At 70.0% G+C, this 56,665-nt stretch carries 56 protein-coding genes, 2 tRNA genes and 1 pseudogene (1 of these 59 cut by a window edge); 21 read left to right on the top strand and 38 right to left on the bottom strand.

What is annotated here, in order from left to right; translation table 11 throughout:
* A protein-coding gene (locus E6G06_03240; protein ID TML93231.1) for an FAD-dependent oxidoreductase crosses the window boundary here: on the bottom strand, window positions 1–744 show its 5' portion. It extends 615 nt beyond the left edge of the window; the window shows 744 of its 1,359 coding nt (coding positions 1–744); it begins with the start codon at window positions 742–744; its stop codon lies beyond the left edge, outside the window.
* A 153-nt stretch (window positions 745–897) separates the two neighbouring features.
* On the opposite strand from E6G06_03240, the gene E6G06_03235 reads away from it, so the two are divergent.
* The 6 genes from E6G06_03235 (at window position 898) to E6G06_03210 (ending at window position 5,400) form a co-directional block, all read left to right on the top strand.
* Entirely contained in the window at window positions 898–1,641 is a 744-nt protein-coding gene (locus E6G06_03235) for a hypothetical protein (protein ID TML93230.1), read from the top strand.
* Complete coding sequence (gene sixA, locus E6G06_03230) at window positions 1,527–2,123, top strand: phosphohistidine phosphatase SixA (GenBank protein ID TML93229.1); 597 nt, start codon at window positions 1,527–1,529, stop codon at window positions 2,121–2,123. Before E6G06_03235 ends, sixA begins: the two co-directional genes overlap by 115 nt.
* Before the next feature lie 77 nt (window positions 2,124–2,200).
* Entirely contained in the window at window positions 2,201–2,590 is a 390-nt protein-coding gene (locus E6G06_03225) for a nuclear transport factor 2 family protein (protein ID TML93228.1), read from the top strand.
* 82 nt (window positions 2,591–2,672) lie between these two features.
* Window positions 2,673–2,972, top strand: a complete 300-nt coding sequence (locus tag E6G06_03220; protein TML93227.1) for a DUF1330 domain-containing protein — start codon at window positions 2,673–2,675, stop codon at window positions 2,970–2,972.
* The gene (locus tag E6G06_03215; protein ID TML93226.1) at window positions 2,969–3,328 is read left to right on the top strand and encodes a VOC family protein; all 360 of its coding nucleotides are present in this window, start codon (window positions 2,969–2,971) and stop codon (window positions 3,326–3,328) included. The genes E6G06_03220 and E6G06_03215 overlap by 4 nt, the downstream gene beginning before the upstream one ends.
* A 257-nt stretch (window positions 3,329–3,585) precedes the next feature.
* Window positions 3,586–5,400 carry a hypothetical protein gene (locus tag E6G06_03210; protein TML93225.1) on the top strand — a complete coding sequence of 605 codons (1,815 nt, stop codon included), beginning with the start codon at window positions 3,586–3,588 and terminating at the stop codon, window positions 5,398–5,400.
* 31 nt (window positions 5,401–5,431) lie between these two features.
* Here E6G06_03210 and E6G06_03205 read toward each other — a convergent pair whose 3' ends face one another.
* Genes E6G06_03205 through E6G06_03185 form a run of 5 tightly spaced genes read right to left on the bottom strand, consistent with a single transcriptional unit; the run spans window position 5,432 to window position 8,819 of the window.
* Window positions 5,432–6,019 (bottom strand): hypothetical protein, encoded by a 588-nt coding sequence (locus E6G06_03205; GenBank protein TML93224.1) that lies wholly within the window; start codon window positions 6,017–6,019, stop codon window positions 5,432–5,434.
* Entirely contained in the window at window positions 6,016–6,627 is a 612-nt protein-coding gene (locus E6G06_03200) for an RNA polymerase sigma factor (GenBank protein TML93223.1), read from the bottom strand. Before E6G06_03200 ends, E6G06_03205 begins: the two co-directional genes overlap by 4 nt.
* Window positions 6,628–6,661: 34 nt before the next feature.
* Entirely contained in the window at window positions 6,662–7,375 is a 714-nt protein-coding gene (locus tag E6G06_03195; GenBank protein TML93222.1) for a class I SAM-dependent methyltransferase, read from the bottom strand.
* Window positions 7,372–7,971: a pyridoxamine 5'-phosphate oxidase gene (gene pdxH, locus E6G06_03190; protein TML93221.1), complete on the bottom strand. Its 600-nt coding sequence runs from the start codon at window positions 7,969–7,971 to the stop codon at window positions 7,372–7,374. The genes E6G06_03195 and pdxH overlap by 4 nt, the downstream gene beginning before the upstream one ends.
* An 11-nt stretch (window positions 7,972–7,982) precedes the next feature.
* Window positions 7,983–8,819 carry a MerR family transcriptional regulator gene (locus E6G06_03185; protein ID TML93220.1) on the bottom strand — a complete coding sequence of 279 codons (837 nt, stop codon included), beginning with the start codon at window positions 8,817–8,819 and terminating at the stop codon, window positions 7,983–7,985.
* A 388-nt stretch (window positions 8,820–9,207) separates the two neighbouring features.
* Here E6G06_03185 and E6G06_03180 point away from each other — a divergent pair, with 388 nt between their 5' ends.
* Entirely contained in the window at window positions 9,208–10,083 is an 876-nt protein-coding gene (locus E6G06_03180; protein TML93219.1) for a transglutaminase domain-containing protein, read from the top strand.
* A gap of 39 nt (window positions 10,084–10,122) precedes the next feature.
* Here the strand turns inward: E6G06_03180 and E6G06_03175 are convergent, their stop codons facing one another.
* The 5 genes from E6G06_03175 to E6G06_03155 all read right to left on the bottom strand — a co-directional run bounded on the left by E6G06_03175 (window position 10,123) and on the right by E6G06_03155 (window position 16,025).
* Window positions 10,123–11,805 (bottom strand): beta-lactamase family protein, encoded by a 1,683-nt coding sequence (locus E6G06_03175; protein ID TML93218.1) that lies wholly within the window; start codon window positions 11,803–11,805, stop codon window positions 10,123–10,125.
* Window positions 11,806–11,863: 58 nt separating this feature from the next.
* Window positions 11,864–12,250 carry a hypothetical protein gene (locus E6G06_03170; GenBank protein TML93217.1) on the bottom strand — a complete coding sequence of 129 codons (387 nt, stop codon included), beginning with the start codon at window positions 12,248–12,250 and terminating at the stop codon, window positions 11,864–11,866.
* A gap of 212 nt (window positions 12,251–12,462) precedes the next feature.
* On the bottom strand, window positions 12,463–13,713 hold the full coding sequence (locus tag E6G06_03165; GenBank protein TML93251.1) for an alkaline phosphatase: 1,251 nt from the start codon (window positions 13,711–13,713) through the stop codon (window positions 12,463–12,465).
* A gap of 1,040 nt (window positions 13,714–14,753) precedes the next feature.
* Complete coding sequence (locus tag E6G06_03160; protein TML93216.1) at window positions 14,754–15,128, bottom strand: hypothetical protein; 375 nt, start codon at window positions 15,126–15,128, stop codon at window positions 14,754–14,756.
* Between the two features lie 63 nt (window positions 15,129–15,191).
* Window positions 15,192–16,025 (bottom strand): hypothetical protein, encoded by an 834-nt coding sequence (locus E6G06_03155; GenBank protein TML93215.1) that lies wholly within the window; start codon window positions 16,023–16,025, stop codon window positions 15,192–15,194.
* Between E6G06_03155 and E6G06_03150 the strand changes: the two genes are divergently transcribed.
* The gene (locus tag E6G06_03150) at window positions 15,964–16,944 is read left to right on the top strand and encodes a hypothetical protein (protein ID TML93214.1); all 981 of its coding nucleotides are present in this window, start codon (window positions 15,964–15,966) and stop codon (window positions 16,942–16,944) included. The genes E6G06_03155 and E6G06_03150 overlap by 62 nt on opposite strands.
* 30 nt (window positions 16,945–16,974) lie before the next feature.
* On the opposite strand, the gene rsfS is transcribed toward E6G06_03150, so the two are convergent.
* Genes rsfS through E6G06_03130 form a run of 4 tightly spaced genes read right to left on the bottom strand, consistent with a single transcriptional unit; the run spans window position 16,975 to window position 19,762 of the window.
* Window positions 16,975–17,376 (bottom strand): ribosome silencing factor, encoded by a 402-nt coding sequence (gene rsfS, locus E6G06_03145; GenBank protein TML93213.1) that lies wholly within the window; start codon window positions 17,374–17,376, stop codon window positions 16,975–16,977.
* A 60-nt stretch (window positions 17,377–17,436) separates the two neighbouring features.
* Window positions 17,437–18,654, bottom strand: coding sequence for a LytR family transcriptional regulator (locus E6G06_03140; protein TML93212.1), 1,218 nt, complete (start codon window positions 18,652–18,654; stop codon window positions 17,437–17,439).
* Entirely contained in the window at window positions 18,651–19,343 is a 693-nt protein-coding gene (gene nadD, locus E6G06_03135) for a nicotinate (nicotinamide) nucleotide adenylyltransferase (protein TML93211.1), read from the bottom strand. The genes E6G06_03140 and nadD overlap by 4 nt, the downstream gene beginning before the upstream one ends.
* Complete coding sequence (locus E6G06_03130) at window positions 19,235–19,762, bottom strand: bacterioferritin (protein TML93210.1); 528 nt, start codon at window positions 19,760–19,762, stop codon at window positions 19,235–19,237. Before E6G06_03130 ends, nadD begins: the two co-directional genes overlap by 109 nt.
* 23 nt (window positions 19,763–19,785) lie before the next feature.
* Here E6G06_03130 and E6G06_03125 point away from each other — a divergent pair, with 23 nt between their 5' ends.
* From E6G06_03125 to E6G06_03105, 5 genes are all read left to right on the top strand, one after another.
* A complete protein-coding gene (locus E6G06_03125) occupies window positions 19,786–21,246 on the top strand; it encodes a 3-deoxy-7-phosphoheptulonate synthase class II (GenBank protein TML93209.1) in 1,461 nt (486 codons plus the stop codon).
* 269 nt (window positions 21,247–21,515) lie between these two features.
* The gene (locus E6G06_03120) at window positions 21,516–23,312 is read left to right on the top strand and encodes a nitrite/sulfite reductase (protein TML93208.1); all 1,797 of its coding nucleotides are present in this window, start codon (window positions 21,516–21,518) and stop codon (window positions 23,310–23,312) included.
* The gene (gene cysC / locus E6G06_03115; protein TML93250.1) at window positions 23,309–23,836 is read left to right on the top strand and encodes an adenylyl-sulfate kinase; all 528 of its coding nucleotides are present in this window, start codon (window positions 23,309–23,311) and stop codon (window positions 23,834–23,836) included. The genes E6G06_03120 and cysC overlap by 4 nt, the downstream gene beginning before the upstream one ends.
* Window positions 23,815–24,501 (top strand): phosphoadenylyl-sulfate reductase, encoded by a 687-nt coding sequence (locus E6G06_03110; GenBank protein TML93207.1) that lies wholly within the window; start codon window positions 23,815–23,817, stop codon window positions 24,499–24,501. The genes cysC and E6G06_03110 overlap by 22 nt, the downstream gene beginning before the upstream one ends.
* A 174-nt stretch (window positions 24,502–24,675) precedes the next feature.
* Window positions 24,676–25,470 carry a hypothetical protein gene (locus E6G06_03105; GenBank protein TML93206.1) on the top strand — a complete coding sequence of 265 codons (795 nt, stop codon included), beginning with the start codon at window positions 24,676–24,678 and terminating at the stop codon, window positions 25,468–25,470.
* On the opposite strand, the gene E6G06_03100 is transcribed toward E6G06_03105, so the two are convergent.
* From E6G06_03100 to E6G06_03085, 4 genes are read right to left on the bottom strand one after another with little or no spacing between them, the layout of a single operon-like run.
* On the bottom strand, window positions 25,425–26,888 hold the full coding sequence (locus tag E6G06_03100; GenBank protein ID TML93205.1) for a DUF2029 domain-containing protein: 1,464 nt from the start codon (window positions 26,886–26,888) through the stop codon (window positions 25,425–25,427). The two genes, E6G06_03105 and E6G06_03100, sit on opposite strands and share 46 nt — an antisense overlap.
* A gap of 30 nt (window positions 26,889–26,918) precedes the next feature.
* The gene (locus tag E6G06_03095; GenBank protein ID TML93204.1) at window positions 26,919–28,346 is read right to left on the bottom strand and encodes a VWA domain-containing protein; all 1,428 of its coding nucleotides are present in this window, start codon (window positions 28,344–28,346) and stop codon (window positions 26,919–26,921) included.
* 20 nt (window positions 28,347–28,366) lie between these two features.
* On the bottom strand, window positions 28,367–29,239 hold the full coding sequence (locus tag E6G06_03090) for a MoxR family ATPase (GenBank protein ID TML93203.1): 873 nt from the start codon (window positions 29,237–29,239) through the stop codon (window positions 28,367–28,369).
* Window positions 29,240–30,487 (bottom strand): glutamate-5-semialdehyde dehydrogenase, encoded by a 1,248-nt coding sequence (locus E6G06_03085; protein TML93202.1) that lies wholly within the window; start codon window positions 30,485–30,487, stop codon window positions 29,240–29,242. It lies immediately after the preceding gene.
* 68 nt (window positions 30,488–30,555) lie between these two features.
* Here E6G06_03085 and E6G06_03080 point away from each other — a divergent pair, with 68 nt between their 5' ends.
* Both E6G06_03080 and E6G06_03075 read left to right on the top strand, forming a co-directional pair.
* Window positions 30,556–30,915 carry a hypothetical protein gene (locus E6G06_03080; GenBank protein TML93201.1) on the top strand — a complete coding sequence of 120 codons (360 nt, stop codon included), beginning with the start codon at window positions 30,556–30,558 and terminating at the stop codon, window positions 30,913–30,915.
* A complete protein-coding gene (locus E6G06_03075; protein ID TML93200.1) occupies window positions 30,801–31,964 on the top strand; it encodes an AAA family ATPase in 1,164 nt (387 codons plus the stop codon). The genes E6G06_03080 and E6G06_03075 overlap by 115 nt, the downstream gene beginning before the upstream one ends.
* On the opposite strand, the gene E6G06_03070 is transcribed toward E6G06_03075, so the two are convergent.
* Complete coding sequence (locus E6G06_03070; GenBank protein ID TML93199.1) at window positions 31,961–32,722, bottom strand: PIG-L family deacetylase; 762 nt, start codon at window positions 32,720–32,722, stop codon at window positions 31,961–31,963. The two genes, E6G06_03075 and E6G06_03070, sit on opposite strands and share 4 nt — an antisense overlap.
* Window positions 32,723–32,757: 35 nt before the next feature.
* Between E6G06_03070 and E6G06_03065 the strand changes: the two genes are divergently transcribed.
* The 4 genes from E6G06_03065 to E6G06_03050 are packed head-to-tail and all read left to right on the top strand — an operon-like array spanning window position 32,758 to window position 37,201.
* Complete coding sequence (locus E6G06_03065) at window positions 32,758–33,774, top strand: hypothetical protein (protein ID TML93198.1); 1,017 nt, start codon at window positions 32,758–32,760, stop codon at window positions 33,772–33,774.
* Window positions 33,648–35,597, top strand: coding sequence for a VWA domain-containing protein (locus E6G06_03060; GenBank protein TML93197.1), 1,950 nt, complete (start codon window positions 33,648–33,650; stop codon window positions 35,595–35,597). The genes E6G06_03065 and E6G06_03060 overlap by 127 nt, the downstream gene beginning before the upstream one ends.
* A 4-nt stretch (window positions 35,598–35,601) precedes the next feature.
* Window positions 35,602–36,378 (top strand): hypothetical protein, encoded by a 777-nt coding sequence (locus E6G06_03055; GenBank protein TML93196.1) that lies wholly within the window; start codon window positions 35,602–35,604, stop codon window positions 36,376–36,378.
* Window positions 36,379–36,388: 10 nt separating this feature from the next.
* On the top strand, window positions 36,389–37,201 hold the full coding sequence (locus E6G06_03050; protein ID TML93195.1) for a PspA/IM30 family protein: 813 nt from the start codon (window positions 36,389–36,391) through the stop codon (window positions 37,199–37,201).
* Window positions 37,202–37,225: 24 nt separating this feature from the next.
* Here the strand turns inward: E6G06_03050 and proB are convergent, their stop codons facing one another.
* The 18 genes and pseudogenes from proB to tig form a co-directional block, all read right to left on the bottom strand.
* Entirely contained in the window at window positions 37,226–38,317 is a 1,092-nt protein-coding gene (proB, locus tag E6G06_03045) for a glutamate 5-kinase (protein ID TML93194.1), read from the bottom strand.
* The gene (gene obgE / locus E6G06_03040) at window positions 38,314–39,540 is read right to left on the bottom strand and encodes a GTPase ObgE (protein TML93193.1); all 1,227 of its coding nucleotides are present in this window, start codon (window positions 39,538–39,540) and stop codon (window positions 38,314–38,316) included. The genes proB and obgE overlap by 4 nt, the downstream gene beginning before the upstream one ends.
* Before the next feature lie 41 nt (window positions 39,541–39,581).
* Window positions 39,582–39,833 carry a 50S ribosomal protein L27 gene (locus E6G06_03035; GenBank protein TML93192.1) on the bottom strand — a complete coding sequence of 84 codons (252 nt, stop codon included), beginning with the start codon at window positions 39,831–39,833 and terminating at the stop codon, window positions 39,582–39,584.
* Window positions 39,834–40,184: a 50S ribosomal protein L21 gene (gene rplU, locus E6G06_03030; protein ID TML93191.1), complete on the bottom strand. Its 351-nt coding sequence runs from the start codon at window positions 40,182–40,184 to the stop codon at window positions 39,834–39,836.
* 35 nt (window positions 40,185–40,219) lie between these two features.
* Window positions 40,220–41,944 (bottom strand): annotated as a pseudogene (locus E6G06_03025) (Rne/Rng family ribonuclease).
* Window positions 41,945–41,959: 15 nt separating this feature from the next.
* Window positions 41,960–42,676, bottom strand: coding sequence for a DUF2344 domain-containing protein (locus E6G06_03020; GenBank protein TML93190.1), 717 nt, complete (start codon window positions 42,674–42,676; stop codon window positions 41,960–41,962).
* Window positions 42,673–44,643, bottom strand: a complete 1,971-nt coding sequence (locus E6G06_03015; GenBank protein TML93189.1) for a TIGR03960 family B12-binding radical SAM protein — start codon at window positions 44,641–44,643, stop codon at window positions 42,673–42,675. The genes E6G06_03020 and E6G06_03015 overlap by 4 nt, the downstream gene beginning before the upstream one ends.
* 29 nt (window positions 44,644–44,672) lie before the next feature.
* Complete coding sequence (gene msrA, locus E6G06_03010; GenBank protein ID TML93188.1) at window positions 44,673–45,323, bottom strand: peptide-methionine (S)-S-oxide reductase MsrA; 651 nt, start codon at window positions 45,321–45,323, stop codon at window positions 44,673–44,675.
* Window positions 45,324–45,422: 99 nt separating this feature from the next.
* The gene (gene rodA / locus E6G06_03005) at window positions 45,423–46,586 is read right to left on the bottom strand and encodes a rod shape-determining protein RodA (protein ID TML93187.1); all 1,164 of its coding nucleotides are present in this window, start codon (window positions 46,584–46,586) and stop codon (window positions 45,423–45,425) included.
* 1 nt (window position 46,587) lies between these two features.
* Entirely contained in the window at window positions 46,588–48,474 is a 1,887-nt protein-coding gene (gene mrdA, locus E6G06_03000) for a penicillin-binding protein 2 (protein TML93186.1), read from the bottom strand.
* A complete protein-coding gene (gene mreD, locus E6G06_02995) occupies window positions 48,474–48,989 on the bottom strand; it encodes a rod shape-determining protein MreD (GenBank protein TML93185.1) in 516 nt (171 codons plus the stop codon). The genes mrdA and mreD overlap by 1 nt, the downstream gene beginning before the upstream one ends.
* Before the next feature lie 27 nt (window positions 48,990–49,016).
* The gene (gene mreC / locus E6G06_02990; GenBank protein ID TML93184.1) at window positions 49,017–49,847 is read right to left on the bottom strand and encodes a rod shape-determining protein MreC; all 831 of its coding nucleotides are present in this window, start codon (window positions 49,845–49,847) and stop codon (window positions 49,017–49,019) included.
* Window positions 49,848–49,865: 18 nt separating this feature from the next.
* Window positions 49,866–50,903: a rod shape-determining protein gene (locus tag E6G06_02985; protein TML93183.1), complete on the bottom strand. Its 1,038-nt coding sequence runs from the start codon at window positions 50,901–50,903 to the stop codon at window positions 49,866–49,868.
* Window positions 50,904–51,029: 126 nt separating this feature from the next.
* Complete coding sequence (locus E6G06_02980; GenBank protein TML93182.1) at window positions 51,030–52,454, bottom strand: bifunctional folylpolyglutamate synthase/dihydrofolate synthase; 1,425 nt, start codon at window positions 52,452–52,454, stop codon at window positions 51,030–51,032.
* Complete coding sequence (locus tag E6G06_02975; GenBank protein ID TML93181.1) at window positions 52,342–52,800, bottom strand: hypothetical protein; 459 nt, start codon at window positions 52,798–52,800, stop codon at window positions 52,342–52,344. Before E6G06_02975 ends, E6G06_02980 begins: the two co-directional genes overlap by 113 nt.
* 64 nt (window positions 52,801–52,864) lie before the next feature.
* Window positions 52,865–54,139, bottom strand: coding sequence for an ATP-dependent Clp protease ATP-binding subunit ClpX (gene clpX / locus E6G06_02970; GenBank protein TML93180.1), 1,275 nt, complete (start codon window positions 54,137–54,139; stop codon window positions 52,865–52,867).
* A 21-nt stretch (window positions 54,140–54,160) separates the two neighbouring features.
* The gene (locus E6G06_02965; GenBank protein TML93179.1) at window positions 54,161–54,793 is read right to left on the bottom strand and encodes an ATP-dependent Clp protease proteolytic subunit; all 633 of its coding nucleotides are present in this window, start codon (window positions 54,791–54,793) and stop codon (window positions 54,161–54,163) included.
* A gap of 15 nt (window positions 54,794–54,808) precedes the next feature.
* Entirely contained in the window at window positions 54,809–56,203 is a 1,395-nt protein-coding gene (gene tig / locus E6G06_02960; protein ID TML93178.1) for a trigger factor, read from the bottom strand.
* 236 nt (window positions 56,204–56,439) lie between these two features.
* On the opposite strand from tig, the gene E6G06_02955 reads away from it, so the two are divergent.
* Window positions 56,440–56,514, top strand: a tRNA-Pro gene (locus tag E6G06_02955).
* 28 nt (window positions 56,515–56,542) lie between these two features.
* A tRNA-Gly gene (locus E6G06_02950) sits at window positions 56,543–56,616 on the top strand.
* The last annotated feature ends 49 nt before the right edge of the window (window positions 56,617–56,665 follow it).

The following is a 56,665-nucleotide window of genomic DNA, read 5'->3' as shown; positions in this document are numbered from 1 at the left end:
GTCGACGTGATCCTCACGCTCGGTGATCGACCGTACAGGCGCGCTCAGACGCACCGCGTCTCCCAGGTCCTCGGCGATCCGTTGCGCGATGGATCCCGCGCCACCTTCGACCATGTTCTCCTGCGAGCCACCCTCGATCGAGAACAGCGTGTTGATGCTTCCGTGCGCACGCACGAGGAACAACAGGTGGAGGAACGACACCTCGTTCAGATCACCTGTGAACAGGCCGCGCACCGCCATCTCGAACAAATCGCGCGCGATGGTGGTCCGGATCCCGGAGCGCTCGAGCCACCAAGCCACCGTGCGCGAATCCCACTCATCGGCGCGCCTCGCCATCCATGGGGCGTCAACGGGGACGTGCTTCGCCATCCGATCGAGCTTCATCTGCGCCAACGCGATCGTGATGATCGCGAGTGGACTGATCTTGGGAATGAGGCCCCTGTAACGGCGCGTTCGTCCCTCGCCGATGAGGAGGTGAGCGCCCTTCACCCATGTCTTGTACGTGGACGCCCCCACCTCCCGCGCGAGCCCGAAGATCGCATCGTGCCGGGGGCCCAGCCACGCGCCTCCGCGGTCGACCGGAGAGCCATCGGACAGGCGGTGGGTCCAGATCCGGCCCCCGACGCGATCGCGCGCCTCGAGGACGACGACCGTCTTCCCACCTTGGCTCAACCGCCGCGCGGCCGTGAGCCCAGCGTACCCGGCACCGACGACGCAGACGTCCGCATCCACCCGCTCCGGCATGCGACCCGCACGGTACCCGATTGCATCGTCCGGGCGTCCAGGGCACGCTCGGTCCCAGATACGGTCTCCGATCGGGGAATCGATGGAACCTCGGCGACGCGGTCGGTGTACGAATGACGGTTGGTCCGGGTGTCGAGAGGGATGTGGCCGGCGATGAGCTTCCTGAGGCGATCGGCGTGCACCGCGGCGGTGGTGACGCTGATCGCGGCAACTGCATGCTCGGGTGACGACAAGGCGGCGCCGGCGTCCACGAGCGTCGAAAGGCCTCAGGTACCGGGCGAGCGCGATCGCGTCGTGGTCCGCGGCAGTGCCACCGTCGACGGGGCGCCGTTCGACTCGCGATGGGTCGGCGCCGTCGTTCTCAGGGGCGGATTGGTCACGCCCTGTCAAACCACGCTCCCGCCCGTCGCCAACGGGCGCTACTCGGTCACTGTCTTCGCCGAGACGGAGTCGAGTGGCTGTGGCGGCCCCGGCGCCCGGATCGTGCTGTGGACATACGCCGACAACAAGATCGTGTTCAGCACCAACGCGTTGGCTTGGCCCGGGAACGGCCGAGTCAAGAGCTTCGCGGCGCGCTACTCGACCTCCGCGCCGGCCGGCGCCGCACCCGTGACCGCGCAGTTCACGGGCGGCGTATTCCGGGCAGACGGCGTGGAGCTTCCGCCCGGAACGCGGGTCGAGGCCTACGTTGGCGACACGCGCTGCGGAGTCGCATCGGTACGGAGCTCGGAGAGCTTCACGGGGTACGTCCTCTCGGTCGTCGGGCCCGACTCGATCGCCGGATGCACCCGCGGAGCCACCCTGGCCTTCCGCATCGACGGTCGCCCCGCGGCGGCCACGACCGTCGTCAACACCCCTCCGGGTCAGCGAGAGGCGCTCGACCTGACGCTGCCATAGGGGGCACCGACCTCTACGGTGGCGCGGTGCGCCTCTACCTGGTTCAGCACGGGCCGGCCAAGACCGAGGACGAAGACCCGGAGCGGCCGCTCACGGACGAGGGCGTGGACATCGTTCGAGGTGTCGCACGCGACGCGGTCGAGAGGTTCGGTATCCGGGTGGGTCGGGTCATCCACTCCGGAAAGGCGCGGTCCCGTCAAACCGCCGAGGCCTGGGGTGAACTGCTCGACACCGATGTCGAGCAGGCCGACGCACTCGCGCCGAACGACGACCCCGCGACCTGGGTAGCACGCCTCGACGGGGAGACCGAAGACCTCATGCTCGTCGGACACCTTCCCCACCTCGCGCGACTCACGGGTCTCCTGGTCACGGGCACCTCCGACCACTCCGTCGTGAGCTTCAGGCAGGGCGGGCTGGTGGGACTCGAGCGAACCGACACGGGTTGGGGGGTCTCGGTCGTTCTCCCACCTGAAGGCGCGTGACCGCGGCGCGGTTTAGAGCGTGAAGGGGGGTTTCGGCGAGGTGATGGCGGCGACCTCGATTCTCTAGTGTTGCGCCCGTGAGCCCCGAGCACCCCAACGCCAGCGCGTACCGTCGGACAGCAGACGCCTTCCGAGCGAGCGATCACGCCACGTTTCGCACCCTCGTCGCCTCGGATGTCGTATGGCACGTCCCGGGTGCGCACCCGATGGCGGGAGACGTACGCGGCCAGGATGCGCTCGTCTCGTGGCTGAGCCAGGTGAGGGAGATGGGGTTCTGGCTCGAGGAGCACGACGTGTTCGGCAACGACGACCACGTGTGCGCCCTGAGCCAGATGGGCGCACGACGCACCGGCATCGATGTGCAGACGCGCGTCGTCAGCGTGTTCCACTATCGCAACGGCCAGATGCTCGAACGTTGGTTCTACCCGGAAGACGGCTCCGCCTGGGCGCAGATCTTCACCGGCTAACGGGTCCGGTCGCGCCGCCCGAGGGTGATCGGTGTGGCGCGATGATCGTGGCCCATCCAACCGAATCGACTCGGAGGGGCTCATGGCTGCCTATGTCGTGTATCAAGGCGAGGTTACGGATCCGCAGCGGTACGAGGAGTACAAGACACGAGCCGCGGCGAGCATCGCCGCGGCCGGCGGTCGCTATCTCGTTCGGGGCGGCGACGTCGAGGTGCTCGAAGGTGAACCCCCGGCGGGTCGCACCGTGCTGATCGAGTTCCCGACGATGCGAGCCGCGTTCGACTGGTACCGAGGAGACGAGTACACCGAGGCGCGGAAGCTTCGTGCCGGCGCAGCCCGGGCTCGCATGTACGTCGTCGCAGGCATCGCCTCGCACGCGTGAGCCTCGAATGGGAGCAGACGATCGTCGACGCCCGGGATCCGGTCCGGCTGGGCCGTTGGTGGACGGAGGCGCTCGGCTGGGTCGTGGTCAACGACGTACCCGACGAGTACGAGATCCGGGCCCGTCCCGACCGTCTTCCCGGCCTGCTCTTCGTACGGGTCGCAACCCCCAAGGCACACAAGAACCGCCTTCATCTGGACTTCCGGCCCGACGACCGCGACGCGGAGGTGAAGCGTCTCGTCGACCTCGGCGCGACCCGGGTGGACGTCGGCCAAGGCGAGCAGTCGTGGGTCGTGCTCGCCGACCCTGAAGGCAACGAGTTCTGCGTCCTCAGCTCTCGGGAGCCGACCGCCTGACCCGGCTCAGCTGTGACGGGCGACCGCGTTGCAGCGACTGACAGACTCCGGACATGTGCTGCCAGGACACCAACACGCTCTCGTTGCCGGCGCCGGTGATCGAGACGCTGGCTCAGTACCGTCGCCTCCTCGACGAGCGCGGATGGGACTAGGGGGACGAGCAGATCGACCTCTTCCGATGGACCCGCTTCACGAAGTTCGGGGCCGTCTTCGCCGAGTACGCCGCGACGGGCGACTGGGCACAGGCGATCCGAAGCGTGATCGACGCCGATGTGCCGGTCGGAGTCGTCGTTGTCAGAGTCGACGAGAGTGGCGCGCTGCGGGCCGACGTCGGGCCGGCCCTCATCGCGGTCGCGGGTCGCACGGTCGCGATCGACGTCATTGTCGACTCCACATGTGACACGGCCCTGACGCTTTCGATCGCCGGCCGGCAAGCGCACGTTCCGGCGCGAGGAGCTGCGGTCGAGACCATCGATCTCGATGGTGCGCACCCGGCGTTCACCGTCTCGTCGAACGGCGACGTTCTGACGGTCGACGGTGCGGCGCGCACACGCGCATCGGCCGAGCTCACCCTCGCGTCCTCTCACTGCGCTCGCTGGTCGGTCACCGATGCGAGCGGCGGGGCCTGGTTCCCGGACGGCGTCCTGACGAAGTGGGACTTCCACCACCGACCCTTCTTCCACGGCCACGACGTGACCCTCACCGTGCCGGCCGAGGCGCTCGAGGTGGTGTGCACCCGGGGCCTCGAGTTCGACCGGGAGGTGCGCGAGGTGACTCCCCCTGCGGGAGAACGGGTCACCGTCGAGTGCGAGCCGGTGCGGTTGATCGATCCTGCCGCGGACGGATGGTATGGCGGCGACATGCACGTGCACATGAACTACAGCGGCGACCTGATCTGCACGCCGGGCGACGCGGCCCGCATGCAGCTCGGAGAAGGGCTCCATCTGGTCAACCTGGTGGCCGCCAACTGCCTCACGTCGCGCGTCTACGACCGCGACATGCTCGAGCAGTTCCCCGATGCCGATCTCCCGTGGTCGACGGGTGATTCGGTGGCCCGCATGGGTGTGGAGTACCGCAACGACCTGCTGGGTCACGTTCACGCCCTCGGCCCGAGCGGCCCGCCGAGCCGCTACTTCACCGGTCACGACCGATCCGATCATCCCGAGGACTGGCCGCCGAACAAGGTGGGTTGCGACGAGCTCCGCAGCTTGGGTGCCACCGTGGGCTACTGCCATCCGGCGTTCAGGGAATTCCCGGACGACGGGTCCACCCGTCGCTTCTTCAGGACTCCGCGGTCGGTCGAGGCTCGCGAACTGGTCGCCGACGCCGCGCTCGGTGTCGTCGACTCCATCGACCTCATCTCGCCGACCGATGACGAGGGAGCGGTATTCCTGTACCACCGGCTGTTGTCCTGTGGTCTACGGCTAGCGGCCACCGCCGGCACCGACACGTTCCTGTCGTTCTCACACAGCGGGACCTTCTCCAACCCACCCGGCTGGGGTCGAGTCTATGCCCACCTCGGCGATCAGCCCTTGTCGGTGGCGAGCTTCAAGGAAGCCATCCGCGCCGGGCGCACCGTGGTCACGAACGGGCCGTGGCTCACCCTCGAGGTGAACGGACGAGGCCCGGGAGCGGTGCTCGAGCTCGGTCCACGCGACCGGCTCGAGGCCGTCGCACGGGTCGGGGGGCCCGGCGCGCAGCATCTGTCGCTCGTCGGTCCCGACGGCCTGCTCGCGGAGGGCGATCCCGCCGAGCTCCGGTTCGAGACCGGGTTGGAGGGTGGGCCGACGTGGATCGCCGCCGTTGCCCGCGGTGCCGGCCATCCCAACACCCTCGAGGAGTCGGTGCTCGCGCACACCTCACCGGTCTACGTCGACGTCTCCGGCCGGCGCGTCGGTCGCGCCGCCGACGCGCAATGGTGCCTCGAATTCCTCGACAAGCTCGAGGACCTCGTGCGCGAGCACGGACACTTCGATCCCGCTACGCGCGATGAGCATCTCGGCGACGTGGTTGCCGTGCTGGACGATGCACGCGCCTTCTACCGTCGGGTCGTCGACTCGGCCGGGCACTGACCCGAACCGCCGACCGCCTGCCCCCTCTGGGTCAACCGTTCGGAGGATCCCCGGGTTCGGGCGGCCGGCCGCCGCGGGCCCTGATGTCGTCGAATCGCTCGCCGAAGTGCCAGCGGTGTCCCTCGAGGTCGGTCGCCTCATAGCGCCGCTCGCCGAAGAAGGCGTCGTCGAGCTCCATGGTGATGGTGGCGCCCTCGGCCACCGCATGGGCGTAGTGGGAGTCGATGTCGTGGACGTAGACGTTCATCATCACCGTGGTCACTCCCGCCTCGAGCGGGCTGTGGATGCGATGGATCTCCGGGTTCGCGTGTCCGATCATCACGACACCGCTGCCCACTCGCATCCAGCAGAGGTACTGGCCGTCGAACTCCATGCGGGCCTCACGGCTCTCGCGGAACTGGAAGACCCGCGTGAGGTAGTCGACGGCGGCCAGCTCGTCGCGGTAGGCGAGCCTGGGGTAGATGTCGGGGGTCGTCGTCACGGTCGACTGCGGTTGCTCCTGGCCGATGGTGGACATGAGTCGCTCCTTCGCTCGCGAGAAGACCACCGGGTCGCCCGGGTCGTCGGGCTCGATCCGGTCGGGTCGGAGTCGTCGGATCGGATCGAGGTCGTCGTTCACGACCCGATCCTCCCAGGGTCTCTGTCCCCGGTGCTCTCGCCGTGTTCTCCCCCGCTGAGGTCCGCGAGTTCACGAAGACGTCTGCGCGCCCGGTGAATTCTTGAGCGCACGGTGCCGATGGGCAGGCCGAGGGCGTCGGCGACCTCCTCGTAGCTCAGCGACTCCCAGACGTGGAGCATGAGCGCATCGCGTTCCGGCTCCGGTAGCGACATCACCGCCTGCGCGACCCGCTGCCAGTGCTTCGAGGCATCGACGACGACGCTCACACGATCGGCGTCGTCCACGGGCGACAACCGCTGCGCAGCGAGCCGCGCCATCGCATGGATGCGCCGCGCCTCGCGACGCCGGTGCTTCGCCAGCAGGTTCGTGGCGATGCCGTAGAGCCACGGCCGCGCCGCCGGACGCAGCACGTCATAGGTGTGCCGCTTCTCGAAGGCGACCCGGAACACCTCGCCCACCATCGCCTCGGCCTCGTCCGGTCCGAGCCGACGCACGAGATAGCGATGCAGCACGGTCGCGTGGCGGTCGAAGATCGTCCCGAACCGAACCGGGTCGTGGAGTGACGCGGCGATCACCGCGGCGTCGGACTCCTCCTCCACACTCCTCATGTTCCCCGCAGCCGATGGCAGGTTCACGCAAGGGCTACGGGAGGCTCGCGGATCGTCCCACGAGCAACGCCATCCCACGCCAGCGCCACATGCAATCGACGTGGGCCAGTCCGGCGTCGCGCATCCAGATCAGCTGCGTCTCGACGTCGACAAGCCGGTCCTCCGGATCATCGGCCGTCCGTCCGATGCGAGCCAGGAACTCCGCATGCAGCATCGGCGTGGACGACGCGACGATCTCCAAGTTGGCGAAGACACCGCCGGGCCGGAGCTGACGAGCGACCTCGTTGATCAGAGACCGCTTGCGACCGTCGTCCAAGTGGTGGATGGCGAAGCCCGAAACGATGAGGTCGAACTCCCCGAGCGTGCTCAGGTCGTCCGCGAGATCCCACGGCCGGACCTCGACGCGATCGTCCGCGCGGAACCGCTCACGCGCTCGATCGAGCATGGGTGGCGACCGGTCGACGGCGACGACCCGCGCGACGGTCGGAAGCGCATCGACCACGAGACTCACCAGCCGGCCGTCACCGCATCCCAGGTCGAGCACCGACCGCGCCTCGCGCGGCAGCATCTCCAGCAACGCCGCTTCGCCCGCGAGTCGCGGTGGCAGTCGCTCCACTCGATCCAAGTACCAGTCGACCTGATCCGCGTCGTGCCATCCGGCTGTCGGCGTGCTCGCCGGCTCAGGGGCCGGCGCGCGGTCGTCGGCATGCACGGGACCAGTCTCGCGTGAACGCGTGGAGGGTCTCATGGTGCGAGGCGCTCGAGGGCCCAGCCGCCTCCCTCTTTCCGGTAGCGCAGCCGATCGTGGAGCCGATCATCGCGGTGCTCCCAGAACTCGAAGTCCGATGGCGCGACGCGAAAGCCACCCCAGAACGGTGGGAGCGGGACGGCCTCGTCACCGAATCGGGCCGCCAGCCGCTCGACCTCGGCCTCGAGGAAGGCCCGGCTCGGCACGGTCTCACTCTGGTGGGATGCCCACGCGCTCAGCTGGCTGGCGCGGGGCCGGTTGCGCCAGTACGCCTCCGACTCCGCCGGACCTAGACGACTCACGGCACCCGTGGCGCGCACCTGACGACGCAGCGTCGTCCAGTGCAGGAGCACAGCCGCATGTGGGTTCAGGCTGAGCTCGTGGCTCTTGCGACTCTCGTAGTTCGTGTAGAAGCAGAGCCCTCGTGCGTCGAAGCCGCGCAGCAGCACCACCCGCGCCGACGGCCGCCCGTCGAGATCGGACGTCGCGACCACCATGTGGTCGGCCTCGTCGGCGATCGCGGCGACCGCCTCGTCGTACCAGCGGGTGAGCTGCACGAAGGGGTCGGGGTGGACGGCGTCCTCGGTCAGCGTCATCCCTCGGCACCCTACGTCGCGAGAGCGACGGGCATCTGCAGCTCGGTCACACTCCGAGCGGGATCATCGGAGTGCCATTCGTGGTAGAGCTCGCGGCTGCGGCCATCCAAGCGGTAGCCGCTGTCCTCGATCCATCGGACGAGCACTTCGTACACTGGCACGACGTTGTCCATCGAGCCGCGGTGGATGACTGAAGCGACTTCCACGACTGGCAGATCCACGATTCGCACGCGATCAGTTCCATCGACCGCCTGGTCGCCGATGTCGAAACCGGTGTGCAGCACCACCGCTCCGTCGTCGGACGGCTCCTCGTACCAGGCGACCGTGATCCCCGGTTGCGCCGCGCTTCTCTCCAGGTGCGCCGCCACCTCGGGGAGCACGCGCATGAAGACGGGGCCGAGGTTCTCATGCCCGAACCCCGGCGCGGTCGCGGCGATCTCCGCGATCCGGAGCGGCTGCGTCGACTTCAGCACGATGTCGGGGGAAGGGACGGGATCCGCGGCGTCGAGCGCGCGAAGCTGCGCTTCCACTCTGCGCAGCCGGGCCTGCTCCTCGGAGACTCGCTGCTCGATCTCGGTCCGTCGTGCGCGGAGCATGGCGACGAGCTGTTCGAGCGGAGGATCGTCCTCGAGCAACTCGCCGACCTGGTCGAGACCGAACCCCAGGTCGCGCAGCGCCACGACGCGGTGCAATCGTTCGAGCTGGGCGACTCCGTAGAAGCGGTACCCACTCTCCGGATCCACTCGGTCGGGGCGCAGGATGCCGAGCTCGTCGTAGTGGCGGAGCGTTCGCGGCGAGACCTGGCCGAGCCGGGCGAAGTCTCCGATGCTCAACATGACATCGCCCATTCTTGGTCGCGAGAAGGCCCCCGAATCGCGGAAGATGCTTGCGGCTTGTCGCTGGGCCTGATAACATCGAACGTACGTTCGCTTTCCCGTGAGCTGTAGCCCGGACGCCGGAGTTCGCCAAGCGTCTGCAGGTTCCACCACGCGCAGAAGACCCGCGAGGGGTACCGGCTGGAGGGCGGGCCGGGGCACTGGCGCTGGCTGAAGCCCGACGGCACCGACGTCGACGCGCGACCACCCCCACCGCCGCGATCGCAACCCGACGACGGCAGGGCACGATCGCGGAGCCACAGGCGCGCATCTGTGACGCCGCGATCGCGCGAGTCGAGGAGCGCTGGGGGAACGCGGAACCACTTGACCTTCACGCGACGGAAGGTTGTCTCATCGAGAGATGAGAGACGACGAGCTTGCGTACTACTCGACCGCCGGCCCGATGACGACCCTCGATCCCGGGTCCGACGCGTTCGAGGAGCTGCCCGAAGACCCGCTCGCGCTGGGGCCGGTCGTGCAGGGCCTGATCCTCCACGAGTTCTGGGCCGACCGGTACGGCGTCGAGATCCCACCCGCACGGGCGGACGAGGTCGAGACGCGCGCCGCGTCGGCGATGGTCGAGCTCATCCGGCGGCTCGATCCCGCGCCGCTGAGCACGTCGCGACCTCCCGACCGGCGGATGATCGGCAACTGTCGCCATTTCTCGACGCTGACGTGCGCCCTGCTCCGGCGGTCCGGGATCCCCGCCCGGGCGCGGTGCGGCTTCGCGACGTACTTCGAGACCGATCGCTACATCGACCATTGGGTGGTCGAGTACTGGGAGCCGGCGCCCGCGCGCTGGCGGCGGGTCGACTACCAGCTCGACCTCGTCCAACGGCAGGCGCTGGGGCTCGCCTTCGACACAACCGACCTGCCGCCGGGCAGCTTTCTGGACGCGGCCGAGGCCTGGCAGCTCTGTCGATCTGGCGGGGCCGACCCCGAGCGCTTCGGGATCCTCGACTTCTGGGGCATCTGGTTCGTCCGCAACAACGTCGTGCGCGACCTCGCGGCGCTCAACAAGATGGAGCTGCTTCCCTGGGACGGTTGGGGCCTCATGACCGTGGCCGAGGAGCACGAGGCGGGACCCGCAAGCGCCGTCATCGACAAGGTGGCCGACGCGATCGTTGCCGACGCCTGGCTCGAGTGTCGCGGCCTGTACGAGGAGCACGATCTGCTGCGCGTACCAGAGGCGGTCGTCAGCTACCGCGCCGGCACGACCGTCGCCCTGCCCGCCTGACGACGCGCTCGGCCGGCTGCAACTGCGCACACAGCCGTCTCACGTCGGCTGCTCGAGCTCGACCGGCTCGAGCTCGACCGGCTCGAGCTCGACCGGCATGGCGAACTCTCCCAGCTCGCTGCGCGCGTAGGCCATGCCTTCGAGGCGTCGCGCGACGAGTCCGAGGCGCAGGAACACGCGGAGCCCGCCGATGCCGTCGATGTCGACGTCGAAATGGCCGGTGACCCAGCCCGCGCCGGCGTCGACGTCGACCAGCGCGACCTCGGTCACTCCCATGGTCGTGACGGTCGCCGCGTTCGGCGGGCGGACGACCAGCTCGAACGGCACCGGTCCGATCGGCGAGTGGGTGGTGCCCGCCCACGCGCCGGCCAGCTCGCCGTCGGGATCAACCGCAGTGGGGAGGCGTGGCATCGGCGTGTCGTCCGCGACGTACTCGAACGGGTACACGCCGCCGTAGAGACGGGCCCGCCCGTCCGCGCCGACGACGAGATCGAGCTCCCACCCGTCGAACATGCCGCCGTCGCCCCGCCAACGGTCGCCGGCGGGCTCGAGCCGGGTCTTCGTCTCCGAGCTCACGATCGCCCCCGGGGACGAGCGCAGCAGTGGGTGATCACCGGGCTGCGTCAGCTCTGCCCGCAGCTCCCAGAACGTCGACCGGTAACCCCCGAGCAGCCGAGAGTCGACCCGCGCCGGCGTCGTCGTCCGGCTGAACACCGCCGGCTCGTCCAGGCCATACGCGAGCGCGGCGCCGGCGATGACCGAGCGGGCTTCCTGCGCGCCGCCGGTGTTCAGCAGGACGACGGCTCCCACCCGCTCATCGGGATGGGCACCGATGAAGTTCGTGAACCCGACGCCGTCGCCCCCGTGGCAGAAGAAGGCGCGACCCCCGCGCCGGTCGACCCGGAAGCCCAGGCCCATGCCCCCTCCCCCCGGCCCGAGCGGCGCGTGGAGCCGCTGCATGTCGGCCACCGTCTCGATTCTCACGACCCCGCCGCCGCCGTTGAGGTGGGCCAGCATGAAGCGCGCCAGATCCTCGGCCGTCGACACCATCGATCCCGACGGCGGTGGAGGCTCGAAGGGCCACGGCACGGTCGCCAGGCGCAGCACGCGGCCGTCCATCTGGCTCGGCGCATGCCCGACCGCACGGTCCTCGTGACCCGCGGGCGGCGCACCGATGCGTGTCGCCGTCATCTCGAGCGGGACGAACACTGCCCGCGTGACCACCTCGTCCCAGGCCGCGCCGGCGAGGTGGGCCAGCAGGCACCCGAGCGTGTCGTAGCCGTTGTTGGCGTACACGAGCCGCGATCCCGGGGCGGCTTCGGTGGCGACGTGGGTGGTGACCTCGTCCTCGACGGAGACGGTCGAATGCCATGAGGCCGACACGCCCAAGCCGCCGGTGTGCGTGAGCAGCTGGCGGATCGTGACCGGATGCTCGTCCTCCCAGGCGTTGGCGAGACGCACCTCACCGAGGTGGGCGTTGACCGGATCATCCAGGCCGATCGTGCCGTCCTCGACGAAACGCATGAGCGCGGTGGCCACGACCGGCTTCGTCAGCGACTGCGCCGAGAACGTGGTGGTCGGCGTCACCGGAGCCGGATCGTCGATGTCGACGACGCCGTACCCGGCCGACCACACGATCTGGTCGTCGACGACAACGGCGACACTGGCCCCGACGACCCCTTTGGCGAGCTGCTCCTCGATCACCTCTGCGAGGCGCTCCATCGCCACGATCCCACTCTCGCGCGGGCGGACGTCGGCCCGCTCCGACGGTCAGCCCCGCTCAGAGTTGCGGGCCGTCGTCGTCACACGTCATGGGCGGGAACGGCGTCGTTCGATCGCCCTGCCGTTGCCAGACCGCGACGTTCGCGTTCGGGCCCGGGTCGATCCACAGCACACGGTTGGTGTGCAGGTCGACACCGAGGAGGGGATTGACCACGTTGCTCGCCACGACGTGGATGAGGATGCCGTGTGCGCGCTCGCCCGTGCCACAGCCCCAACTGGGCCACACCGCGTCGATCGTCTGCGGACCGCCGAGGTCGATGGTGACCACCGCGCCGATGAAACGGTCGTTGGCTGCCGGCACGCGGGTGGTCCACGGTGCCGTGCGGACCACGCTCGGCCGCTCGTCGGCACCCAAGAGACGCACATGGGGGTCGTCGGTGGCCACACGTATCGCACGCGATCGCGCTGCCGCGGTGTAGGCACGACCCGCCGGATCCGACGCAGGGGCCGTGCCCGCGGCCGCGCGGCTGGTCGCACCCGTCGCCCGAGGGGCTTTGCCTTGCCGCGATTGTGTGTTGTCGCTTCCGTGCGAGCACGCGGCCATCAGGAGCACGACGGCGAGCGGAACCGTGCAACGCAACAGCGCGCGTCGGGCGCTCAATGGCACACACCCGAACCGGCATCGACGTAGGACTGGCCGGCCTGGGGGACGAACTGCCAGTCGTAGCTCGACGCGTGGAGCGTCAGCTTCAGGATGCCGAACACCGTGCTGTTGCGGGCTTCGCTGTTGGCGGCGACGGTCGTGCCCGATGACTCGTGGCTGCGACCGCCCGTGCCCACGACGAACTCGCGGATCCCTCGGGCCGGGTCGGCGCCGGCCAAGGGGTCCTGCGGCGCGAACCGCTCGTAGTTGTGCACGTGGGCGTTCAACACCACGTCGGCACCCGCTGCGTAGAGGTCCTTCCAGAAGGCGTCGCTCTTGGTCGAGGGCGTCTTGGACGAGAAGCGGGGCTCGTGCCAGTACGCGAGGGTGCATGCCGCGGGGTGGGCGGCCAGGTCGGCCTTCAGCCACTGCTCCTGAGCCGACCCCGCCGCACACGAGATGACGCTGCACCCCCGCGTCGTGTTGAGCACGATCACGTGCCAGGAACCGAGGTCGTAGCTGTAGTAGCCCTTGGTCGGGTCGCCCGCCGAGGTTCCGAAGTAGCCGTAGTAGTCCTGGGCATTCGGCTTGCAGAGGTTGTAGCCGTAGAGGTCCGGGTTGGTGGACTTGTACTCGTGGTTGCCGGGCGCAGGGCGCGAGATCGACTTCACCCGCCCCCAGGTCGGGTCGTAGGACGCGGCAAAGGCGCTCGCCGGGGAACAGTCGTACTGCATGTCGCCGAGGGGCAACACGGCGTTGTAGTCCCCGTTGACCAGCAGGTCGGAGGTGTACTTCTGATGGCAGTACGTCGAGCTGCCGAGACCTCCGTTGAAATACGGATCGTGCGGGTCACAGGCGGTGTCGCCGACCGCGGCGATCACCGGGTCGGAGGCGGTCACCGCCGCGGTCGGCAACGACCCGAGCGTCGCCGAGCCGCCGATGTTGGAGGCCGTCACGAACACGCGCAGCCCGTGGCCGACGTCGCTTGCCGTTGGAACGTACGTGGTCGCGGTCGCCCCGGTGATGTCGACGCAGCTCGCGCCACGGCTGTCACATCTCCGCCATTGATAGGCGTAGGTGATGGGCTGGGTGCCGCTCCAGGTGCCCGGGTCGCCGGTGAGCGTCTGGCCCTGTTGCGCGGTGCCGTTGACCGAGGGGCGCACGACGTTGGCCGGCGGCTGCGCGTTCGCGGTGACGACGGATGTGGCCGCCGAGGTCGCGGTGCTCGAGCCGACAGTGTTCCCGCCGGTGACGGCGACACGCATGGTGAAGCCGACGTCCGACGAGGTGAGCACGTAGGTTGCGGCGGTCGCGCCCGGGACGTCGGCGCAGCTCGCGCCTGCGTTGTCGCAACGCTGCCACTGGTAGGTGTACGTGATCGGCGCGGTGCCGCTCCAGGCGCCCGGAGCAGCGGTGAGGGTCTGGTTCGCCACCGCGGTGCCGCTGATGACGGGGGGCGACGTGTTGGTCGGCGAGGTGCTCGTCGTGCCGTTGGACACCAGGATGTTGTCGGCCACGATCGTGAAGCCCTGGGCTGCGGAGTTGTTCCCGATCTGCACCGCGCTGATCCCCGCGGACGAGACGTTTGCCGTCGCGGAGTGGTACACGACATTGCCGTTCACCGAGACGTCGACCGTTCCGGTCGCCGAGCCGGTGGCAACCACGTGAACCTGCAGCTGGGCCCAGGTGTTGAGGGGGAGGTTGGCCGACGTGGCGTTGTAGGTGTTGTCGTACCAGACCCAGATCCCACCGGCGCCGTTCTGGCGATAGAGGCTGACGAGCTTGGTGCCTCCGGCATCGAACAACCGGAAGATCGGCACGTTGCCACCGCTTGCGCCTTCCGCCTGGACCTGGAAGTCGCCGGCCGCCACGAGATCTGTCTGAGCGCTGGCGAGCGACTCGCGCGCGTAGGCGAAGGACCCGGCGGCCGTCGTCGCCGAGAGACGGGCTGCGTACGTTCCCGTCTTGACGACCGCGCTCTGGACGGTGGCGGAACCGGCGGCCCCGGTCTGCACGGTGGACCAGGCCGCGAGGTTGCCCGACTCGAAGTCGTCGCTGAACAGCACCGGGCCCGCCTGCGCACCACCCAATTGCGCGAACAGACCCGCGAGCACCGCGATGACGAGAATGCCCGCGCGTCTGCGCGCCGTTCGTTTCCCTGGTCGGGGGGAGACCATGCGTTACCTCCGCCGTGGGCCGTGTTCCCCCCGCACGCTATTCGCGCTCCCCCGACCCACCTATAGGTCGCACGACCCATCGATGCCCACGTGTGCACGGCGCGTGGCACGCCGTCACGTTGTCGGTCTCACGGCGTGGTGGTGGAGGGCGGGGGTGCGCTCGGCGCGCGCCCGGCGCCACCCGCCGGCGGCGCGGGTGGCGCGCCGGTCGTGGGGATCGGCACCCGCCGCATCGGCGGCGCCGGCCAGGGAACCGTCGACTCGGACGGGCGGAGTGGCCCGTCGCGAAGCGCGGTGTCCCGCACGTTCCGCGCCGCAACGTCCGACACCCGCCCGGGCGCGAGCGCGAGCGCCAGCACCAGGAGCACCATGACCGCGACGATCGCACCCCCGACACGAGGGCGGTGATCGAAGCGTCGTAGGAACAGCGTCGCGACAACTGCGCCGACGACGATGATGGCGGCTGCAACCCCCAGGTAGAGGTCGCCGGCGTGAGGTCGCACGACCTTCCGAGGGTACCGACGATCGTTGCGCCTTCCCGTGATCCCCGCAGCGGAGGTCGTCGCTCAGATCGGGCGCACGTCAGACGTCGTCGCCGCGTTGTCCCGCGCGTAGAGCCACGCCTCGGCCACCGAGCCCAGCGCCTCGACGAGCGCGGCCGTCGGGCGGGTTTCGTGGGGGTGTTCGTCCCAGTAGGGTCCCAGGCCGCGCACCCGCGGTGGGAGCTCGAGCTGCACCCCGCCGTGTCGAGGTCGGTTCACGGGGTTGTCGGGGTGCGTGCCACGCAACGCGCGCGGAATCGCCGACAGATCGTCCACGACCTCGTAGCCGGGGAGCGCCGCCTCCACCCGCCGGCGGAGGTCGCCCGCGAGCGCGCGGTTGCTCCCGCCCGCGAGCAGCGTCGTCCACCATCCCACGCGTCCGTAGCCGTGCAGCGCGACCGCGACCTCGACGTGGTCGAGGAACCGGGACAGCGCGTCCGAGGCTTCCGGGTCGACGTCGGCCGAGGGAATGTGCCAGCGCAGCTCGGCGGGCTGGAGCACTGCGTACAACGAGGCGCCGGCGCTCGCGGCTGCGGCGCGCGCGATCGTGTCGGTTTCCTCTTCGAGCGAGCCTCCGTGGAACGCGAGGAAGCCGAACGCCGAGCGCAGCTCCAGCACCTCCTCCACGCCCGGTTGGCGCAACAGCTCGGCGAACACCCCCACGACCCTAGGTGCACGCGCCGCGCAATGCGCGACGGCCGCTGAGCCCGGAGACGGGGTCTCGGGCAGGTACAGTTCGCCCGTGACGACGCTGCAGACCACCTTCACCGAGGAGGAGCTGCTCACCAGCCTGCCGGTGGCCGAGCCCCTCGTCGCCGGAGGCGTGCGGTGCCACGGTGGCTTCGACGACGACGGCACCTATGTGTCGCCCCGCACCGCCAACCGTTGGCCGGCCATCCGCGCGTGGCAGGAGCAGCACGCCCGGGAGTTCGCGACACCGCTCCTCGACGTCGGCCTCGACACGTGGCCGGGCGCCTACCCCAACGTCGCCCAGGCCCGCTTCCTCATCGAGCACGGTGTCGACCGACCCATCATCGACACGCTCACGCGCATCGGCACGGTGGAGGGCTTCGGATCGATGATCCGCCACTCGGTGATCCCCGATCTCCAGCGCTGCTTCGTGGAAGACGTGCGGGGTACCGCGATGCACCACCTCGACAGGGGCCTCTACGAAGCCCATGCGCGCGACGAAGCCGGTTACGGAGCCGAGGGTGGGCACAGGCAGATGTGGTTCGCGGCTCGCGACATCGCGTTCGAGCGGCCCACCACCGAGGACGAGACCGAGCGCATGCTGCAGCGTCTCGGCATCACGATGGGAGGAGGCGGCACGACGGCGCCGCCGCGCCTGCTCCCCGACGACATCGCGATCGAGCTCGAGCTGCTCATCGAGCGCATGGTGCGCCTGCTGCTGATCGAGGTCTCGGCGTACCACACGTTCGCCTGGGCCGAGGAGCTGCTCGGGGATGGCGAGCTCGTGGCGGGAGACGGTGAGGCCGCGAGGCTCGTGTCGTACGTCCGTACCGACGAGAGCCCGCACGTCGAATACCTGCGGACGACGCTGTCGGAGATGCGCGACCGCACGTTCGTCGGGGAGTCGGGCCGCGTCTACGAAGGCGCCGAGCTCATCGGCCGCCTCTGGGACCGCGCCCTGTCTGAGTCACTCGGCCCGCGTCGGAAGCTGATGAAGCAGACGAGCGCCGCCGAGGTGGAGCGTGCCGTCCGCGCCCGCCCAGACGCCGGCGACCTGCTCGACGAGTTCCACCGGCTCGAATCCTGAGCCGGCGACACTCCGCAGGACGACGCCGAGTCAGAGAACACCGTGCCGGCGATCGGCCGGCGCCTCGCCGTCCCACGACCAGCGGGGCGCGTCGGCCCACAGCCGCTCGAGGTCGTAGTAACGACGCACCTCGTCGAGGAAGACGTGCACCACGAAGTCGCCGAAGTCGATCAGCACCCACTGCGCCTCACCGATCCCCTCGACGCGCAGCGGTCTCGGCCCACCCACCGCCTTCACCTGCGCCTCGACCTCCTCGGCGATGGTGAGCACCTGGCGGCGGTTGGTGCCGTGGGTGATCACGAACGCGTCGGTGATGGCCAGCACGGCCGCGACGTCGAGGACGATGGTGTCGCTTCCCCCCTTGGTGGCTGCCCCCTGCGCGGCCGCCCTCACCCACTCACGAATCGGATCCAGTGCCTGCTCTCCCGTCATCCCGCCAACGCGCTCGTCCGCTGCGACCACTGCCCCTTGAAAGCCCTGTCCCTCGAAGCCCTATCCCTTGAAATCGCTGCCCACCACCACGGTCACGTCGACGACGTCGAGCGGCTGCCGGCTCCGCACGAGCTTGCCCACTCCGAGCGCCCGCTGCACGCGCGTTGCCGCCGCCTGTTGCTCGCGACGGTAGAACACCACCTGCGTCTCGCGGTACGAGAAGCTCTTGGCGTTGGCCGTCACCACGATTCGGAACCCGGCCGGCAGGAGGCGCTGGGCCACCTGCTGGGCCTCGGCCACGACACCGGTGCCGTTCAGGAGCTGCACCCGCGTGCGGCCCTCGGCCCCCAGCGCCACCTTGCGCGGGAGCGCGACCTCGAGCAGGGCGTCGAGCTCGCTTTGGCGCACTCGGTACACCTGGTCGCCCCCTCCGCCATCGAGCGCCTCCACCGGCAGCGTGGCGTACTGCACCGACCCCTTCGCGAGCGCCGCGATGGCAGGGGTCACATCCTCGAGACCGGGCAGACGCGGCAGGAGCGCAGGGTCGGCGTGGAGGCGCGCGAGCCAGGCCTTCCAGAACGCGTGGTGGCGAACGAGGCGCGCCAGGTCGTTCTGCTGTCCGCGCTCGGCGAGGAAGCGAGGCACGTCGCCGGGGAGCAGATCGGTGTCGCCGACGGGCCAGAGCACGTTGACGAGACCGGAAGGCTCGACCTGCTCGACCTGTGAGTCCACATGCACGCGGAGCGGGCCGGCCGCGACGAGCGCAGTCAGCGACGCATCGTCGATCACGTCGATGTGCTCGAGGTTGACCCCGAGCAGGTTCTCGAGCGCGGCGCGCAACAGTGGCGCGCCCCCGAGCTGGAACGACCTGCCCACCGCGTCGAGCCCGTACGAGGGCAGCTCGGTCATCGTGCCCGGCGGCACCAAGATCAGGTGGCCGTCGGAGCCGGAGCCGGGCGCGAGCACTGACACCGCGGTGATCGCACCGGCCGCGTCGCGCTGGGCCAGCACCGCAGGAAGCAGGCCGCGAGCGGTCGTGGGCGTGGGCTTGACGGCCGAGGCGTCATGCGCGTCGCCGGACCGGCCCGACCGGATGAACGTCACCAGGCCGACGACGAGCACGGCTGACAGGGCGATCCTGGACGCGATGCGCGCCTGTTGACGCCGGCGGGCGCGCCTGCGCTCCCGCCGCCGGCGCGCACGTTCGGTGGAGGGGGATGGTGTGGCGTGAGGCTCGACCGCGTCAGGTGCGAGTTCGGTCGGAGACGCCGTCGTCATTCGCGGCCAGCGTACAGACCGCGCTCGCGGATCAAGCGGACAGCCGGAGCGGGCACGAGACCGTCGAGGGGTCGACCGGCGACCGCTCGGGCCCGCAACTCGGTGCTCGACAACTCGAGACACGGGACGTCGACGGGTGTGACGCGCCACTCCGGTCCGAGGTCGGGCACCTCGACCCCCTGACGGCGCCAGACCCCGAGCGTGGCCAGCTCTCGCACCTCGTCGACGCGCTTCCACGTGTGGAGCTCGTCCGCCACGTCCGCGCCGATGAGCAGCACCAGGTCCGCGCCGGGCCAGCGGGCCGCCAGCTCCGCGAGGGTGTCCGCGGTGTACGACTCACCGCCGCGGTCGAGCTCGATGCGGCTCGCCTCCAGCCCTTCGACGCCGTCGAGCGCGGCCGCCACCATCGCGAAGCGGTCCTCGGCGGACGTGACGTTTCGATCGCGCTTCTGCCACGGCACATTGGCCACGACGAACAGGACGCGATCGAGACGGAGGCGGTGTCGGGCCTCGGCTGCCGCGAAGATGTGGGCGACGTGCACGGGGTCGAACGTCCCCCCGAGCACCCCGACGCGGTCGGCTACTTGAGCTCCTCCAAGAGCTTGATGAGGTCGTCGGCGTGCTCCTCCTCGACCTCGAGGATCTGCTCGATCATCCGCCGTGTCGTCGTGTCGTTGTCGCCCAGCCAACGCACGATCTCGGAGTAGGACGCGATGGCGATGCGCTCCGCCACGAGGTCCTCTTTCACCATGTCGGGCAGGCTCGCGCCCTCCACGTACTCGGCGTGACTCCGCTTCGAGAGGATGTCGGGGTTGAAGTCGGGCTCGCCCCGCAGCTGCGTGATCCGCGTGGCTGCCATGTCCGCGTGCTGCTGCTCCTGCGTGGCGTGCTGGAGGAACTCGGCAGCCGCCGCGGTCGCGTTGAGCCCGGTTGCGGTGAAGTAGTGGCGCTTGTAGCGCAGGTAGCAGACGAGCTCCGTCGCGAGCACCTCGTTGAGCACGGCGATGACCCGCTCGCGGTCGGCGCCGTACGCCTCGGTGATCGGGCCGTCGTCGATGTGCTCGCGGGCCTGGCGGCGGAGGGTTTCGACATCGCTCAGGTGGCTCACGCCTGCACCCTACCGTCGCCGCGATGAGAATCGACAGCCGCTGCGGCGCCGCGGACGGAGTCGTTGGCGGCGACAATGCAGGAATCACTTTGAAAAGCGATCCCCGGCAGGCCACGCTTCTGGGCGTGGACTCCCCCCGTCGCATCCCGTGGAGCCCCTCTTCGTGGCGCGACCTCCCGGCCGGGCAACAACCCGAGTGGCCCGACGAGGGCGCCCTCGAACGAGCCCTCAAACGCATCTCCACCCTGCCGCCGCTGGTCTTCGCCGGCGAGGCCCGCTCGCTCACCGCCGCCCTCGGTGAGGTCGCCGGGGGGCGGGCATTCCTGCTCCAGGCGGGCGACTGCGCGGAGTCCTTCGACGGGTTCTCGGCCGACAGCATCCGCGACAAGCTCCGCGTCATCCTGCAGATGGCGGTCGTGCTCACCTACGGGACCGGCGTGCCGGTGGTGAAGGTGGGACGGATCGCCGGCCAGTTCGCCAAGCCGCGCTCTTCGCCCACGGAGACCGTCGGCGACCGGGTGCTGCCCGCGTTCCGCGGCCACATGGTGAACGACCTCGCGCCCACCGGTGAGGCGCGCGTCGCCGATCCCGAACGGATGGTGCAGGCGTACCACCAGTCGGCGTCGACGCTGAACCTGCTGCGCGCGTTCACCAAGGGCGGGTTCGCCGACCTCAACCAGGTCCACGCGTGGAACCAGCAGTTCGTGGCGAGCAGCAACGAGGGCCTGCGCTACGAGCGCACCGCGTCGGAGATCGAGCGCGCCCTTCGGTTCATGGCCGCGTGCGGCATCGACCTGGGCACCGAGGCCGCGCTCCACCAGGTCGACTTCTACACGAGCCACGAGGCGCTGCTGCTCACCTACGAGGAGGCGCTCACCCGTCGCGACTCGCTCACGGGCGACTGGTACGACTGCTCGGCCCACCTGCTCTGGGTGGGTGAGCGGACCCGTGCCCTCGATGGTGCACACGTGCACTTCCTCTCCGGCGTGATGAACCCGCTGGAGTGCAAGATCGGACCGACGGCCACACCCGACGACGCGGTCGAGTTGTGCGAACGTCTCAACCCCCACCGGATCCCGGGGCGCCTCACGCTCGTCACCCGGCTCGGCGCGAGCAACGTCGAGACGCGCCTCCCACCGCTCATCCGGGCGGTGCGCGAGGCCGGTCACCCGGTCGTGTGGGCGTGCGACCCGATGCACGGCAACACCTTCCAGAGCGAATCGGGCCACAAGACGCGCCACCTCGACGACGTCCTGGCCGAGATCCGCGGCTTTTTTTCAGCGCACCGGTCCGAGGGGACATGGCCGGGTGGCGTGCACGTCGAGTTGACCGGCGACGACGTCACGGAATGCCTCGGCGGGGCCGAGGAGATCCTCGACCACGACCTCGACGCCCGCTACACGACGATGTGCGACCCCCGGCTCAACGCCAGGCAGTCGCTCGACCTCGCGTTCCGGGTGGCCGAGCTCCTGCGCCTCGACTGAGCCACCGGACGTCCCGGTCCCCGGGGCCCGGCGGGGGCCGACGGTCGGCCCGCGGCCCGAAAGCACCAAAACTTGATCAGATTCGTCAGGAATGGTTGACTGGACACCTATGAGGGCGAGCCGAACGATGCTTCTCCGCCGTGACGGCGCCCCGTCGGTCACCGAGGGCATCACGCCCCACCTGGTTCGCGACGAGCTCAGTCGCGCCCGCTGACCGACCCCTCGACCCTCCCCTGCTTCCCCTCCGGCCGTCCCTGAAGGAGGCCCCCATGAGCCAGACGATCATCACTGAGGTCGGCCCCGGCGCCATCGACCCGGTCGCGCTCGCCGACATCGAGAAGTTCGAGCGGATGCTCGCCCTGTATCTCGACGGACAGCTCGACGAGGATCGCTTCCGCGTCTTCCGCCTCAACAACGGCATCTACGGACAACGGCAGGGCGGCCACAACCAGATGGTGCGCGTCAAGGTGCCGTACGGCTCCCTCACCCCGGAGCAGCTCGACATGTGCGGCCACCTCGCCGACAAGTACTCGCGCGGGTGGGGACACATCACGACCCGGCAGAACATCCAGTTCCACTTCGTCGATCTCGAGCGTGTCCCCGCGCTGCTGCGCGACATGGCCTCGGTGGGCCTGACGTCACGCGAGGCCTGCGGCGACACCGTGCGCAACGTGCAGGGGTGCCACCTGGCAGGTGCCTGCCCCTACGAGGTGCTCGACATCTCGCCGTGGGCCGAGGCCGCCTTCCGCCACTTCCTCCGAAACCCCTACGCGCAGCGCCTGCCGCGCAAGTTCAAGATCAACTTCTCCGGCTGCGTCACCGACTGCGGCCAGGCCATGTTCAACGACATCGGGGTCATCGCGGTCAACCGGCCACGCGTCGACGGCACGGTCGAGCCCGGGTTCCGCGTGTTCATCGCCGGTGGCCTCGGTGCCAACCCCCATGCCGCGCAGGCGCTCGAGGAGTTCACGCCGCGCGAGGAGCTGCTGCCCACGCTCGAGGCTGCGCTCCGCACGTTCGACCACTACGGCAACCGCGACAACAAGCTGCGCGCCCGCATGAAGTGGCTGCTCGACACGATGGGCATCGACGAGCTGCGCGAGCGGGTGCTCAAGGAGCGCAAGTTCCTCCTCGCCTCGAACAGCTGGCCGGGTGGCATCCCCGCGTACGTCGACGAGCACGGCGACGCGCCGGCAGGCGTGAGCACGGCCGTCGAGCCCACGGCCATGGGCTGGGGCACGCCGGTGAGCATCCAGCGGACCGACCCGTACGGTCGGTGGGACGACGCCAACGTGGTGCGCGGCACGGCCAAGGGCACGGTCTCGGCGTACGCCTACGCGCGGCTCGGCGACATCACGAGCGACCAGTTCCGCGCCCTCGCCTCGATCCAGCGTGAGCTCAGGGCCTCGGTGCGCGTCACCAACCGGCAGAACGTCGTCTTCCGAGACCTCACCGAGGAGCAGCTCCCCGTCCTGCACCGCCGCCTCGACACGATCGGCATGGCGGAACCGGGTGCCGAGCTGGCGCGCGACGTGGTGGCCTGCCCGGGCGCCGACACGTGCAACCTGGCCGTCACGCAGTCGCGCGGGCTGGCGTCCGACATCGGTCGGGCGCTTGAGGAGGCCGGGCTTGCCGAGGTGGGCGGCGTGCGCGTGAACATCTCGGGCTGCACCAACTCGTGCGGCCAGCACCACGTGGCCGACATCGGCTTCTGCGGCGCCGAGCGCCGGGCACACGGCCAGTCCGCTCCCGGCTATCAGATGCTCCTCGGAGGTCACGTGGGCCAGACCGAGGTGGCGTTCGGACAGCGCGCCCTGCGCCTGCCCGCCAAGAACTGCGCGGAGGCCACCGTGCGGGTGGTGGGTCGCTTCGCGGCCGAGCGGGTCGCCGGGCAGACGTTCACCGAATGGCTGGAGCACGCGGGTGGCGCCTCGTCGGTCGGGTCCGACCTGAAGGTGCTCGACGTCTTCCCGCCGCCCGACGAGCGGCCCGACTTCTACATCGACTTCGACGAGACCGGGCCCTTCAGCGCCGACGTCGGCGAGGGTGAGTGCGCGGCGACGTGACGATCGACCTCGACGCCGGTCTCACGGTGTGGTTCACCGGCCTGCCCTCGGCCGGCAAGACCACGATCGCGCGCGGCGTCGAGAAGCGGCTCCTCGACGAGGGCCGTCGGGTCGAGATCCTCGACGGCGACGTCGTACGCACCTACCTCACCAGGGACCTCGGCTACAGCCGGGCCGATCGCGACGAGAACATCCGCCGCATCGGCTTCGTGGCCCACCTCCTCTCCCGCAACGGCGTGGTGGTCCTGTGCTCGGTCGTGTCTCCGTACCGCGACGTGCGCGACGAGATGCGCGTCCTCCATGACGGCCGCTTCTTCGAGGTCTACGTGTCGACGCCCGTCGACGTCTGCTCTGACCGCGATGTAAAGGGCCTGTACGCGAAGCAGAAGGCAGGGGACCTCAGCGGCCTCACCGGGATCGACGATCCTTACGAGCCGCCGATCGACCCCGAGCTGGTGGTTCCCACCCACACCCAAACCCTCGAAGAGTCCGTGGAGGCGGTATGGCAAGCGCTGCATTCGTAGACGAGCGCGGCTCACTCGGCGACGACTACCTGGCGGAGCTGAACCAGCGCTTCGAGCCCCAGTCGGCCGCCGCCATCATCCGGTGGGCCGTCGACACCTTCCACCCCCACCTGTGCATGACCGCGTCGATGACCGACGCCGTGCTCATCGACCTGGCCGTGAAGGTGGAGCCGGCGATCGAGGTCGTGTTCATCGACACCGGCTACCACTTCCCCGAGACGCTCGAGACGATGGAGCGCGTGCGCCGGCACTACGGGCTCAACCTGCGCATCATGACCGTGCCGCCCCACGACGAAGAGCTCTGGAAGGTCGATCCCGAGAACTGCTGCTCGGCCATCAAGGTGGGCCAGCTCGACCGCGCCCTCGCCGGCAAGGAGGCATGGATGAGCGGACTGCGCCGAGCCGAGGCGCCGTCGCGCGCGGCCGCCCCGATCGTCGTGCGCGACCTGCGCGGCCTGGTGAAGATCAACCCCCTCGCCACGTGGTCCGACCTCGACGTGGCCGACTACGTCAGGGCCCACGACGTGCCGGTGAACCCGCTCGTCGAGCGCGGCTACCCGTCGATCGGGTGCTGGCCGTGCACGCAGCCGGTCTCCGAGGGCGACGACGCCCGCGCCGGGCGCTGGGCCGGCACGCAGAAGACGGAGTGCGGCCTGCACCTGTAAATGGCGGCGGGCCCCGCCTCCGCTTCGCTCTGTTGATGGCGGCGGGGCCCGCCTCCGCTTCGCTTCGGCACCCGCCGCGTCCGGCGGGGACCCCAACCCCGCCGGCCCGCCGCAGTCGCGTGGTGCCGTCCGGGCCCCGCGGCGTCCGGCGCGCCCAACCCGTAAGTTGCCGGGATGTTGCGCGTGATGACGTTGAACATCTGGAACGTGGGGCACTGGCGGGCCCGCCGCGATGAGATCGTGGCGTGGATCGAGCACGTCGAGCCCGACGTGCTGTGCCTCCAGGAGGTCGTCGCCCTCGAGGACGGTCGCAACCAGGCCGCCTGGCTGGCCGAGCGCACGCAGCGCCATTGGGTCGGTGCTCCCGGGCTCGACCTCGGCAACGGCGCCTGGTTCGGTGACGCCGTCCTCAGCCGCTGGCCCATCGACGGCCACGACATCACCCCGCTCCCCGCACTCGACCAGGACGACGAGGGACGGGTGCTGCTCCACGCGCGCACCCATGGCCTCGACGTCTTCTGCACCCACCTCAACTGGCAGTACCACCATGGCTACATCCGCGAGGCGCAGGTCCTGAAGGTCGTCGGAACCATCGAGGCGCAGGCGGATGCGACCTCACCGTTCCCGCCGATCCTGTGCGGCGACCTCAACGCCAACCCCGATTCCGACGAGATCCGCTTCCTGTGTGGGCTGGCCTCGCTGGAAGGGCGAAGCGCCTTCTTCCAGGAGGCCTGGCGGGTCGCGGGTGGCACCGGGCCCGGATACACGTGGGACAACCGCAACTCGTTCGCCGCGCTCGACCGCGAGCCCGACGGCCGGATCGACTACATCTTCGTCGGCTGGCGGCGCGACAGCGGCGCGGGACGGGTGGAGTCAGCGCGCGTCGTCTGCGACCGTTCGCTCACGGGCACCTTCGCCAGCGATCATTTCGGCGTCATGGCCGAGATCGCAGGGCCCGCTCCGTCCTGAGCGGGGCGGCGCCGGATCGTGACGATCGTGAGCGCGACAACGACGGCGATCAGCGTCCAAGTGCTCAGCGGCACCCACATGGCGAAGATGTCGTACCGCAACGCCTGCCAAGGGGTGACGACGCTGACGGCGTGGCCTATCATGCTCGGGTCGGGTACGTACGCGAGCGACACGACCGCGGCGATGGCCAGCGTGACGCCGGTGACCCACGAGCGGGGCGCGAGCGCGAGGAGCGGCAGGGCCCACACCGCGTACCACGGCACCACGTAGGCGCCGGCCAGGAGGTAGGCCAGGGTGGCGGCGCCCACGAGCACCGCCGGCGACCTCGCACGCATTCGGGGCGCGACGAGGAGCACGGCGAGACCCGCTACCGCGAGGTTCGCCCAGCGCGTGACCCGGCGCCGCGCGATCGCGCCGGCCACCTTCCCCGTTGCGCCGTCGCGGACGAGATCGAACGTCATGTCGCGCCGCGGCTTGTTCCAGATCGACGAGCGCGACACCTGGTGCTCGGCGTCACTGACCGGCTCGAGCGCGGTGCGCCCGCCCGCCAAGAGGTACGCGCCGACGACGAGCACCGCGGCGACGCCACCCGTGACCAGGGCGGCCCGCAACCCCTGCCGGCGCCAGAGCCAAACCAACAGCGCGGCGAGCGGCAGCATCATGACGATCTTCACCAACACCCCGAGCGCGACCGCGGCGCCGGTGAGGACGGGGCGACGCACCACCGCGAGCAGCACCCCGCCGAGCAGGGCCAACGCCACGAGCGCGTCGTTGTGCCCACCGTTGACCACCCCCACGATGACCATGGGGTTCACGCCGACCAGCAACCACACGATGGGGTCCTTCGTGCGCCGATCGACGAGCAGCAGCGCGGTCAGGACCGCCGCTGCGGCCAGGCCCTGGAAGAGCAGCCGCACTGCGAGCGCAGAGTCACCGGTGACGGCCGTGCCCGCCGCCGCGATGGCAATGAACCCGGGGCCGTAGAGCGAGCGCGTCCCGCGCCAGACACTGTCGACGCGTGGGTACAGCGGGTCGTCGTGCACCCGGGACGGCGGCGCCGCGTACGGGCTGATCCCGTGATGGCTCACCATGCGCCCGTACGTCGCGTAGAGCCAGAGGTCGTTCGACTGCACGGGTGGCACCACGACTGCGATCACGAGCAGCGCGCCGGTGGCGCCGATGAGGAGGCCCCGGGCCAGCGCCAACCGGTGCAGCTCCAGCACCACGAGCGTCCCCAGGCCTGCGAACGCAGCGGCCAGCAACAAGAGGTTGGGACGGTATGAGCCGCCCGCGCCCCGCAGGAGCACCGCCGCGGACGCCGACGTGACGGCCACGAGGAGGACCACGCGCAACGCGACCGCCGGGCCAGACGCCTTCCCCACCTCCAACCGCTCCGGCACCATCGCGACATGCAGCATGCCCGATGCGAGGTACCCCTATCCGGCGCGCTACGCGATGTGCTCGACGAACCGCTCGAGCTGCCGCAGGTTGCGGCACTCGAACACGCCGTCGCAGTGGATCCCGTACTCGGAGACGATCGAGTCGCCGGTGTCCCAATAGGAGCGGGGCTCCGGGTTGAGCCAGAAGACGTGGCGGGCGCGTCGCCGGAGCTCACCCACCACCCACGCCTGCGAGGCGTGGTAGTTGTTGCGCGCGTCGCCCAGGAGGATGACCGAGGTCTTCGGTGTTACCTCGTGACCCCAGCGGTTCCAGAACTCGGTGAACGCATGGCCGTAGTCGGAATGCCCGTCGACCCAGATGACGTCGGCCTCGGTGTTCACCCGGTGCACGGCCTCGTTGATGTCCTCCGTTGCCTCGAAGAAGCGCGTCACCTCGTCGATGCCATCGATGAAGACGAACGCGCGCACCTTGGAGAACTGCGACGAGATGGCGTACACGAAGTGCAGCGTGAACCGGGCGAACGCGGCCACGGACCCGGAGATGTCGGCGACCACGATGATCTCGGGCTTCGCCGGACGCGGGTAGCGAAACTTCGGCTCGGCAGGCACCCCGCCGTACGAGAGTGAGTGGCGCACCGTGCTGCGGAAGTCGAGTGGCCCCTTGCGGCCGTGCCGTCGCTTGCGCGCCAGCCGCACCGCGAGCTTGCGGGCCAGGGGCTGGATGGCGCGGCGCAGGGCGCCCATCTCCTCGCGGGTGGCGTGCATGAAGTCGACGTCCTCGGGAAGCGGCTTGCGGAGGGTGCGGGCCATCGCATCGACTCCGCGGTCGGCGACGAGCCGGCGACGGATCTCGGCTTCGATCTCCTGTCGCAGGTCGGCGATGCGCGATTCGAACTCGTCGCGCTCGAGTCGCGCCTCGAGCGACGTGAGCTCACCGCTGGCGTCGTCGCGCGCCGACTGCATCAGCCGCTCCAGCACTCCCTCGAGGTCGAGGTTCCGCAGCGTGCGGTACAGGTAGTACGTGCCACCCACCGGGCGACCGGGCTCCATGCCGGCGAAGCGGGTGACGGCCTGGCGTGCCAGCGCCCTCATCATGGCCTCGTCGGCGTTGGCCAGGGCCCGGTAGAGCATCTCAGCGAGCTGTTCGGGGGTGAGTGCCTCCATCCCGCCCCCGCCGCCCGCCTGCGGCATGCCCTCCTGGCGCTCACCGACCTGGCCGTTGCCCGACGCGTCGTCGTCCGCATCGATCCCGAACTCGGCCCCGCGCAACGCGAAGTACACCTCGAACACCGTCTCGAAGGTCTTCCAGTGCGCGTGGTTCTTCACCAACGTCGCCCCGAGCGCGTACTTGAACGCCTCCCGGTCCTCGATCGGGATGTGGCCCACGGCCTCCATCGCGTCGAGGTTCTCGGTGAGCGACACCGGCAATCCCGCGGCTCGGAGCTCCTGGATGAACCCGGCGAGGAGGTCGAGCATCAGCGGCTAACGATCTCGGGTCACCCCGCCGACAGCTCCTTCTCGGCCTTGACGATGTCGGTGCGGTACTTGAGCAGGATGTGGAGCGTGTCCTTGGCCTGCTCGGCGTCGATGCTGTCGATGCCGAGGAGGAGGAGGGTGCGGGCCCAGTCGAGCGTCTCCGACACCGACGGTGCCTTCTTGAGCTCGATCTGGCGGATCGAGCGCACGATGCGCGCGATCTGGTCGGCCAGGTTCTCGCTCACGCCGGGGACCTTGGTGAGGACGATCTCCTTCTCGCGCTCGAGGTCGGGGTAGTCGACGTGCAGGTAGAGGCACCGCCGCTTCAACGCTTCCGAGAGCTCGCGGGTGTTGTTCGACGTGAGGAACACAAGCGGGATCTGCGTGGCCGACACCGTGCCCAGCTCGGGCACCGAGACCTGATAGTCGGAGAGCACCTCGAGCAACAGCGCCTCGGTCTCGACCTCGACGCGGTCGACCTCATCGACGAGCAGCACCACCGGCTCGTCCGCGCGGATGGCCTCGAGCAGCGGGCGGGTGAGCAGGAACTCCTCGGAGAAGATGTCGTCCTCGATCTCGCTCCAGCCCGCGGCGTTGCGCTCGGCCTGGATGCGCAGGAGCTGCTTCTTGTAGTTCCACTCGTACAGCGCCTTCGACTCGTCGAGGCCCTCGTAGCACTGGAGGCGGATGAGGCGGGCGCCGGTCGCGAGGGCGACCGACTTGGCCAGCTCGGTCTTGCCCGTGCCGGCGGGCCCCTCCACCAGCACCGGCTTCTGCAACCGGTCGGCGAGATAGACGACGCCCGCGATGCCGTCATCGGCGAGGTAGTCCACGGAACGGAGACCCTCGCGCACGGTGGCGACGGACTCGAAGCGATGCTCGTTGGCTGACACTTAGGTGCGGACCTGGCCTTCCCCGGTGACGATGTACTTCACCGTCGTGAGCTCACGCAGACCCATCGGGCCACGGGCGTGCAGCTTCTGCGTGCTGATGCCGATCTCGGCACCGAACCCGAACTCCTCACCGTCGGTGAAGCGCGTCGACGCGTTGACGACGACCGCGGCGGCGTCGACCTCGCGCGTGAAACGCCGGGCCGACGCGAGGTCGCGCGTGACGATGGCCTCGGTGTGACCCGAGCCGTAGGTCCGGATGTGGTCGACGGCTGCGTCGAGCGAGGGCACGACCGCGACCGACAGCTTGAGGTCGAGGAACTCCCGGCCGAAGTCGTCGGCGGTGGCCTGGGCCATGCGGTCGGCGCCCACGATGGCGCGCGCCCGCGCGTCGCCCACCAGCTCGACGCCCTTCAGGGCGGGAACCAGGCGCGTCAGGAGCTCGTCGGCAACCGCTTCGTGGACCACGAGCGACTCGGCTGCGTTGCACACCGATGGCCGCTGCGTCTTTGCGTTGACGACGATGTCGAGCGCCATCTCGAGGTCGGCCGACGCGTCGACGTAGACGTGGCAGTTGCCGTCGCCGTCGATCACGTAGGGAACGGTGGCGTGCTCGAGGACGGCGGCGATGAGCGACGGGCCGCCTCGCGGGATGAGGCAGTCGATCGACTCGCGCAGCCGCATGAACTCGACGGCCGCCTCGTGACTCGTGTCGTCGACCAGTACGAGCGCGTCGTCGGGCAGACCCGCCTTCACGATCCCTTCGCGCACCACGCCTGCGATCGCGGTGTTGGAGCGAATCGCCGCCGACGACCCACGGAGGAACGCGGCGTTGCCCGACTTCAGACACAGGCCGAACGCATCGCTCGTCACGTTGGGACGGTTCTCGTAGATGATCGCCACGACCCCGAGCGGCACACGAAGCTTCTCGATCACCAGCCCGTTGGGCCGGGTCCAGCCTTCGACGATCTCCCCCACCGGGTCGGGCAGGGCCGCCACCTGGAGCAGGCCCGCAGCCATGCCTGCGATGCGCGCGTGCGACAGCCGGAGGCGATCGACGACGGTCGCCGACGTACCCTCCTGCTCGGCGTTGGCCACGTCGGCGAGGTTGGCCTCGAGGATCTCGGGCCCCCGCTCGACCAGCAGGTCGGCTGCGGCGGCGAGGGCCGCGTTCTTGCTCGCGGTCGACGCGAGCGCGAGGTGGCGCGACGCCTGCTTGGCCCGGGAACCCAACGCGGCGATCGACGTCACCCCCCGAGGTTACCCGGCGACTTGACCGTGCGGTCTAGTCGGTTTCGCTTGGGGCAGACTGGCGGCCCGTGCCCACGACATCGGATGACGCGCTCAAGGTGCCGGTCGACCGCTTCGTCGACGAGCTCGCACCCGTGCTCGCGCAGGTGGCCGGCCGCGTGTCGACCGTCAACGCGGCGACGCTGCAGCGCGACGTCGTGCTCGAGGCGTTCAACCTGGCGACCGCGTTCATCGACGTCGATGGTCTGCACACCGACGACGAGCTGCTCAACCTCCTCGTCGCGTTCGGGCCCCGGCTGGAGACGGTCTCGCAATGCAGGACGCTCGGCGACCGCGTCGCTCCGGACTGGTGGAGGACAAGAAGCACTTCCTCGAGTCACCGTCGACCCTCTTCGAGATCCTGGTCGGCATCGACAGTCGCGAGCTGAGCGCCCACGCGTGGCGCTACTACGAGTTGGCCGTGCGCATCGCGCACACGGTGGCGTCACTCGACGACCACGTCGCCCACTCCGAGCTCCAGGCGGTGGACAGCTACCGCACGATGCTGCTGCGCACGATCGAGCTGGCGGGCCTCCCGCGCCCCGGCCTCGACGGCGCGCACGCGCCCCCACGTCCGGTCCCGGCGACGCCGGCCGCCGCGGCACCGGCTCAGGCTCGCCCTCGTCGCGGCGTCGAGCCCGTCCTCGCCGAGCTCGACGCGCTCATCGGGCTGACCGCGGTGAAGGCCGAGGTGCGCCTGGTCGCCAACCTCCTGCAGATCCAACGGCTGCGCCGCAAGCGCAACCTGCCCGTTGCCGAGAGCAGCCGCCACCTCGTCTTCACCGGCAACCCCGGCACGGGCAAGACAACCGTCGCCCGGCTGCTCGCTGAGCTCTACTGGGAGCTCGAGGTGGTCACGAGGGGGCAACTGGTCGAGACCGACCGGGCCGGGCTCGTGGCGGGCTACGTCGGCCAGACGGCCATCAAGGTCACCGAGGTGTTCACGAGCGCGCTCGGTGGAGTGCTGTTGATCGACGAGGCCTACGCGCTCGCACAGGGGGGCGAAGGCGACTTCGGTCACGAAGCCATCGCCACGTTGGTGAAGCTGGTGGAGGACCACCGCGACGACGTCGTGGTGATCGCGGCGGGTTACCCCGACGAGATGGAGGTGCTCATCGCCTCGAACCCGGGGCTGCGCTCGCGCTTCCCGAAGACGATCCACTTCGCCGACTACACCGACGACGAGCTCGTGCAGATCTTCGCGAGCCTGTGTACGCAGAACCGGTACCAGTGCGACGACGCGGGACGCGCCAAGCTGAAGGCGCTCTTCGGTGCCCGAGCGCGGGAGCGGGGCTTCGGCAACGGACGTCTCGCCCGCAACCTGTTCGAGGACGCAGTTGCTCGTCAGGCCTCGCGCCTGGTGAAGCTCGACAACCCCACCGACGAGCAACTCGTGACGTTGACCGCCGACGACATCCCCCCGCCGTCGACGGGCTAACGGTCGACGATCGCCTCCCAGCCCGGCGGTGGCGGCTGGAGACGCCAGTACTGCTCGGGCACCGGCGCCTCGAGCTGGTCGGTGAGGCCCCAGTCCTGGAAGAGCGGCGGCAGCTGGCTCACGTAGCACGCGAGCGCGCGCAGCTTGCGCTCGCGGCTCGGGTCGACGGCGACGACCGCAGGTGTCGGCCACAGCTTGTGCCGGAACAAAGACGACACGCGCCACGCCAGCATCCCGGGAATGTGCTTGTAGCCGGCGTCCTCGTAGCAGAACCACGCCCAGTCGGGATGGCGTTCGACGGACACCCGCGTGGCGCGGTGGGTGAGAACGTGGTCGGGGTTGCCCAGGCCGAACGGAAAGAACACCGCGGTCGGATCGAGCTGGACCAGCGCGGCCTCGAGGGCGGGCGCGATGTCGTCCGCGTGGTACCGGGTCTCGGGCGGCACGTACTGGTGGTCGGAGAACTCGAGCCACACCGAGGTGGCGTCGAGCACCGCCAGCGCGTTGCGGTCCTCCTCCCGACGCGCCGCCACGACGTCGTCGCCGCTCCCGAAGCCACCGCTGGCATCCCAGTGCGTGACCTCCTCGGGATACGACTCCGGGCGTCCGCCGAGCACGGTGACCACCGTCGCCCCCGGGTGAGCCGAGAGCAGCTGGCCGCAACCGAGCACTGCGTCGTCGAAATGCGGCGAGACGATGACCAGGCGGCGCAGCTCCTCGGTGACCGGTCGCGCGAAGTCGCGCATGGGGTCTGCCATCTCTCCACGGTAGCCACCGGCCTACGCTCCCCCGCATGCGTCGAGCACTCGCCTTCGTCGTGGCCGCCGGCATGATCGCCGGCTCGCTCGTCGTGCGCGACCGCATCGACGAGCGCAACGCGCGGAAGCGAACGGTGCTCCGGCTCGCGTGCGTCACCGAGCTCGAGGATGTGTGCAACGGTCTGGCCGGCTCCCGCGACGTCCGCGTCGACGTCGTGGTGGAGCCCGCGGGCACGACCGCCGACCGCCTGCGCACGGCCAAGGTCGCCGACCTCGACGGCTGGCTGGTGACACCGCCGTGGCCGGAGGCGGTCGACGCGGCTCGACAGCGCGCCGGGCTCACCAAGCTGTTCGCGCCATCGGGTGCGCCCGTGGCTCGCTCACCGCTCGTGCTCCTCGTGCAGCGGCCGCGCGAGCAGGTGCTGCGCGCGGCATGCGGAAACGCGATCGGGTGGAAGTGCGTGGGCGAGGCCGCACCCAAGCGGTGGTCTGACATCGGCGGCATGCAGGCGTGGGGTCCGGTCAAGCCCTGGCATCCCGATCCGCGCGACGAGGCGGTGGGCCTGCTCGTGGCCGCGCAGGCGACCGCCGCCTACCTCGGGCGCACCGACGTGTCCACCGACGACCTCGACGACCCCGCGTACCTCGACTGGTTGAGCGGACTCGAGCTCGCCGTGCGGCGTACCCGGGGCTCGGTCACCGACATGCTCACGGCCCCGGCCCAGGTCGACGTCGTCGGCACGACCGAGGCCGATGCGGGACCGCAGATCGCCTCTGCCGAGGTCACCGAGAAGCCCGTGGTGCTCTACCCTCGGCCCGTGGCAACCGCAGACCTCCTGCTGGCCCCGCTCGCCGGCAGCCGGGTGACGGGCGTCCTGCGGAGCCTGGTCGGGGGCGAGGGCCGGCGGGTGCTCGCCAAGGCCGGATGGCGGGTCGAGGGCCAGGACCTCGCCCGCGGTGTGCAGGCGTCGGTGCCCCTGCCGGCCGGCAGCGGCCTCCCGTCGTCGGGCCTGCTCGCGGCGCTGCGCGCCTCGCTGGCGGAGATCCGGTGACGCGGCGCCGTCCGGCCACGCGACTCACGGTGCGCGTCGCACTCGTGGCCACGCTGCTGGCGGGGCTGGCCGCCGCGTGCGGGGGCAACGGCAAGGGCCGTGCGAGTGGAGGGCTCGACGACGTCCCGAAGGGTTGCGAGGCCGTCGACATGGCGGTGTCGCCCGAGAAGGTCACCCTGCTCACCGACCTCGCCCGCAGCTTCAACGACTCGGACGCGGCGAAGAAGGGGGGCTGCTCGGTCGTGCGCGTGCAGAAGGTGTCCTCCGGCGTGGGGATGCAGCTGCTCGCAAACGGCTGGCCCGACGCGCAGGCCAACGGACCGCGGCCGGTGGTGTGGTCGCCCGCGTCGAGCGCATGGGGAGCAATCCTCAATCAGAAGCGGCGCGACAAGAACCAGTCCGACCTCGCACCTCCCTCCAAGGCGTTCATGCGCACGCCCCTCGTGATCGCCATGCCGCGGCCGATGGCGCAGGCGCTGGGCTGGCCCGACACCCCGATCGGCTACGCCGACATCCTCTCCCTCGCGCAGAACCCCAACGGCTGGGGAGCCAAGGGCCATCCCGAATGGGGTCCATTCAAGCTCGGCAAGACCAACCCCAACTTCTCGACGAGCGCGCTGTCCGCGACGATCGCCCAGTACTACGCGGCAACGCAGAAGACGAGCGGCCTGTCGCTCGAGGACCTCGGTCAGCCGCAGGTCGACGCGTTCGCACGCGGTGTCGAGTCGTCCGTCGTGCACTACGGCGACATCACCCTCACGTTCCTCAACAACCTGTACCGCAGCGACCGGCGGGGCGCGTCGCTCACCTACGTGTCGGCAGTGGCCGTCGAGGAGAAGTCGGTCATCGACTACAACAGCGGCAATCCCGACGGGATCCTCGACCCCGGCGAGGTGCCGCGCAAGCCGCGCGTCCCGCTCGTCGCGGTCTACCCCAAGGAGGGGACGCTCTTCTCCGACAACCCGTTCATCGTCCTCGACGCGCCGTGGGTCTCCGCCCGGCAGAAGCAGGCGGCCCGCGCCTTCGAGGCGTTCGTGAAGCAGCCCGAGAACCAGCGTCGGGTCCTGAAGTTCGGGTTCCGACCCGGCAACCCGCAGGTGCGGGTCGGCGCGCCGATCGACCGGGCGAACGGTGTCGACGCCAACCAGCCTCAGAACGTGCTCGACGTGCCGGAGCCGCCGGTGCTCGTGCGGATCCTCGATCTCTGGGCGCAGCAGCGTAAGGCGGCGCGCGTGCAGCTCGTCATCGATGTGTCGGGGTCGATGGGCGAGCCCGCGGGCGGCGGGGGTGAGACGAAGCTCGACCTGGCCAAGCGGGCGGCGACGTCGGCGCTGAACGACTTCAAGGACGACGACCAGGTGGGCTTGCGCGTCTTCACAACCGGGATCCGCACGACCGAGCCGAGCGACTATCTCGACCTGGTGCCGATCGGGCGGATCGGCGACAACCGGGGCCAGATCGACGCGGCCATCCAGAGCCTCGAGCCCCAGCACGGCACACCGCTCTACACCGTCGCCCAGGCGTCGTACGACGCGCTCCGGCAGAGCTTCGACCCCACCCGCATCAACGCGGTGGTTCTCCTCACCGACGGCAAGAACGAGGACGACCGCAACCCCGACGTGAACAACCTGCTCACCCGCCTGCGCAACAGCAACGAGGGGGAGTCAACGCGTCCGGTACGCATCTTCACCATCGGCTACGGCAAGGACGCCGACCTGGGTGTGCTCCGGCGCATCGCCGAGGCCACCAACGCGGCGGCGTACGACGCGAGCGACCCGACGAGCATCAACCAGGTCTTCACGGCCGTGATCTCGAACTTCTGAGTAGATGCTCCCCCGCATCGACCGCAACCGCCCCCGGGCGATGGCCGACGCGATCACGTCGCCGTCGGCGGTGGTGCTGGCCGGCGTGGGGGCATCGGCCGCGATCCTGGCCGGCGTACCCGTGCTCGCCGCGGCCGCGGTGGGCGCCGCGGCGTGGGCGGCCCGCGTGGCCATCGCCCTCCCTCGCAAACAGCGGGAGGAGCCGATCGACCCGCGCAGGCTGCGCGACCCGTGGCGGGGCTTGGTTCGCTCGGCCCAGGGCGCCCACGAACGCTTCGAGCGCGCGGTGCGCGCGACGCAGGCGGGCCCTGTGCGCGACCGGCTAGCCGACGTGGCCGGTCGTGTCGCCGTGGGCGTGCGCGAGTGCTGGGGCATCGCGAAGCGGGGCAACGCCCTCGACGAGGCGCTGGGTGAGCTCGACCTGGCGGCGATCCAGGCCGAGCTCGACGGCGTGCGCGCGGAGTTGGGCCGGGGCGCGGCGCGACCCGACCTGCAGGAGACGGCCGCCGCGCTGCAGGCTCAGCTCGACTCGGGAATGCGGCTGCGGTCGGTGGCCCAGGGCGCGCTCGACCGCCTCCGCCGCCTCGACGCCCAGCTCGACGAGGCCGTCGCCCGCGCCATCGAGCTGTCGCTCAACGCGTCCGACAGCAGCGCGGTGCGGCCCCTGGGCAACGACGTCGACACCGTTGTAGGTGAGCTCGAGTCGTTACGGCTGGGGCTCGAGGAATCGTCTCAGCTCGGACAGGCCCGTCCGATGCCCCCACCGTCGACCGGCGTCTAGCATCCCTTTCATGTTCAAGACTCTCAGGCGCTGGTGGAAGTACATCGGGGCCAAGCTCAACATGTCGCTCAGCGAGCGGGCCGACCCGAAGGTGCAGCTCGAGCAGGCGATCATGGAGGCACAGGACCAGCACCGGCGGCTCACCGAGCAGGCGGCCAACGTCATCGCCAATCAGAAGCAGGCGGAGATGCGCCTGAACCGGTCGATGGAGGAGCTGGAGAAGGTCAACCGCTCTGCCCGTCAGGCCGTGCTCATGGCCGACGACGCCACCAAGTCGAACGACGAGAAGAAGGCGCTCGAGTACTCGCAGGCCGCCGAGTCGTTCGCCAACCGGCTCATCACGGTGGAGAAGGAGGTCGAGTCGCTGAAGTCGTTGGTCGTGCAGTCGACGCAAGCGGCCGATCAGGCCAAGGCCGCGGTCGCCTCCAACTCGGTGGCGCTGCAACGCAAGCTGTCGGAGCGTCAGAAGCTGCTGAGCCAGCTCGACCAGGCCAAGATGCAAGAGCAGGTCAACAGTGCGATGGCGTCGCTCAACGAGGCGGTGGGCCAGGACGTGCCCACCCTTGAGGAGGTGCGCCTGAAGATCGAGGGTCGCTACGCCAAGGCCCTCGGGCACTCCGAGCTGGCGGGCCAGTCCGTCGAGAACCGCATGCTCGAGGTGGAGCAGGCCTCCATGCACAACGAGGCCCAGGCCCGCCTGGCCGAGATCCGCTCGCAGCTGGGGCTCACCGCGGCCCCCGAGCCCGAGCCGGCCACCGCTCCGCTCGAGCAGAAGACGCCCGACGAGGGCGCCGCGGGCACCGCCGCGTCACCGTCGCCCTAGTCGTCTCGCCGGCAGGCGGATCGCTCAGGGGAGCATCACGAGGTCGTCGCGGTGCACGACCTCGTGCGGCAACCCCTCCGCCAGGTCCGCGGTTCGACGCCCGGCCACCTCCTTGAGGCTCCGGGCTCCGTAACGCACGAGGCCCTTGGCGAACACCCTCCCGCTCGTATCGGCCACCTCGACGGCCGCGTCGGCCCCGAAGTCCCCCTGCACGTCGATCACGCCGGCGGGCAGCAACGACGTTCGCCGTTCGGTCAGCGCGCGGCGGGCGCCCTCGTCGACCACGACCGTGCCCGACGCGGCCACCGCGAACGCGATCCACAGCTTGCGCGCCGACAAGCGGGTGTCGCGGGGGCGCACGACCGTCCCGACGCCGGGCTCGCCTTCCACCGCACCGGCCAGGACGCCCGGGCGATCGGCAGCCGCGATGACCGCGCGCACTCCCGACCAGGCCGCGATCTTCGCGGCCGCCAGCTTCGACGCCATGCCACCGCTCCCGCGGACGGAGCCCGAGGTGCCCGCGATGCGCTCGAGCTCGTGGTCGATCTCGACGATCTCCTCGATGAGCGACGCGTCATCGTCGAAGCGCGGGTCCGCGGTGAGCACGCCGGGCGTGTCGGTCAACAGCACGAGCAGGTCGGCCGACACCAGGTGGGCGACGAGGGCGGCCAGTCGGTCGTTGTCGCCGAAGCGGATCTCGTCGTCGGCGACCGCGTCGTTCTCGTTGACCACCGGCACCACGCCGAGGTCGAGCAACCGGCGCAACGTACCCCGCGCGTGCAGGTACTGCGAGCGGTGCACGAAGTCGAGCGGGGCGAGGAGCACCTGGCCGCCGACGAGCCCGTGGCGGGCGAGGATGTCGTCGTAGACGCGCATCAGGCGGCTCTGCCCCACCGCCGACACGGCCTGCAGGGTGTTCACGTCCGTGGGACGGGCGCCGCTGAGCCCGAGCGCGGGCAGGCCGGCGGCGATGGCGCCCGACGTGACGATGACCACGCGGTGGTCCTGGCCGCGCAGAACCGCGACCTCGGCGCAGAACTTGTCGACCGCGGCATGGGAGATCTCGCCCTGCGCGTCGGTCACCGACGAGGACCCCACCTTGGCGACGACGATCACGGCTCGTACTCGAACGACATGGCGCCGATGCGGACGAGGTCGCCCTCCTGGGCACCGGCCCGGGCGAGCGCGCGGTCGACACCGATGCGGCGCAGCCGGTCGTGCACGTATGCCAGCGCGTCGGCATTGGTGAGGTCGGTGACGGCGACGGCGCGCTCCGCCGGCCGGCCCAGGACGACGAACGCCCCGTCGTCGCTGCGCTCGACGCGCACGCCCTCCTGCTCGGGCCGGTGGACGATGAACGCCTCTGAAGCGGGCTGCGCGGCGCGAGCCTGTGCGACCAGCTCGGCCAGCCGGCCGAGCAGCTCGTTCACGCCCGCACCCGTGACGGCGGAGACGCGCAGGTGCGCGTACTCGAGCTGGGCCACGTCGGCCTTCGTGCCGACGACCATCCGCGGCCGCTCGAGGAGCTCGGGGCGGTAACGACCCAGCTCCCGAAGCAACACGTCGCACTGCTCCGCGGGCGGCCGGGCGTCGGCCGGCGCCAGGTCGAGCAGAACCAGTAGCACGCGCGCCCGCTCGATGTGGCGCAGGAACTGGTGGCCCAGGCCCCGGCCCTCGCTCGCGCCCTCGATGAGGCCGGGGATGTCGGCCACCACGAAGTCGTGTTCGTCGTAGCGCACCACGCCGAGGTGGGGCTCGAGCGTGGTGAACGGGTAGTCGGCCACCTTCGGCTTGGCGGCGGAGATCCGCGAGATCAACGTGCTCTTCCCCGCGTTGGGGAAGCCGACGAGCGCGACGTCGGCCATGAGCTTGAGCTCGAGCCGCAACCAGCGCCCTTCGCCGTGCTCGCCCTGCTCCGCGAACGACGGCGCCTTGCGCCGGTTGCTGAGGAAGCTGGCGTTGCCGCGCCCTCCCCGGCCACCGCGTGCGGCCAACCAGCGGTCGCCCTGGCTCACCAGGTCGGCGAGCACCCCGCCGTCGGTGTCGCGCACGACCGTGCCCTCCGGCACGTGGACGACCAGGTCGGGCCCGTTCGTGCCGTGACGCTTCCCGCCCCCGCCATGGGTGGCGTTGGTCGCGCGGCGGTGCGGATGGTCGCGGAACATGTAGAGCGACGCGACGTTGCGGTCGGCGCACAGCCACACGTCGCCCCCCTTGCCTCCGTCGCCTCCGTCGGGACCGCCTCGCGGCACATGGGCCTCTCTGCGGAACGACACCGCGCCGGCCCCGCCGTCGCCCCCACGCACATTGACTGCGGCTTCGTCGACGAACCCGGACACGCCGCGAAGGATAGGGCGGCCGAACATCGGCGCCCGGCGCGCTACGAAGGGATCACGTCGACGAGCTTGCGGCCTTTGCGCGAGCCGAACTTCACCGAACCGTCGGTGAGCGCGAACAGCGTGTCGTCGCCGCCTCGTCCCACGTTGTCGCCCGGGTGGAACCGCGTGCCCCGCTGGCGGACGATGATCGCGCCGGCCTGCACCTGGCCGCCGTCGAACACCTTCACGCCCAGACGCTTCGACGTGGAGTCACGGCCGTTGCGGGTGGAGCCGCCGCCCTTGGTCTTGGACATCTAACCGTCCCCTGGTTCGTCGGAGAGCGTGACGCTCTTCTTCGGGGCCGCGATGCCGGTGATCTCGATGCTCGCGTAGCGCTGGCGATGGCCCCACCGACGGCGGTTGTTGGTCTTGTTCTTGTAGGTGAAGCCGGTCATCTTGGGGCCCTTGACCTCGCCGATCACGCGCGCGGTGACCGTGGAGCCCGCCAGGGCGTCGGCCGCGGTGATCACGTTGTCGCCGTCGACGAGCAGGACGGGCTGGAAGGTGACCTCCTCGCCCGCGTCCTTGCCGAGCAGCTCGACCTGGACGACGTGGCCCTCCTCGACGCGCTCCTGCTTCCCGCCGGTGCGGATCGCTGCGTACATAGGGCGCAGAGCCTACAGGAGCGAGTCGTCGAGACGATCCCGCGGCCGGCGCAGGTGGGGCAGATACCGGAGAACGACTCGACCAGCCCCTCCGACACGCGCTTACGCGTCATCTCCACCAGGCCGAGATCGGAGATCTCGAAGACCTGGGTGCGAGTCTTGTCCCGGGCGAGGGCGTCCTTGAACGCCTTCAGCACCTCCTCGCGGTTCTTCTTGATCTCCATGTCGATGAAGTCGATCACGATGATCCCGCCGATGTCGCGGAGCCGCAGCTGGCGGGCGATCTCCTCGGCCGCCTCGAGGTTGTTGCGGAAGACGGTCTCCTCCAGGTTCGACGTGCCCACGTTCTTGCCCGTGTTCACGTCGATCACGGTGAGGGCCTCGGTGCGCTCGATGATGATCGAGCCGCCGGACGGGAGCCACACCTTGCGGTCGAGCGCCTTGTGCAACTGCTCGTGCACGTGGTGGCGCTCGAAGATCGGCAACGTCTCGTCGTCGTCGTAGAGCTCGACCCGATCGGCCAGCTCGGGGATCAGGCTCGTGACGTACTCCTGCACCTCGGCGTGCAATGCGACGTCGTCGATGACCACGCCCCGGTAGTTGCGGTTGAACTCCTCGCGAATGACTCGCACGGCGAGGTCGGGCTCGCGATAGAGGAGAGCCGGCGACTTCGACCGCTTCGCCACGGCCTCGATCGACTCCCATTGACGGAGGAGTCGCCGCACATCGCGCCGCAGCTCTTCGGCGGTCGCGCCCTCGGCCGCGGTGCGCACGATCAGCCCATGGTTCGCGGGCTTCACTTCGTCGAGGATGCGGCGGAGCCGCTTGCGCTCCTCGTCGGTGAGGCGCTTCGAGATGCCGTAGGTGGTGCTGTTCGGGATGAGGACGACGAAGCGGCCCGGTAACGACACCTCCTGCGTGAGGCGCGCCCCTTTGGTGCCGATCGGGTTCTTCGTGACCTGGCAGAGGATCGTCTGACCCGCGCGCAAGAGGTGCTCGATCCTGGCCTCGCCCTTCTCGACTACGTCCTCGGGGTCGTACTGCACGTCGCCGCGGTAGAGCACCGCGTTCTTGGGCGTGCCGATGTCGACGAACGCGGCCTCCATGCCCGGCAGCACGTTCTGGACCTTCCCCAGGTAGATGTTCCCGTGGATCTGGCTGATGTCGTCCTGGGGGCGCGAGACGTAGAACTCGATGAGGCTGCGGCCCTCGAGCACGGCGATCTGGGTGGCATGGGGGCGCACGTGCACGCACATGAGGTAGCGGCCCACCGGGCGGCCCTTGCGCTCGCGGCCGCGCCGTCGCTCGAGCGTCTCCTCGTCGAGCTCGACCGGCTCGTCGTCGCGAGCCGCCTCGGCCGTGCGAGCCGCCGCGCTCCGGCCCCGCCCGCCGCGCCGGCGACGCTTGCGAGCGGGCGCGGGCGCCTCGTCGCCGTCGGACCCGGGCGACGGGCGCGAGGAACGTGCGGGCGCGGGCCGGCTGTCGCCGATCTGCGGCTTCCGGACCAGCGCCCGCTCGGCTGCCTCCGCCGACGGGCGGTTCTCGCTCATCCGCTCGGGCAGCTCGGGCCGGGGGTCGGCGTCGTCCGAGGGGGTCTCTACCGCCGCCGCACCGGAGGCCGGGCGCTTGCGGTTCCGTCCCCCGCGTGAGCCGCGACGACGGGGCTTGTGGGGCGGCGCGGAGGCGTCGCCCGCGTCGTCAGACCCGCTGGTGACCCCGGCTTCGGGCTCCACCGGCGGTTCGGAGATCGCTTCGGACATGGCGATGGTCCCTTCTCACCGTGCACGCGCTCCTGCAAGGCGCACGTGCTGCGCGTCCGTCGCGTCGAGGGGAACCCCACGCGCGCCGTCGCGCCCGATCCATTGGTTGGTCCTGCGTACCCATGCCTCCTCGAGGCCGGGGTCGATCGCCCGCACCAGCTCGCCCGGTCGCACGGCTCGCGGTTGGGTGGCCAGCTCACACTCGATCTCGACGCCGTCGACGACCCGCAGCGAGAGGATGCCCGGGCGGATGTCGTCGGTCACGAGATTGCCCTTGCGCGTGCGCGTGACGACCAGCGTCGGCGCGGCAATGACGTCCGCCACCTTCTCGCACAGCTCGTCGTGGCCCGTGCCGGAGACCTCGACGCGCCACACGCACGACGAGACTGCCTCCTGCAGCGAGGGCGCGCCGTCCTCGATCACGGCCGCGGCGCACACCTCGACCCCCACCGGGAGGGCCTCGGAGAGGCGGGCGGGCAGCGTCGTCAGGTCGACGTCGTTCAGGTCGCCGGTCGTCCCCTCGACGAGCTCCAGGTCGAGGTACTCCGCCTCCGACTCGGCCCCGGTCGGCAACGCCAGCCCGAAGCTGACCTTGGGTCGGGGGGCGAAGCCGCCGCTGTACGCGATCGGCAGCTGCGTCCGCCGGAAGGCGCGCTCGAACATCCGGGCCAGGTCGCGGTGGCTGGTCCACCTCACCTTGCCCGCCTTGGTGTAGCGCAGCCGCACCCTCATGGCCGCGCTCCCGCCAGGCTCGCGGCCCGCGGCGACCGGGTGAGGGTGACGGGCACCTCGTGCGCCCGGCTCAGGTCCTGGCCCGTGCCCTGGCTGCCGCCCGCGGGCGGGGTGGGCGAGGCCACCAGGTGCTCGATGCCATAGCCGGTGCACACTCCGCAGTCGTAGCAGGGCGTCCACCGGCAGTCCGGGACACCGGCTCCGCGCAGCGCGTCCTGCCAGTCCTGCCAGAGGAAGTCGCGGTGGAGCCCGGCGGAGATGTGGTCCCAGGGCAGCACCTCGTCGTCGGTGCGGTGCCGGTGCACGTACCAGTCGATCGAGAGGCCGTGGCGTGCCATGGCGGCCTCCCAGAGGGAGAGGTCGAAGTGCTCCGACCATTCCTGGAAGACCCCGCCGGCCCGCCAGACGTCCTCGAGGACCGGCCCCAGCCGGCGGTCGCCTCGGCTGGCGATGCCTTCGACGAGCGTGGCCGCGGGATCGTGCCACCGCAGCTGCACCCCCCGATCACGGCGCAGGTCGTCGCGCAGGAGGTTGACCTTGCGCCGCAGGTTGTCGACCGTGTTCTGCCCGAACCACTGGAAGGGAGTGTGAGGCTTTGGCACGAAGCCCCCCACCGACGCGGTGACCGACGCCGAGTGGTTGTGCCGCCGTCCGACCTCGACGCAGTTGCGCGCCAGCTCCGCGATTCCGAGCGTGTCCTCGTCCATCTCCGTGGGCACGCCGATCAGGAAGTAGAGCTTCATGCGCCGCCAGCCCTGCGAGAAGGCGGCGTCGACGGCTTCGTAGAGGTCCTCCTCGCGGATCAGCTTGTTGAGCACCTGACGGATGCGCCACGTGCCGCCCTCGGGGGCGAACGTGAGGCCCGTGCGCCGCACCTTCTGGATCTCGGTGGCCAGGCCCACGGTGAACGCGTCGACCCGCAGGCTGGGCAGCGACAACGACACCTGGTTGCAGTTGGCCGGCTCGTTGATGATGTCGGCGACGACGCGGTCGATCCCGCTGAAGTCGGCACTCGACAACGAGGTGAGGGTGACCTCGTCGTAGCCGGTGCGCCGCAGGCCGTCGCGCACCATCGTGCGGACCTGTTCCGCCGAGCGCTCCCGCACCGGACGCGTGATCATGCCCGCCTGGCAGAACCGGCAGCCGCGCGTGCACCCGCGGAAGATCTCGACGTTGAGTCGGTCGTGCACCACTTCGGTGAGCGGTACCAGCTGCTGCTTGGGGTACGGCCATGCGTTCAGGTCGACGACCGTCCGCTTCTCGACCCGCTCCGGGACGTCGACGAACTTGGGGGTGACACCCGCCAGACGGTCGCCGTCGTAGGCGACCTCGTACATCGACGGGACGTAGACCCCCGGGATCCGGCTGAGGGCACGCAGCACCCTTTCGCGCGACCCGGCGGTGCATCCGCCCGTCTTCCAGTCGCGGACGACCTCGGTGATCTCGCCGACCGCCTCCTCACCGTCGCCGATGACGAAGAAGTCGACGAAATCGGCCAGTGGCTCGGGGTTGTAGGCGCAGTGGCCGCCCGCCCCGACGAGGGGGTCGAGCGGTCCGCGATCGGCGCCTCGCACCGGCACCCCGGCCAGGTCGATGCAGTTGAGGACGTTGGTGTAGACGAGCTCCGCCGAGAGGTTGAAGGCGATGATGTCGAACCCGCCGGCGGGCTGGTGGGTGTCGACCGAGAACAGGGGCACGCCCCGCTGCCGCATGAGCGCTTCCATGTCGCCCCAGGGGGCGTAGGAGCGCTCGGCGACTGCGTCCGCCCGCTCATTGAGTATCTCGTAGAGGATCTGGAGCCCCTGGTTGGGCAGTCCCACCTCGTAGGCGTCCGGGTAGACGAGAAGCCAGGCTGCCTGGTGCGGACCGTGCACCGGCGCTTGGGACCCGTCTTCGCACCCGATGTAGCGGGCGGGCTTCTGCACCTTGGCCAGGAGCGGTTCTATCCGCGGCCAAAGCGACGTCATGTGTGCGGCCCAGTGTACCCGGGAGGGGCTCAGTCCCCGGTCTGGAGGCCGACCGGGCAGCTCAGGCCGGTGCCGCCCAGGCCGCAGTACCCGTTCGGGTTCCTGGCCAGGTACTGCTGGTGGTAGTCCTCGGCGTAGTAAAAGGCGGGCGCGGGTGCGATCTCGGTGGTGATCTCGCCGTACCCGGCTCCTTGGAGGACGGTCTGGTAGGCGCGGCGGGAGGCCTCGGCCGCCTCCGCCTGGGCGTCGGAGGCGGTGTAGATGGCGGAGCGGTACTGCGTGCCCGTGTCGTTCCCCTGTCGCATCCCCTGGGTCGGGTCGTGGTTCTCCCAGAAGATCCGTAGCAGGTCGTCGTAGGAGATGCGGTCCGAGTCGTAGACGACCAGGACGGCCTCGGTGTGGCCGGTGCGCCCCGAGCACACCTCCTCGTAGGTGGGATTGGGCGTGATCCCCCCCGCATAGCCCACCGCGGTGGTGTACACGCCGTCCGCCTGCCAGAACTTGCGCTCCGCCCCCCAGAAGCAGCCCATGCCGAACACGGCGGTCTCCATGCCGTCGGGGAACGGCGGCGTCAGCGGGGTGCCCAGCACCAGGTGGGTCTCGGTGACGGGCATCGGTTGCGACCGCCCCGGCAGAGCGTCCTCCGCCGTCGGCATGCGGGTCTGGTGGCGACCGAACATGGGCTCACTCCTCGATGTTGTTGCGATAGGCACCCTACCGGTACGTCAATCGCCAACAAGCCGGGGGGCTCGTTCGTTCCGGGGCTCGCCCGTCCGGCGTCAGGCGAAACGGCGCATGTGCACGTTCAGCACCAGGCCGACGCTGGCGAAGCTGGCGATGGTTGACGACCCCCCGTAGGACAAGAAGGGCAGCGGGATGCCGATGATCGGCATGATCCCCATCGTCATGCCCACGTTCTCGAACACCTGGAACACCACCATCGCGAGCACCCCGACACAGAGGAGGGTGCCGAGCAGGTCGCGGGCGAGGGCGGCGGCTCGCCAGGTGCGCCACACGAGCAGGGCGAAGAGGGCGAGCAGCGTCGTCGCGCCCGCAAGCCCGAACTCTTCGCCCACGACCGTGAAGATGAAGTCGGTCTGCTGCTCGGGCACGTAGGAGAGGTTGGTCTCCCTGCCGTTCAGCAGGCCCTTGCCGGTCAGTCCCCCCGCGGCGATCGCGTTCACCGACTGGTTGAGGTTGTAGGCCGAGCGCTGGGTGTCGCCCTTGGGGTCGAGGAACGCGCCCAGGCGGTCGATCTGGTACTGCTTCAGCACGCCGAGCTGGAACACCGCGACCACGCCGATCACGCCGAGCAGCGTGAGCACCGCGATGTGACGGGGACGGGCCCCGGCGACGAGCAGCATGGCCATGAGGATGGCGATGAACACGAGGTCGGTGCCGAGGTCGGGTTGGCGGTAGATCAGCGCGACGGGCACCGAGGCCACCGCGAGCACCGTCACCAGGCGGCGGAAGTCGAGGTCGCCCCGATGCGCCGCGCAGTAGGAGGCCAGGCACAGGATGAAGACGAGCTTGGCGTACTCGGACGGCTGCAGCTGGAAGGACCCGAACTGGAACCACGCCTGCGCGCCGCGCGTGTTCGTGCCGAGCGGGGAGAGCACGGCGACCAGCACCAGCACGGTGCCGACGTACAGCACGGGTGCGAGATCGCGCAGGAGGCGGTAGTCGAGAATCGCGGTCACCACCATCACGACGATGCCGATCGCCGTCCAGAGGGCCTGGCGCTTCAGATAGCCGGTCGCGCTGATGTCCCCGACGTTCTCCTTGTGCTGGGTCGCGCTGTAGATGAGCAGCAGCCCCATCCCCGCCAGCGACATCGTGATCGCTACGAGGAACACGTCGACGTGGCGCCACGGTGCCGCTGCGTCGCGCGGGGCGCGCACGTCCTTACCGAGTGAACGGGTCGAGACCGAGACCGCGCTCACCTCAGTCCGCTCCCCCGGCGCGGGCGATCGGCTTGAGCGGCTCGCCGATGAGACCGTCGCAGATGCGGCGGACGACCGGCGCAGCTGCGTCGGCGCCGAAGCCCGCCTCCTCGAGGAGCACGGTCACCTCGAACTGGGGATTGGTGGCCGGGCCGAACGCGGTGAAGAGCGCGGTGTCCTGCTTGTTGGTCACCTCGGCGGTGCCCGTCTTGCCGGCAAGCGGCATGCGGTCGTACGGGAAGCCGATGAACGCGCCGTGCGCAGTGCCCTTCGGGTCGCTCACCGCCCCCATGAGACCGGCGAGGATCGGGTTCCGCAGGGTCGGCGGGAGGTCGAGGTGCCGGATCGCGCGTGGCGCCACGTCGCGCACCTTCGTGCCGTCGGCGTCGATGATCTCGGTGCCCAGCCGCGGCGCCCAGAGCGTGCCGCCGTTGGCGAACGTGGCGTAGGCGTTGCCCAGCTGCAGCGGGGTGATCGCCATCTCGCCCTGACCGATGGCGAGGTTGGCGTTGTCGCCGGGAAACCAGCCACCGTTCGGGAAGGCCTTCGGGTTCGAGTCGTGCAGGCGCTTGCGGATCTCGGGATCGGGCACGCGTCCGATGCCCTCGCCGAGCCCGAGATCGTGCGCCGTGTCCTGGATGGCCGTCTCGCCGTAGCGCCCTCGCGCGTTCCAGAACTTCTCACCCAGCGAGTAGAAGTAGACGTCGCTCGACACCGTCAGCGCCCGGTCGAGCCGCACCCGGCCGTGCGGCGCGGAGCCGGCGTTCCTGAAGATCTGGTTGCCGATCTTGATGGAGCCCTTGTCGTCGACGGTGGTGTTCGGGGAGATGAGGCCCTTGCTCAGCGCCGCGATCGACGTGACGAGCTTGAACGTCGACCCGGGCGCGTAGAGCCCCTCGGTCGCGCGGTCGTTCAGGGGAGCGTGCAGGGCGGGGTCCTGCAGGCGCTTGAACTCCGCGACCGCGCCATCGACGTAGATGGACGGGTCGTACGTCGGGTTCGACGCCATGGCCAGCACCGAGCCGTCGCGCGGGTCGAGCACGACGGCGGCGCCGGCAGGGGCGAGGAAGTGCTTCTTGTACTGTCGGTCCTGACCCTGGCGAGCAGCCGCGAGACCCTCGGCCAGCGCGGTCTCGACCATCCGCTGCACGTTGATGTCGATGGTGAGCCTCACGTCGTGGCCGGGCACCGGCGGTCGCGAGTTGAGCGTGCGCAGCACCCGTCCCGCGGCATCGACCTCGAGCTCTTCGATGCCGGGCTGTCCGCGCAGGTCGTTCTCGAAGCTCAGCTCGACGCCGGTCTTGCCGATGGTGTCACCCGGCTTGTAGCCCCGTCGCAGCCGCTTGCGCGCGGCCAGCTCGTCGGAGTTGATCTCGCCGGTGTACCCGAGGACGTGGGCCGCCAGCTCACCCTGCGTGTACTCGCGCTCGGTCAAACGGGTGTTCGCGACGCCCGGGAACTCCGACGCGTGCTCGCGCACGTAAATCAACTTCTCCTTGGGGACGTCGCGGGCGATCGGCACCGGCTTGTAGACGCTGTAGCGCTTGCTCTCGATGCGGCGCTGGAGCTCGTCGCTCGAGATGCCCAGGATGAAGGCGAGGCGCGACTTCACGTCCGGGCGCATGGGCAGGTCGTTGCGGTCGACCGTGATGACGTCGGAGATGCGGTTGCGGACCAGCTCGACCCCGTTGCGGTCGAGGATGCGCCCGCGCGGCGCCTCGGTCGTGACCAGCCGCACGCTGTTCGTCGACACGGCCTGGTACTGGTCCGACGCCATCACCTGCAGGTACCAGAGGCGCACGAGCAGGGCGGAGAAGAGCGACAGCACGACGACACCGAGCACACCCAGGCGCAGGCGCGACGAATCGGGGCTCACGGGCTCGCGCATCAGGCGTAGGCCCGGGCGTGCGGGTTCCGGAACGCACCACGCACCAGGGGCACGACCACGACGGCGAGGACCGCGTCGAGCAACCCGACCACCCCTGCGACCAGGGGCAGGCGACCGGTCACGAGCTGCCGCTCGCCGAACAGCGCCCCGACGAGCGCGAACAGCACCTCGCCGGCCGCGCAGGCGACGAGCGCAGTGACGACCGGGAGCCACCACGACGAGCGCAGCACGCCGGCCTGGAGCAGCCCGACGCCGTACCCGACGAGGCAGAACACCATCGCCGACAGCCCCAGCGGTGTCTCGAGGAAGAGCAGATCCGTGAGGAGGCCGACCGAGAACCCGAGGACCGCTCCCACGCTCGGCCCCGCCACGATGCCCCCGGCCACGGCGACGAGCAGCATGAGGTCGGGGTGCACGCCGCGCACCCGCACATCGGGCAGCAGCTGGGCGTGCACCACGAGCGCGATCAGCACGAGCACGGGCACCTTGAACCGGGGCCCGATCAGGTCTCTCACTGGTCCTCGCTCATCGGTGCTCGCTCATCACGGCGTCCACTTCAGGACCTTGACGTACGACAGGCGCTGGAGGTCGACGATCGGCTCCATGGTGACGTCCTGCTGCAGCGAGCTGGGAACCGCTTTCGCAGTGCGCACCCGACCCACGGGGATGGCTCCCGGGAAGACCGCTCCCTGCAGACCGCTCGTGACGACCACCTCGTTGCTCTTGATCACCGTCGAGTTGTAGAGGAGGTCGATGGTGAGCGGCTTGCCCGGGCCGTTGCCCTTCGCCGCGCCGGTGTCCTGCGAGTTGGTGAGCCGCACGCCGACGTTGAAGTCGCGATCGGTGACGAGCAGCACGGTGGCCCGCTTCGACGACACCCGGATCACCTTGCCCACCAATCCGGCGCCGGTCACCACGGGCATGCCGACCGCGACGCCCTTGGCCGATCCCACGTCGATCTCCACCGCGAGCTGAAAGTTGGACGGCGACGTCGTGACCACCTGGGCCGCGACCGCGGGGATCTGCGCCGCGAACTCGAGGTGCTCGTTCGCCTTCACCGTTCGCAGCTCACGGTCGGTCTCCGCCGCGAGCACGTCCTTCGATCGCACCTGGTCGAGCTGGGCGCGCAGCCGGCGGTTCTCGGCCTTGAGGTCGCCGTAGTCGAACACGCCGCTGAAGAAGTCGCCGACCGGTGAGAAGGTGTCGCTGGTCGCGTCCTCGACCGACCCGAACGCATCGCGCGCGGTGGACCGGGCCGACTCGAGCACGTCGGATCCCTGCCCGCGCTGGTCGAGCGTGATGACCGTCACCGACGTGAGGAGGAGAAGGACGAGCAGGAAGCGATGACGGCGGGAGCGCCGGTACACGGCCACGACCCGGCGGCCGCCGCGTTACCGCTCGTGGGCGGAGATCAGGACCTGTCTCAGCACGTCGAACTCCTCGAGACACTGCCCCGACCCGATCACCACCGAGTGCAGCGGGTTCTTGGCGATCACGATCGGCATGCCCGTCTCGGCCGACAGTCGGGCGTCGAGGCCGTGGAGGAGCGCCCCGCCACCGGTGAGCACGATGCCCTCCTCCATGATGTCGGCCGCGAGCTCGGGAGGCGTCTTGTCGAGGGTGACCTTGACCGCGTCGACGATCGACGAGACCGGCTCCTCGATCGCGTAGCGGATCTCCTCGGTGGACGTCACGATCGTCTTGGGCAGCCCGGTGAGCAGGTCGCGACCGCGGATCTCCGCGTGCAGCTCGGTCTCGAGCGGGCACGCCGAGCCCAGCGCGATCTTGATCTCCTCTGACGTCCGCTCGCCGAGCGCGAGGCTGTACTCCTTCTTGATGTGCTGGATGATGGCCTCGTCGAGCTCGTCGCCGCCGATGCGGATCGACTGGCTGGTGACGATGCCCCCCAGCGAGATCACTGCGACCTCGGTGGTGCCGCCGCCGATGTCGACCACCATGTTGCCCGTCGGCTCGTGCACGGGAAGGCCGGCGCCGATGGCCGCGGCCATCGGCTCCTCGATGATGAAGGGGGTCTTGCGCGCCCCTGCGTACTCGGCGGCCTCCTGCACCGCGCGCTTCTCCACGCCGGTGACACCTGACGGCACGCAGATCACCATGCGGGGCTTCGCCCAGCGCCGCTGGTGCACGCGCTGGATGAAGTAGCGGAGCATCTTCTCGGTGATCTCGAAGTCGGCGATCACGCCGTCCTTCAACGGGCGGATCGCCTGGATGTGGCTCGGCGTGCGGCCGATCATGCGCTTGGCCTCGATGCCGACCGCGAGCGGACGACCGTCGCGCACGTTGACCGCGACCACGGACGGCTCGTTCAGCACGATGCCGCGCCCGCGGACGTAGACGAGTGTGTTCGCCGTGCCGAGGTCGACCGCCATGTCACGGCCCAGGAACGATGAGAAGAGGTTGTCGGCCATTCGCGAGGGGACCTCCGCGCACTGCGGGGGGAGGGTCCGGGCAAGGCTACGAGAGTCCGACGTTGTGGACAAGCCGGGGCCCGGCTGCTCGCCCCGGAGGTGCCGCGATCGCGGGGAGCGCGCGGCTCAGTGCACGGTGGGTGCGCCGCGCAGCGCGGCGCGGGCCGTGCCCACGACGTACAGCGAGCCGGTGATCAGGACCATTTCAGCCGGTTCGGCCACCTTGCGCGCGCGCGCCACCGCCGCCTCGACCGACTCCGCGACCTCGGCGGCGATGCCGAGGCCGTGCGCGGCGGCCGCCAGCTCCTCGGGGGGGAGGGCACGCGGCGACGGGGGCGGGCAGGCCACGACCAGGCGAGCCCGCTCGGCGTCGAGCGCCACGAGCATCTCGGTGGGGTCGCGCCCCCGGAGCAGGCCGACGACCAGCACCCGCCCCGACGCGCCGAACGCCTCGTCGAGGGCCTCGGCCAGGGCGCGTCCCCCCGAAGGATTGTGGGCGCCGTCGAGCACGACCAGCGGTTGGCGGCCGACGACCTCGAGGCGCCCGGGAAGACGCACCGCGGCAAACGCCTCGTCGATCACGTCGCGCACGATCGCCGCACCGAAGAACGCCTCGGCCGCGGCTAGCGCGATCGCGGCGTTGTCGCCCTGATGCGCGCCGTGCACCGGCAGCAGGACCTCGTCGTAGGACGCGCCGGGGGTGCGCAGCTCGAGCAGGCGACCGCCGAGCGCGAGCTGGTTGCGGATGCAGCCGAAGTCCTCGTCGCGCTGCCACACCTCCGCCGCCTCGACGGCCCGAAAGATGGACACGAGGTGCGGGTCGGTCTCGCCCAGCACCAGCGTGCTGCCGGGTTTCACGATGCCCGCCTTCTCTGCCGCGATGTCGGCCCGCGTCGGCCCGATGACCTCTTGGTGGTCGAGGCTGACGTTCGTCACCACCGCCACCTGCGCGTCGGCGACGTTGGTCGCGTCCCAACGTCCGCCGAGGCCCACCTCCAACACCGCGACGTCGACCGCGACGTCGGCGAACCAGCCGAACGCGGCCGCGGTGAGGATCTCGAAACGAGTCGGCACCTCGTCGAGCCCCGCCTCGAGGTGTCCGATCGCCTGCAGGGCCTGCGCGAGCTCCTCGTCGGCGATGGGCTCGTCGTTCCACGCCATGCGCTCGTTGACGCGCTCGAGGTCCGGGCTCGTGTACGTGCCCACCGAGAGGCCGCGCGCGGCCAGCAGCGCGGTGATCATGCGCGCCGTGGAGCCCTTGCCGTTGGTGCCCGTGATGTGGATCACGGGGTAGGCGCGCTGCGGCTCGCCCATCAGCGCGACCACGCGTCGCATCCGGTCGAGTCGCATCGAAGCCGCCCTCGGGGCCGGGTCGGCCTCGAGATTGACGTGGGCGTCGAGCCAGGCGAGGGACGCGGCCAGCTCGGCGGTCAGCGCGCTACCGGACCACCACGAGGGTGGGCATGTCGAGGTGCTCGGCGAGCTCGGCCAATCTGGGACGAGCCGCCTCGGCCACCCGCTCCGCCTGCCCACGCGCCACCCCGGCGGCATGCTCGAGCTGGGGCCGGGCCGCCACCGCCGCTCGGACGGCCGCGTCGCGCGTCCGCTCCGCGGCCAGCTCGACGTGGGGACGGGCGGCCTCGGCCGCCTTCACCGCCGCGTCCCTCAGGCCCGCGGCGGACACCCCGGCCAGCCGGGAGCGCCGTTTGGCCCGACGTCGGGCGCGCCGGTCGAGGACGAGCCCGACCACGCCCCCCGCCACCGCGGCGCCACCGGCAGTTCGAGCCATCTTCGACGCCACCACGTCGTTCGGCTCGTCGCTCTGCATCGACTTGGCGGCCACGACAACTGCACCGACGACGCCGCCGATTACCACGCCCTTCACCATCATGCCCATGGCGCGGAAGCCTAACCAGTGTGCGAAGTGCGGAAGCGCACGAGCGCAGGGAGCGCCGTGAGCGCTACGAGGCGGCGCGCGTGCGCCGTGCCGGTGCCGTCGAATCGGTGCGCGGCACGAGCGTGGGGTTGACCTTCTCCAGCACGACCGAGCGGTCGATGACGCATTTGCCGACGTCGGTGCGGCTGGGCAGGTCGTACATCACGTTGAGGAGCACTTCCTCGAGGATCGCCCGCAGGCCGCGCGCCCCGGTGCCGCGGAGAAGCGCCTGCTCGGCCACCGCCTCGAGCGCGTCGTCGGAGAACTCGAGCTCGACACCGTCGAACTCGAAGAACTTGTGGTACTGCTTCACGAGCGCGTTCTTGGGCTCGACGAGGATGCGCACGAGCGCCTCCTTGTCGAGGCTCGACACCGCCCCGATGACGGGCAGGCGACCGACGAACTCGGGGATGAGCCCGAACTTCAGCAGGTCCTCGGGCAGCACCCGGCCGAGGATGGCGCCGAGCTCCTTCTCCTCGGAGCGGCGGATGTCGGCCGCGAAGCCGACACCCTTGTGCCCGATGCGGCTCTCGATGATCTTCTCGATGCCGGCGAACGCCCCGCCGCAGATGAAGAGGATGTTGGTGGTGTCGATCTGGATGAACTCCTGATGGGGGTGCTTGCGACCCCCCTGCGGCGGCACCGACGCAGTGGTTCCTTCCAGGATCTTCAACAGTGCCTGCTGCACGCCCTCGCCGGAGACGTCGCGCGTGATCGAGGGGTTCTCGCTCTTGCGCGCGATCTTGTCGATCTCGTCGATGTAGATGATGCCGGTCTCGGCCTTCTTGACGTCGTAGTCGGCGGCCTGGATGAGCTTGAGGAGGATGTTCTCCACGTCCTCACCGACGTAGCCGGCCTCGGTCAGCGCGGTGGCGTCGGCGATGGCGAACGGCACGTTGAGCATGCGTGCCAAGGTCTGGGCCAGCAGGGTCTTGCCGCAGCCCGTCGGGCCCAGCAGCAGGATGTTCGACTTGGCCAGCTCTACCTCGGCCTCGGTGTAAGCGCCGACCTGTACCCGCTTGTAGTGGTTGTAGACCGCGACCGAGAGGATCTTCTTCGCCTGTTCCTGGCCGACCACGTAGTCGTTGAGGAACTCGTAGATCTCCCTGGGCTTGGGGAGCTCGTCGAATCGCAGCTCGGAGGTCTCGGAGAGCTCCTCTTCGATGATCTCGTTGCACAGGTCGATGCACTCGTCGCAGATGTAGACGCCCGGTCCCGCGATGAGCTTCTTCACCTGCTTCTGGGACTTCCCGCAGAAAGAGCACTTCAGCAGGTCGCCACCGTCTCCGAACTTGGCCACGAGACTCGATCCCCCGGATCTCTAGCTCACGCCCGCGACCTGGGGCACCTGCGCCAGCTCGCGGGTCACGATCACTTCGTCGATGATGCCGTAGTCCTTGGCTTCGTCGGCGCTCATGATGAAGTCGCGGTCAGTGTCCTTGCTGACTTTCTCGATCGACTGCCCGGTGTGGTGCGCGATCACCCGGTCGAGGAGCTCGCGCATGCGCAGGATCTCCTTCGCCTGGATCTCGATGTCGGACGCCTGGCCGCCCGCGCCGCTGTAGGGCTGGTGCAGCAGGATCCGCACGTGTGGGAGTGAGAAGCGCTTGCCACGGGTGCCCGCGGCCAACAGCACCGCCGCCGCCGACGCCGCCTGGCCCATGCAGAAGGTGCTCACGTCGGGCCGGATGAACTGCATCGTGTCGTAGATGGCGAAGAGCCCGGTGATCTCGCCGCCCGGCGAGTTGATGTAGAGGCTGATGTCTTTGTCGGGGTCCTCCGACTCGAGGTGCAGCAGCTGCGCCATCACGAGGTTCGCCACCGTGTCGTCGATCGGAGTGCCGATGAAGACGATGCGCTCCTTGAGGAGGCGGGAGTAGATGTCGAAGGCCCGCTCGCCGCGGTTGGTCTGCTCGACGACCGTCGGCACCAGATAGTTGCGAGCGGGCTGCATCAGCTTCGTGATCTCCTACTGCTCTGTTTCCGAATTCGGTGTTCCTGAATTCGGTGCTTCTGAGTTCGGTGCTTCCAGATTCGGTGCTTCTGCGTTTGGTGGCACGAGCAGCGCCCGATCCACGGGTCGACCCTCCTCGTCGACGATCTCCACGTGCTCGACGAGCCACTCCAGGGCCTTTCCCTTCCTGATGTCCGAGCGTACCGCGGGCAACTGGTCCCCGCGGTCGAGGCGGCGGCGCAGGGCGGCGGGCTTCTCGCCCAGTCGCTCGGCGAGGCGGGCGATCTCGGCGTCCAGGTCGGCATCGTCGGCCTCGACCGCCTCGGCGTCGGCCACGGCCCGCAGCGCCAGGTCGGCCTTCACCGCGTCGACGGCCCCGGACCGCAGCTCGGAGATGAACTCGTCCTGCGGCTTCCCCATCGCCTCGAGGTACTGCTCGAGGTCGGCGCCCTGCGCCTGCAGCCGGTGGACGATGTCGTGGAGGCGACGCTCCATCTCGTGCCCGACGAGCGCTTCCGGCATCTCCTCCTCCACGAGCTGCACGATCGCATCGACCACCTGCTCGCGGAGGGCCAGCTGCGTCTGCACCTTCTTCACGGTCGACATGCGCGTGCGGATGTCGCCGCGCAGCTCGTCGACCGTGTCGAACTCGGAGGCCTCGCTCGCCCACTCGTCGGTGACGTCGGGAAGGAGCTTCTCCTTCACCTCCTTGACGAGCACCTGGATGGTGACGTCGTCACCCTCGTCGCCGCCGGGGATCGGCGCGTTGAACTTGAGGATGTCGCCGGGCTTGGTGCCGCGGAGCTGCTCGTCGAGCTCGGGCACCACCGACCCGCTCCCCACCTCGTAGAGGAAGTCGTCGGCCGTGAGCCCCTGGATGGTCTCGGAGTGGCGGTAGCCCTTGATGTCGATCGAGACGTGGTCGCCGTCGCGCGCCGGCCGACCGACCGTCTGCAGCTCGCCGAACTGGTCGCGCAGACGATCGACCTGACGGTCGATCTCCTCATCGGTGACCTCGGGGCTGGGCACGGTGACCTTCAGGACGCTGTAGCCGCCCACCGAGACCTGGGGCCGGACCTCGACGACCGCGTCGAACGCCACCGGACCCGACTCCTCGCCCGCGGTGATGTCGATGTCGGGTGGGGCGATGGCGTCGACGTCGTGGTCCTTGAGCGCCTGCTCGTAGTACGTCGGCAGCGAGTCGCGCAGCGCCTCCGCACGCGCCGCCTCGGCGCCCAGCCTCGCCTCGAGGAGGCGCCGGGGTGCCTTCCCCGGCCGGAAGCCGGGAATGCGGACCTCGTTGGCGATCTTGCGGAAAGCGGCATCGAGAGCCCGGTCGAACTCGCGCTCGTCCACCTCGACGGAGAGCTTGACCTTGTTTCCTTCGAGCGGTTCGACCGTGGTCTTCATCGGATCGCCGATTCTACCGGGAGCGTGTTTCTGGACGGCACGGCGGTTGACCGGGCAGTCGGAGAGTATGAGACGCCTCCCTCGACCGGTCGCACCGGCCGGCGCACAGCCGCCACGAACCGTGGCCGCCACCGCCTTCTTCTAACGGGCACGCTCAGAAGGGGTGATCCCCCCGGATGGCGCGGTTCTTCGATGAGTGCGAAACACGAGGGCATGTACGCTCGCCGGGGCCGGACCGGGGAGTGGCGCAGTGGTAGCGCACCTGCTTTGGGGGCAGGCGGTCGCGGGTTCAAATCCCGCCTCCCCGACCACCGGGTCGCTCGCGCGAGCCCGGCCAACGCGGGTGTAGCTCAACGGTAGAGCTCCAGCCTTCCAAGCTGGCGACGCGGGTTCGATTCCCGTCACCCGCTCCCCCTTGAACAAGGGCTCTCGCCCGCTCAGAGACTCGGAGACACGGCCATG

It is taken from the genome of Actinomycetota bacterium (assembly GCA_005888325.1).
GTDB lineage: Bacteria > Actinomycetota > Acidimicrobiia > Acidimicrobiales > AC-14 > AC-14.
This window is presented reverse-complemented; position numbering and strand designations above follow the sequence as displayed.

What these genes read in the sequence shown, in the direction of transcription:
- E6G06_03235 (TML93230.1), top strand. Translation starts at nt 898, where the DNA reads ATGAGCTTCCTGAGGCGATCGGCGTGCACCGCGGCGGTGGTGACGCTG.
- sixA (TML93229.1), top strand. Translation starts at nt 1,527, where the DNA reads ATGCACCCGCGGAGCCACCCTGGCCTTCCGCATCGACGGTCGCCCCGC.
- E6G06_03220 (TML93227.1), top strand. Translation starts at nt 2,673, where the DNA reads ATGGCTGCCTATGTCGTGTATCAAGGCGAGGTTACGGATCCGCAGCGG.
- E6G06_03200 (TML93223.1), bottom strand. Translation starts at nt 6,627, where the DNA reads ATGAGGAGTGTGGAGGAGGAGTCCGACGCCGCGGTGATCGCCGCGTCA.
- E6G06_03195 (TML93222.1), bottom strand. Translation starts at nt 7,375, where the DNA reads ATGAGACCCTCCACGCGTTCACGCGAGACTGGTCCCGTGCATGCCGAC.
- pdxH (TML93221.1), bottom strand. Translation starts at nt 7,971, where the DNA reads ATGACGCTGACCGAGGACGCCGTCCACCCCGACCCCTTCGTGCAGCTC.
- E6G06_03185 (TML93220.1), bottom strand. Translation starts at nt 8,819, where the DNA reads ATGGGCGATGTCATGTTGAGCATCGGAGACTTCGCCCGGCTCGGCCAG.
- E6G06_03180 (TML93219.1), top strand. Translation starts at nt 9,208, where the DNA reads ATGAGAGACGACGAGCTTGCGTACTACTCGACCGCCGGCCCGATGACG.
- E6G06_03175 (TML93218.1), bottom strand. Translation starts at nt 11,805, where the DNA reads ATGGAGCGCCTCGCAGAGGTGATCGAGGAGCAGCTCGCCAAAGGGGTC.
- E6G06_03165 (TML93251.1), bottom strand. Translation starts at nt 13,713, where the DNA reads ATGCGTGTCGCCGTCACCGGCGGGAACACTGTCGGCTCGAGCACCGCG.
- rsfS (TML93213.1), bottom strand. Translation starts at nt 17,376, where the DNA reads ATGACGGGAGAGCAGGCACTGGATCCGATTCGTGAGTGGGTGAGGGCG.
- E6G06_03140 (TML93212.1), bottom strand. Translation starts at nt 18,654, where the DNA reads ATGACGACGGCGTCTCCGACCGAACTCGCACCTGACGCGGTCGAGCCT.
- E6G06_03125 (TML93209.1), top strand. Translation starts at nt 19,786, where the DNA reads ATGAGAATCGACAGCCGCTGCGGCGCCGCGGACGGAGTCGTTGGCGGC.
- E6G06_03120 (TML93208.1), top strand. Translation starts at nt 21,516, where the DNA reads ATGAGCCAGACGATCATCACTGAGGTCGGCCCCGGCGCCATCGACCCG.
- E6G06_03110 (TML93207.1), top strand. Translation starts at nt 23,815, where the DNA reads ATGGCAAGCGCTGCATTCGTAGACGAGCGCGGCTCACTCGGCGACGAC.
- E6G06_03105 (TML93206.1), top strand. Translation starts at nt 24,676, where the DNA reads ATGTTGCGCGTGATGACGTTGAACATCTGGAACGTGGGGCACTGGCGG.
- E6G06_03100 (TML93205.1), bottom strand. Translation starts at nt 26,888, where the DNA reads ATGCTGCATGTCGCGATGGTGCCGGAGCGGTTGGAGGTGGGGAAGGCG.
- E6G06_03095 (TML93204.1), bottom strand. Translation starts at nt 28,346, where the DNA reads ATGCTCGACCTCCTCGCCGGGTTCATCCAGGAGCTCCGAGCCGCGGGA.
- E6G06_03075 (TML93200.1), top strand. Translation starts at nt 30,801, where the DNA reads ATGCAGGACGCTCGGCGACCGCGTCGCTCCGGACTGGTGGAGGACAAG.
- E6G06_03070 (TML93199.1), bottom strand. Translation starts at nt 32,722, where the DNA reads ATGGCAGACCCCATGCGCGACTTCGCGCGACCGGTCACCGAGGAGCTG.
- E6G06_03065 (TML93198.1), top strand. Translation starts at nt 32,758, where the DNA reads ATGCGTCGAGCACTCGCCTTCGTCGTGGCCGCCGGCATGATCGCCGGC.
- E6G06_03060 (TML93197.1), top strand. Translation starts at nt 33,648, where the DNA reads ATGGCGGGTCGAGGGCCAGGACCTCGCCCGCGGTGTGCAGGCGTCGGT.
- E6G06_03055 (TML93196.1), top strand. Translation starts at nt 35,602, where the DNA reads ATGCTCCCCCGCATCGACCGCAACCGCCCCCGGGCGATGGCCGACGCG.
- E6G06_03050 (TML93195.1), top strand. Translation starts at nt 36,389, where the DNA reads ATGTTCAAGACTCTCAGGCGCTGGTGGAAGTACATCGGGGCCAAGCTC.
- E6G06_03035 (TML93192.1), bottom strand. Translation starts at nt 39,833, where the DNA reads ATGTCCAAGACCAAGGGCGGCGGCTCCACCCGCAACGGCCGTGACTCC.
- rplU (TML93191.1), bottom strand. Translation starts at nt 40,184, where the DNA reads ATGTACGCAGCGATCCGCACCGGCGGGAAGCAGGAGCGCGTCGAGGAG.
- E6G06_03020 (TML93190.1), bottom strand. Translation starts at nt 42,676, where the DNA reads ATGAGGGTGCGGCTGCGCTACACCAAGGCGGGCAAGGTGAGGTGGACC.
- E6G06_03015 (TML93189.1), bottom strand. Translation starts at nt 44,643, where the DNA reads ATGACGTCGCTTTGGCCGCGGATAGAACCGCTCCTGGCCAAGGTGCAG.
- msrA (TML93188.1), bottom strand. Translation starts at nt 45,323, where the DNA reads ATGTTCGGTCGCCACCAGACCCGCATGCCGACGGCGGAGGACGCTCTG.
- mrdA (TML93186.1), bottom strand. Translation starts at nt 48,474, where the DNA reads ATGCGCGAGCCCGTGAGCCCCGATTCGTCGCGCCTGCGCCTGGGTGTG.
- E6G06_02985 (TML93183.1), bottom strand. Translation starts at nt 50,903, where the DNA reads ATGGCCGACAACCTCTTCTCATCGTTCCTGGGCCGTGACATGGCGGTC.
- E6G06_02980 (TML93182.1), bottom strand. Translation starts at nt 52,454, where the DNA reads ATGCCGCCGGGGTGGCGCGTGGGCAGGCGGAGCGGGTGGCCGAGGCGG.
- E6G06_02975 (TML93181.1), bottom strand. Translation starts at nt 52,800, where the DNA reads ATGGGCATGATGGTGAAGGGCGTGGTAATCGGCGGCGTCGTCGGTGCA.
- E6G06_02965 (TML93179.1), bottom strand. Translation starts at nt 54,793, where the DNA reads ATGCAGCCCGCTCGCAACTATCTGGTGCCGACGGTCGTCGAGCAGACC.
- tig (TML93178.1), bottom strand. Translation starts at nt 56,203, where the DNA reads ATGAAGACCACGGTCGAACCGCTCGAAGGAAACAAGGTCAAGCTCTCC.